Raw genomic sequence first — 57,391 nt, 5'->3', positions numbered from 1 at the left:
CTTCGTCGAGCGCTGAGCCCGGCGAAACCAGCCAGCCGGCTCAAGCCCGCAGGAACTGCGATCCCTTGTCGAAGGTGACGCCGGGAAATATCTTGGCCGTCAGATCATCGACCGTCACGTCGAACTGCCGATAAAGCATGGCGGCGGCAATCTCGCGCACATCGGCCGTCGGCGCCAGATCGCGCTCATCGAGAAGCTGCTGATCGCCAAGCCCCGGCCAGCGGCCGAGGATGCGACCGCCATTGATCGCGCCACCCGCCAGGACAGCGCAGCCGCCCGTGCCATGGTCGGTGCCTCCGGACCCATTCTCCCGAACCGTCCGGCCGAACTCGGTCATCGCAAGCACCACGGTCTTCGACCAGATATCCGGCCCCAGCGTCGATTTCAGCGTACTGATGGCCTCCGTCAGATCCTGCACCGGACGCTTGAACTGTCCGATCTGGCCGACATGCGTATCCCAGCCGGTAATGGAGAAGCTGGCGATCCGGTAGTCGCCCTTCAGCATGTTGCCGGCAAGGGCCGCCACATCCGCCACCTTCTGTCCGCGCGGCCCGCCGGGTTCGGCTACCATGGATGCGCTGTTGGCGCGCGTCGCCTCCTCCATGGCCTTCGCGAAAGCAGGGTCGCCGGCATAGAGCCGCTGAAGGAACTGCGTCTCGTCGCGGGCCGGCCCGAGATTGGAATCCGACGCCCAGACATCGACGTTGTTGGGCCCAGTCAGGATAAGCTCCGTGGAGGTGTTGACGTCGATCGCCTTGCGCGCATCCGATCGCGGGATGACGGCAAGCGCCCGGTTCAGCCACCCGGTCTTTTCCTCCGAGACATGCTCGCCGCCCGATTCCAGCATGTCCTGGCCGTCGAAATGGCTGCGCTGGTCGCGATAGGGCGTCGACACCGCATGCACGAAGGCGAGCTCGCGGCTTCGCCACAGGGGCATCAGATCGGCTGCCGAAGGATGCAGGCCGAAATGCCCGTCGAGATCGATGAGCCCGGTCTCCGTCGTCAGCGCCAGCGTCGGCCGGAACGCGGCAAAGCCGGCATCGCCATAAGGCTGCACAAGCGCGAGCCCGTCCATCGCCCCGCGCAGCACGATGGTAACGAAGCGCTTGTCGCCCGGCATCGACGCGAAGGTGACGGGAGTAAGTATCGGGGCCGCCGCGAGGCAGCAGGCGGAAGCAAGGAAGCCGCGGCGCGATAGCGTGAAATCGGTCATTTCAAAGCTCCTATCGACGGTTGAACTCGGGAGACGCAAGCGCAAGCATCAGGCCGGTTGTCTTGTTGGGTGCCTGACTGACGACGCGGATCGTGTCGTCGCGCGCGGCATCGCCAAGCGTTGCCTTCAGGAATTCACGGGGATCGAGCCCCTGCCCGAACTGCGCGGTCGCCCGCCGCGCCCAGCCGAGCCGCTCCGCCAGCTGACTGGCCGTGATCCAGGCCGAAAAGCTCTCCTCGAAACCGGCGGGGCTCGGCGGCAACCAGATCGGTTGCCCCATACGCCTGAGCGCGCCCTGCCCGAGCGCCCTCGCCGTCTGCATCGCCTTGCGGCGCTTCACCCTGTCCTCGTCGCCGGGATCGATCATCGACGGCCCGCCGCCAGCGGCGGTGTCTGCGCCCTTCATATCGCCCTTGTCGCCACCAATCATCGCGCCGCCCATATCAGGAGCGCCCGGAGCCATGGCCCCCTGCGCTCCCATGGTCTGCGCATCATCGTCCTGCTGGTTATCCTCGAAAAAGGCGACGACGGTGCCATCGCCAGAGCCCGCATTCAGCGCCCTGAGACCGGCAACGACGAAATCGAACGGCTGACGCGCCTTCGCGCCCTCGTTCGCCCAGGCGGCGGGATGGTCGAGCATGGCGCCGTAGACGGCCCTGAGATCGCCGTCGGTCTTCTTCCACGCACCGGTCATCGCGGCGATCATCCCGTCATCCGGCTGATCGGCAACGAAATGCACCGCCAGCTTGCGACAGATATGCGCGGCCGTCTTCGGATTGGCGGCGAGATCGTCGAGCATGGCGAGATAATCACCCGGCCGCCGCCTGTCGCCACCATAGCTGACGCCGAGAACTTCGTGACGACCGGGCTCGGCGATGTTGGGACGAAACGCCATGTCCATCTCCTGCCGGTCGATCGTCAGCCCCGTCAAAACCATGGCCGCGGCCCGCACATCGGCCTGCGTATAGCCGCTGCCGGCCCCAAGCGTGTGCAGTTCCAGCAATTCGCGTCCGAGGTTTTCGTTGAGCCCCTTCTTCTGCCGCATGCCGCCCTTGGAATCCGGCCCCAGCGATTCCGCCTGGTCGAGATAGATCAGCATCGCCGGATGCTCGGTGGCGCTGCGCAACAGATCGGCGAAGCGCCCGCCGATACGCGGACGGATCGCTTCGGCCTCGTAAAGCGGCACGAGCAGCCGCATCGGCAGGCTCTTGTTGGCGCTGGTGGAGAAATGATTGGTCCAGAAGGTTGAAAGCCGCTCGTGAAAACCGTTCGGCGACATCACCGCCTGCAGCAACCGCGCATTCGCATCCTGCTGGAAAGCCCGCTGCGCCTGCTTTTGCAACACCTTGCGCCGCTCGCGACGCGCCTGGTCATCGTCGCCGCTTTGCCTGAGATCGCGGAGATTGGCCTGCAGATCGGCGATCACCTGATGCCGTTGCTCGATACCGCCGACAGGAAACGAGACTGGTGCCCGCGCATCCGCGTTCACCTGTTTCAACAGGTCGTCCTTGTTCTGCGCCGCCGCCTCGCCCGGCCGAAAACCGTAACCGAAGCGGATCGCCGCCATCGTCGGAAAGGAAAGACTCATGACCTGTCACCTCCATATCCCTGGATGGTGACAGGCTGCGGTCAAAACCGTCGGAAATTGAGGCAGAGCCGTGACATGGACAATTTGTAATTCAAGGACTTACCCGGTCCCATCAGGCGGGATCGCAATCAGCCGCGAAAGATGAAGGACGCCCCGACGGCGATCAGCGCAAATCCGATCGCGTGGTTCCAGGTGAGGCTCTCGCCCAGCCAGAACACCGAGAAGCCGGAGAACACCAGAAGCGTGATCACCTCCTGCATCGTCTTCAGCTGCGCCGTCGAATAGACCGCCGAGCCGATACGATTGGCCGGCACCGCCAGGCAGTATTCGAAGAAGGCGATCGCCCAGCTGACGATGATGGCGACGAAAATCGCCGTTCCCTTGTGCTTGAGATGCCCGTACCAGGCGAATGTCATGAAGACGTTGGAGGCAAGCAGCATGACGATCGGCCAGATGGCCGCGGGGCTGAGGGCAAAGGGCATGTGTGATTCCCGAGAGTTGAAGCTGGCGCCAGCATGTACCGCTGAACGGAAAGGCTTCAAGAGGTCCGACCGCCTCCGCGAAATATATCGTCTGCGAGGCATCAGAACGTCACGCGAACCGGAACATTTCACCGGACAGGCCGTTTGAGGCAGCACCGGAAGCCAGGCAGCCCGAATGATGTCTCTGGCGATCTCGGGTCAACGGGCCCCTTGGCGGAGACATGGCGTGAACTCAGTTTCGAACAGTGGTCTGTCCGGTCGCTCGCTGGTGGCGCTCGCGGTTCTGAATTTCTTCCTCGCCGACGCCCGCGATGGCCTCGGCCCCTTTCTCGATGGCTTCCTGGCGACCCACGGCTGGAGCCCGATGACATTGGGCATCGTGGCAACCCTTGGCGGCGTTCTCGGCCTGATCGCCACGCCGCTGTTCGGCGCTCTCGTCGATGCCTCGCCGCACAAGCGTCTGCTGATCGTCATCCCGGTTACGCTGGTCACGGCAGCAGCACTCTGGACGCTTGCCAGCCCCGGAAATGCCTCGGTTTTCGGCGGCCAGTCGATGACCGCGATCGTCGGCGCGGTGATCGGACCGGCGCTGATGGGACTGACGCTCGGCCTCGTCGGCGAAAGCGCATTCTCGCAACAAGTCGCCCGCAACGAATTCTGGAACCATGCCGGCAACGTCTTCTCGCTCGCCTGCGTCTATGCTGCGACCATAGTCTGGGGGCTGAACGGCGTGATCGGCCTGATGCTCGTCACCGCGCTCGCCGCGATCATCGCGACGCTGGCGATCCGCCCCGATGATATCGACAACGATGTCGCCCGCGGCCTAACCACGGATAAGAACTCGGACGAGAGATTGACCGCAACAGCCAGCCCCTCCGGCTATTCGGTGTTGGCGAACTCGCGTGGTCTCGTGCTGCTCGCGCTGACCTTGCTGGTCTTCCACTTCGGCAATGCGCCGATGAGTCGCCTGATCGCCCAGAACTTCTCCATCCAGCTCGGCACACCCTTTCGCACCACGGCGATTGTCACCGGCGTGTCGCAACTGTCGATGATCGCAATGGCGCTGCTCGCGCCCGTCCTCATCAGACGCTTCGGCCTGGCATCCGTCTTCATCATCGCGCTCTGCGCGCTACCCTTGCGTGGCGCGATCGCCGGCAGCGTGCCGAGCTTCGGCTCGATCTATCCGGTGCAGTTTCTCGATGGGGTCGGCGCCGGCCTGATCGGGATCGCAACGCCGATCGCGGCCGAACGGATTCTCGCCGGCACCGGCCGCTTCAACGTCGGCCTTGGCGCGGTGATGACCGTGCAAGGCATCGGCGCATCGCTGAGCAACGTGGTCGCCGGATGGCTGACCGACCGGGGCGGATATGGCCTCGCCTATTGGGTGCACGGCGGCGTCGCGCTCTTCGCACTGGCGCTGTTCATGCTCGGCCGCGAGGCAATCGCGCCGCGTGCCTCGGCGAAGCTAAGCGACACCGAACCAAAGCTAACGCGAACCTAAGACGCGACATGAATGGCGGGAGCTTCCCGCGCCGGCGTGCCTTCCAGCATCACCCGGTTGCGTCCGGCATCTTTCGCCGCGTAGAGGGCTGCGTCCGCTCGGCCGATCGTTTCGGTCAGCGACGCGTCGCTTGATGCCACGCAGGCGACGCCGAAGCTTGCCGTGATCTTGCCGACACCGGCGACATCGGGCTGTCCGGCCGCCGAGAAGGCAAGCCGGATCGCATTCGCGACCTTGCCGCCATCGGCGAGCTCCGCGCCCGGCAGGAACGCCACGAACTCCTCGCCGCCGAAACGCGCGGCAAAGGCGCCCTCAGGCAGCCGCGCCTTCAATAGCTCAGCGAGACCCGCGATCACGCTGTCGCCGGCGGCGTGGCCGAACGTGTCGTTGATCCGCTTGAAGTGGTCGATGTCGCACAGGAGTATTGCGCCCTTCAGCGCGCCCCGCGCTTTCAGCCGCCTCGCCGTTTCCTCGAAGCCGCGCCGGTTGAGCAGGCCCGTAAGCGAGTCGCTCTCGGCGGCATCGCGGTAGCGCTCGATCGTGTCGAGCGTCGTTGCAGCCAGCGCCGACAGCGCAAAGAGCAGCGCTATGACCGACGCGCCCGCCTGCATGACGAACGCGTAAGTGGAGGCGCCGAAGCTCTCCAAATCGCCCCCAGGCGAGAATATCACCAGCAGGATGGCATTGCGGACGATCGCTTCGAGCACGATCAGCGAGGCCACGCCGAGCAGAATGCGGTCGATCGCCCGGCGCGTGCTGCGCAAGGAGGAGCCGATCGCTAAGATCAGCAAGGCCGAGCAGGCGATATCGCTGATGAGGAGCTCGGCAGGCAGGCTTTCGAGCACGATTACCGAATAGGCGAGTGCCGCATAGGCCACGACGCAAACGCTCAGGCGCAACGTGACACGCGACGGCTGGCTAAAGCGCTTCAGGAGCGCGCCGCTGTAGAAATAGAAAGCGCAGAGAAAAAGCGCGTCGGCGCTGAGCGCCTGAACGGGGATCGGCAGCCAGGAGAAAAACATCGGCACGGAGAAGGCGACGGCAGCGGAGAGAAAACCCGCTGCCCACAGCCCGGCTTCGCGCGATCCGAACCTTGAAACGACGAGGAAGGTGCAGCCGAAGGTCAGCATCATGACCGGAAGCATAAAGGCAAAATTCACTGCGGCACCCATCGAACGATGATGACGAGGCCCGGTGCGCAAACACCGCCTCGATGAAAAGCGCTAGCCACTCAACGTTAACAAAAGCCTACCTGCGGTAGACTACATATCGATCGATACGGGTGCAAGGGGCAGCCCCAGATTGTCAGAGACCGCCCCTTGCCGCTCACGCGCGCAGGGCGCGGTGCGGCTCTCCGGCATCCTCCGAGCCGAAGCGCACATCTTTTTCTCGTAGCCGAACGCCGCCAGCACGGCCACGACAACAGCCACGATGCCGGCGACGATCAAGAGCGCATAGGCGTAATCGCCATTCCAGTGGGCCGCGAGGCCGGATTGGATCGTGGCATTGCCCGATGCCAGCAGATTACCGAGCTGGTAGGCAAATCCCGGAAACGTGCTGCGGACTTCATCCGGCGAAAGCTCGTTGAGATGAACAGGCACGATGCCCCAGGCACCCTGCACGAAGAACTGCATCAGGAAGGCGCCGATCGCGAGCAGCACCGGACCCGGCGCATAAACCCACAGCGGCGCTACCGGGACCGCGATCAGCGCCGCGATAACGATCGCCTTCTTGCGGCCGATCCGCTGCGACAGCGCCCCGAAGAACAGCCCGCCGCAGATCGCGCCGATATTGTAGACGATGGCGATCGCACCCGTGGTGTAGCTGTCGTAGTTGCGCTGTGTCTCGAGGAAGGTCGGATAGAGATCCTGCGTACCGTGGCTGAGGAAATTGAACGCCGTCATCAACAGCACCGACCAGATGAACAGCGGGATGTTTTCTCTCAGCACCGTCAGGAACGGCCGGCGTCCCCGCTCCTGCTGCTTCAGGAAGGCCGGGCTCTCCTCGACGCTGCGGCGGATGTAAAGCACCAGCAGCGCTGGTGCCGCGCCGACGAAGAACATACCGCGCCAACCGATGATGGGAAAGAGCAGGAAAAACACGATCGAGGCCAGGAGATAGCCCGAGGGATAGCCGGCCTGAAGGATGCCGGAGACGATGCCGCGACTCTCCTCCGGCACGGTCTCCATCACCAGCGACGCGCCAACACCCCACTCGCCGCCCATGGCGATGCCATAGAGCGCGCGCAGCACAATGAACATGGTGAGCCCGGTGGAGAAGCCGGTGAGGAATTCGAATATCGAATAGAGCAGCACGTTGACCATCAGCGTGATCCGCCGACCGTATTTGTCCGACGCCAGCCCGAACAGCAGCGCGCCGACGGGGCGCATGGCCAGCGTCAGCAGGATCGCCACCGAGACGGCCGGAACGTCGGTTTTGAATTCCGCGGCGATATATTTGAGAACGAAGACGAGTATGAAGAAATCGAAGGCATCGAGCGTCCAGCCGAGATAGCTGGCGATAACGGTATTGCGCTGCTGCGGCGTCAGCCGGCGCAGGCTTTCCAATGCGGACATAACGGATCCTCCGTCCGAAAGCGGCGGCGAAGCGGGGCAAATCCGGATGCCGTCGAAGAGAGGGATCGCCCTGATATGGGCGGGGTGGAGCTGTGACAGGCAGCGTTCTCGAAACGTCAGCAACGCTGCCCTTGTTCCATCACGTTTGTCGTGATCGCGCCTTGCCCATGGATGGTCTTGTCGGCGCCACACGCAACCGTTTGAGAAGCGACCACCAAAGGGCGAGCGTTTCATTCTGGCGCAAAAATTCCGGCCAAGTACCTGCTTCTAAATAGCTATTGCGATTATTAGCAAAATGTGAGATATAAATGTCAGGTTGCATATGCAACCATAAAAAGCAAGCACAGATAGATTTCATCCATACCGGCAATGCGCCCGCCAGTCTCTGGCGGCGATGATACCGCTTGCGAAAAATCGATGATTTTAGACCTGAGCAAGACAACAGCAGATCAACCGTCGGTCTGAGCAGTTCCAGCCATGCGCATGAAGACATCCTAGGCCGACCAGCCCCGAGGAGGAGGAGCCATGCCTTTCGATCTGACCCAACCGCTTTCATGGGAGAGCGCTGCGGGAGACGCCGCCGTAATGCTCGACGAGCTTCAACCGAACATCGTCAAGGCCCACACCCGCGAATTCCTGACCATCCTGTTCCTGAAGTTTACCGACCCCGCTGGCGGCCGCGCGCTATTGAAGGCGCTGTCGCAGCCACCGACAGGCACGCCGCTCCTGAAATCGGCGAAAACCCACCTGCAGGAGGTCAAGACCTTCAAGGCGACGGGCACCAAGGGCACGCCCTATGTCAGCGTCGGCCTCACCGGCGATGGCTACGCGGCGCTGCAGATCCCCGCCCCGAAGATCCCGCCGGACACCTCGTTCCGCTCCGGCATGAAGAACGCCGGCCTGAATGACCCGGCACCCGCGAGTTGGGAGCCACATTTCCGCGACGTGATCCACGCCGTCATCCTCGTCGGAGACCAGATGTCCGGCCCACGCAACAAGGCGCTGACGGCGGTGCGTCACCTGATCCAGGCATGCCACGGCGTCCATATTCTCGGCGAGGAAAAGGGCCACGGCCTGCACAACAGCAATGGCGACGGCATCGAGCACTTCGGCTATGTCGACGGCCGCAGCCAGCCGCTGTTCCTGACCGAGGATATCGACGACGAACGCCTGACGGCCGACGGCGCCACCAACTGGGACCCGGCCTTTGCGCTGAACCGCGTGATCGTGCCCGATACCGCCGCCCCCGATCCGGCTAGGCATTTCGGCAGCTACTTCGTCTTCCGCAAGCTCGAGCAGAACGTCAAGCAGTTCAAGAAGCAGGAAAAAGCCTTGGCCAAACGGCTGCATCTTAAGGGCGACGATGCCGAGCGAGCAGGCGCCATGCTGGTCGGCCGCTTCGAGGACGGCACGCCGCTCACCACCCAGTTCGCAGACGGCAACCACCACCCGGTGCCCAACGACTTCGATTATGACAGCGATCCCAACGGCGCCAAATGTCCGTTCTTCGCCCATATCCGCAAGGTCAACCCGCGCGGTTCCGGCGGCTTCGAGCCCGTCGACGGCGAACGCCTGCACATCATGGCGCGGCGCGGCCAGACCTATGGCGTGCGCACCGACCAGCCAAACGACGGCCGCATCGAAAACAAGCCGAGCAAGGATGTCGGCCTGCTGTTCATGGCCTTCAACGCCGATATCGCCGAGCAGTTCGAGTTCGCGCAATCGACCTGGGCCAACAACCCCGGCTTCCCCCGCGTCCCCCCAGGCGCCGGCGCCCCGGGCCTCGACCTCGTGATCGGCCAAAGCCCCAACCCGCGCCCCGACATCCACTGTCCGGTCGAATGGGGCGGCACGACCACCGCGACCACGACCGCGACACCGCAGGCGGTGACGATGAAGGGTGGGGAGTATTTTTTCATGCCGTCGTTGGCGTTTTGTCGGAGTTTGTAGGGCGGCGTTGGCATTTCATGAGAGGGGTTTGTGCCGCGTGGCGCCCCCCTCTGCCCTGCCGGGCATCTCCCCCACAGGTGGGGAGATTGGCTAGGGGCAGCCGCTCGCTCAACTCTCATTGCTTGGGGATGCCGTCACCACGACTCGATCTCCCCCCTTGTGGGGGAGATGTCCGGCAGGACAGAGGGGGGTATCCCACGGCACCACGCTCAAAAACGCAGGCAGTCAAACCTCAAGCGCTAACCGCATCCTCCACCGCACCGGAAAAATCCACCGCCGCGAAAGCCGCCGCAATCACCTCCGGCCCGGCCCCGGCCTTCACCGCATCGGTCGACAATATCTGCCGGTACCGCCGCGCCCCGGGCAAGCCCGTAAACAGCCCAACCATATGCCGCGCCACCTGCTGCAACCGCCCACCATCGGCGATATGCCGCGCCGCGTAATCCATCATCCGGTTGCGCAGAAGCTCCCAGTCGAAGGCCTGAGCGTCCGCCCCGAAGAAGCGATGGTCGACATCGGCAAGCACGCCGGCATTCTGATAGGCCGCCCGCCCGAGCATGACGCCGTCGACATGCCGCAGATGCTCTTCCGCCTGATCCAGCGTCTGGATGCCGCCATTGATGCCGATGAACACATCCGGCCGCGCCTGCTTGGTGCGGTAGACGATGTCGTAATCGAGCGGCGGGATTTCGCGGTTTTCCTTCGGCGACAAGCCTTTCAGCCAGGCCTTGCGGGCATGGATCCAGATCGCGTCGGCACCGGCATCCAGCACCCGGTCGAGAAGATCGGGCAAGGCCTTTTCAGGCTCCTGCTCATCCACCCCGATCCGGCACTTCACGGTAACCGGCACAGACGACACTTTCTTCATCGCCCTGATGCAATCCGCGACCACATCCGGCGTCAGCATCAGGCAGGCCCCGAAGGTGCCCGATTGCACCCGGTCCGAGGGGCAGCCGACATTGAGATTGATCTCGTCGTAGCCGTAAGGCGCCGCGATCTCCACCGCCTTCACCAGCTTCTCCGGATCAGACCCGCCAAGCTGCAGCGCCACCGGATGCTCGGCGGCGTCGAAGGACAGCAACCGCTCCCGCGGCCCATGGATGATCGCATCGGCGACGACCATCTCCGTGTAGAGCAGCGCGTTGCGGCTGATCTGCCGGTGGAAGTAACGGCAATGCCTATCGGTCCAGTCGATCATCGGCGCGACCGCGAAGACCGGCCGCTTCGTTTCGAGCGCCTGTTTGTAGAAATGCGATGTTGTCATGCCGCGCTCATAGCGCAAAGCGCGCGAAAACGCCAGTTTCCCCATGCAGGGCAGCAATGCCGGAACAGGCGTACCGCAAGACTGCCTTCCACGCTTCCCCCAGCTTCGCTTTTGCGGCTAAGATGGTCGGACTCACGAAAACAGCAAGAGCATCCCCGTCCCATGTCCCTCTCCTCTTCCGCCCCGGCCGCCGGCACCGTCATTCCGCTTCCCGCGCCCGTCCTCCTCCCCGTCGACGGCACCACCGATCGCTTTCCGGTGCGCCGCGTCTATTGCGTCGGCCGCAATTACGCCGACCATGCCATCGAGATGGGACACGACCCGAGCCGCGAGCCGCCCTTCTTCTTCCAGAAGAACGCCGATAATCTGCTCGCCGACGGCAAGGACTTCCCCTACCCGCCGCTGTCGAACGACGTCCATTTCGAGGTCGAATGCGTGCTGGCGCTGAAATCGGGCGGTAAGGATATCGCGCTCGAGAACGCGCTCGATTGCGTCTACGGCTATGCCGTCGGCATCGATTTCACCCGCCGCGACCTGCAGGCCGAAGCCAAGAAGCTCGGCCGCCCGTGGGAGCTGGCGAAAGCCTTCGAACATTCCGCCCCGGTCTCGGCGATCGTGCCGGCCGCAAAGCTCGGCCACCCCGATGCCGGTCGCGTCTGGCTCGATCTCAACGGCAAGCGCGTGCAGGATGGCGATCTCAACCAGATGATCTGGAAGGTGCCTGAAATCATCGCCGAACTCTCGAAGCTGTTCGAACTCGCCCCCGGCGACGTGATCATGACCGGCACGCCGGCGGGCGTCGGCGCGGTGAAGCGCGGTGATCATATCGATTGCGGCATCGACGGCATCGCCAAGCTGTCGATCAACGTCGCCTAGAGCAATTCCAGCAAAAGTGCAGCGCGGTTTTGCGTCCGGAATTGCGTAACAAAGAGATAGAGCATTTTTGCCTTTCGAAGAAAGGCGGAAACGCTCTTAGGGAGGAATGACCATGCCGATCTATGCGCTCTCAGGCCACGAACCGGATCTGCCGCCATCAGGCACATACTGGATCGCGCCCGATGCGCATGTGATCGGCAAGGTCACGCTCGGCATCGATGTCGGCGTCTGGTTCGGCGCGGTGCTGCGCGGCGACAACGAGCCGATTACGGTCGGCGCGGCGACCAATATCCAGGAAGGCGCCATGCTGCACACCGATCCCGGCCATCCCGTCACGATCGGCGAAGGCTGCACCATCGGCCATCATGCGATTGTCCACGGCTGCGTGATCGGAAACAATTCGCTTGTTGGTATGGGCGCCACGGTGCTGAACGGCGCGAAGATCGGCAACAACTGCCTCGTCGGCGCCAATGCGCTGGTGACGGAAGGCAAGGAATTCCCCGACAATTCCCTGATCGTCGGCTCCCCCGCCCGCGCCATCCGCACCCTCGACGACAAGGCGATCGAAGGCCTCAAGCGCTCGGCGGAAAAATACGTCGGGAACTGGCAGCGGTTTGCGCGAGATTTGAAGAGGCTCGACTAGTTACGCCGCACACGCCTCGCAAAGCCCGCGGATCTCGATCGTCGTCTTCTCGGCCTTGAACTTCTTGCCCCGCGTCCAGTCCATCAATCGATGGTCGACCTCGTGGTCGTGGAATTCCATCACCTGGCCGCAACTTTCGCAGATGGCGAAGGCGACGATGCCGTGGCTGTGGCAGTTCTCGCCGGGGTGTGCGCAGGCGACGAAGGAGTTGATGCTCTCGAGCCGGTGCACGACGCCGTATTCGAGCAACTTCTCCAGCGCCCGGTAGACCTGCAGCGGCGCGCGAAAGCCGTGGTCGCGCAGCTTGTCGAGAATGGTGTAGGCGCTGAGCGGGCCATCGGCCTTTTCGAGAACGTCGAAGACAAGCGCCTGGTTCTTGGTCAGTGCGGGTGCGCTCATGAGCCTTGTCCTTCCGTGGCGGCCTGGCCCCGCCCGAATTTGGGCAGCAGGCTGAGAATGAAGAGAATGAGGGCCGCAACCACGATCGAGGGGCCCGACGGCGTGTCGTAGGTGAGCGAACCGAACAGCCCGCCGACCACGGCAACCGCCCCGATCAGCGAGGCGAGGACCGCCATGATCTCGGGCGTCGACGAAAAGCGCCGGGCAGCGGCAGCCGGGATGATCAGCAGTGAGGTGATCAGCATGATGCCGACGATCTTCATGGCAATCGCGATGACGACGGCCATCAGCAGCATGAAGAACAGCCGTGCCCGCTCCGGCTTCAAGCCCTCGGCCTCGGCCAATTCGGGATTGACGGTCGAGGCAAGCAGCGGCCGCCACAGCCATGCGATCGCCGCTAGCACCAGAATGCCGCCGCCCCAGATGAAGGCGATATCGGCCTTTGACACGGCGAGAATATCGCCGAACAGGAAGGCGATCAGGTCGATGCGCACCCACGTCATGAAGGCGACCATGACCAGCCCGATCGCCAGCGTCGCATGCGAGAGAATGCCGAGTAGCGCATCGGCCGACAGCGCCTGCCGCTTCTGCAGCAACAGCAGCAGGATCGAGACGGCGGCCGCCACGACGAAGACCGAGAGCGTCAGGTTGAACTGCATGAGCAGCGACAGCGCGACGCCAAGCAGCGCCGAATGCGAGATCGTATCGCCGAAATAGGCCATGCGCCGCCAGATGATGAAGCAGCCGAGCGGCCCCGTGGTCAGCGCCAGGCCGACGCCGGCGATGATGGCGCGAACGAAGAAATCGTCAAACATGGCGCTCTCCCGCCGGATGCTTGTGCCCGTGCCCTTCATCGGCCGTATGATGGTGGGCGTGGTCATGGCCAGCATGCCCGTGGTCATGATGCGCATGATCATGAGAGTGCCCGGAATGACCATGAGAGCCATGATCATGGCCGTGGTGGTGGCCATCGTCAGGGTGGCAATGGTCCGTCACCGAGCCATCCGCATGCAGCACGCGGCCATCGGGGAGATGCGTATGATCGTGATCGTGACTGTAGACGGCAAGCGACTGCGCCGCGCGGCTGCCGAACAGGCGCACATATTCGGCACTCTGCGTCACCGCCTGTGGCGTGCCCCGGCAGCAGACATGGCCGTTGAGGCAGATCACGGTATCGGTCGCCGCCATGACGACATGCAGGTCGTGCGAAATCAGCAGGATGCCGCATCCCGTCGTGTTGCGGATCGTCTTGATCAGCTCGTAGATGGCAATCTCGCCGGAGAAATCGACGCCCTGCACCGGCTCGTCGAGCACAAGCAGATCCGGCTTGCGGGCAATGGCGCGGGCCATCAGCGCCCGCTGGAATTCGCCGCCGGAGAGATGCTGCACCTCGGCATTGATCATGTGCGAGAGACCGACGGCATCCAGCGCCTCGTTCATGTCACTGGCCGAAAGCGGCCCCGTCAGCGTCATCAGCCGGCGCACCGTCAGCGGCAGCGTCCAGTCGATGGCGAGCTTCTGCGGGACATAGCCAACCTTCAGGCCGGACGCGCGCGTCACCTTGCCCTCGTCCGCCTTCATCACCCCGATCGCGGTCTTCACCGTCGTCGATTTGCCGGAGCCATTCGGGCCGATCAGCGTCACGATCTCGCCACGCGAGACGGAAAAATCGACGCCGCGAACCAGCCAGCGGCCGTTTCTGCGGACACCGACATTGGAAAGCGAAACGAGCGGCCTCGCCTCGGAATTTGCGGGTAATGGCATCATTTTTCCGAAAGTGCTGTTGCGCCCTGCTATCGCACACGTTATAGCATAACGCAATTGATGTAATAACATTACCTATGCAATTCAAGCGGAGCATGCACATGAAACTCGCGACCGGCCTTTCCCTGGCGCTACAAGGCCTCGCACTCCCGGCCCTCCTCCTCGCCGGCACGGCCCACGGCGCGGACGCCCCCGTCGTCGTCACCTCGATCAAGCCGGTGCACTCGCTGGTCTCCGCCATCATGCAGGGCGTCGGCACGCCAGAACTGATCGTCGATGGCGCCGCCTCTCCGCACACCTATTCGATGAAGCCCTCCAACGCCAAGGCGCTGCAGGATGCCAAGGTGGTCTTCTGGGTCGGCCCCGGCATGGAAGCCTTCCTGGAAAAGCCGTTGGAAGCGCTCGGAGAGGATGCCAGCGTCGCCGAGCTAGACAAGGCGCCAGGCCTGACCAAGCGCAAGTTCCGCGAAGGCGGCGCCTTCGAAGCCCATGACGATGGCGACCATGATGGCGATGCGCACGAGGCAGGCCACGACCATGCCGAAGAGGCCGGTGGCCACGATCACGCCAAGGAAGCGGCCGGTCATGATCACGATCACGCCGCCGAGGCACATGACGATCACGACCACGGCCACGGCGCCTTCGACACCCATCTCTGGCTCGACCCCGTAAATGCCAAGGCCATGGCCGCCGAGATCACCACCACGCTGGTGGCCGCCGACCCCGCCAACGCCCTTGCCTACCAGGCCAATGCCGAGGCGCTGAACGCCAAGCTCGACGCGCTCGACAAGGAAATCTCCGGCATCGTGTCACCGGTCAAGGACAAACCCTTCATCGTCTTCCACGACGCCTACCAGTATTTCGAAAACCGTTACAAGGTGCGCGTCGCCGGCTCGATCACCGTCAGCCCGGAAACCATCCCCGGCGCCGAGCGGATCGCCGAGATCCACAAGAAGGTGGCGGACCTCGGTGCAACCTGCGTCTTCGCCGAACCGCAGTTCCAGCCGCGCCTCGTCGATGTCGTGCTCGAGGGCACCAAGGCCAAGGCCGGCGTGCTCGATCCCGAAGCCGCAACGCTTGATGCCGGCCCGGATCTCTATTTCAAGCTGATGCGCGGGATCGCCAATAATCTCAAGGACTGCCTGTCACGCGAAAGCTGATACCAGCCCCACCGCATATCGAAAAAGGCGGGCACATGGTCCGCCTTTTTCATGCCTATCAATGTAATATTATAACATTAACTGGAGATCGCAATGAACAGGAAACTGCCGGTCACGGTCCTCTCCGGCTTCCTCGGCGCCGGCAAGACGACGCTTTTGAACCACATACTGGCGAACCGCGATGGCCTGCGCGTCGCCGTCATCGTCAACGACATGAGCGAGGTCAACATCGACGCCGCGCTGGTGCGCGATGGCGGCGCTAACCTGTCGCGCACGGATGAGGAATTGGTCGAGATGACCAATGGCTGCATCTGCTGCACGCTGCGCGACGACCTCCTGAAGGAAGTCCGCCAACTGGCGGAACAGGACCGTTTCGACTACTTGCTGATCGAATCCACGGGTATAGCCGAGCCCTTGCCTGTCGCCACCACCTTCGAGTTCCGCGACGAGGACGGCCTGAGCCTATCCGATGTCGCCGAACTCGATACCATGGTCACAGTGGTCGACGCCGCCGGCCTGCTCGCCGATTACGCCTCCACCGATTTCCTCGGCGACCGTGGCGAGACGGCCGGCGACGGCGACAACCGCACTGTGATTGACTTGCTGGTCGAACAGATCGAATTCGCAGACGTCGTGATCCTCAACAAGGTCGGCACAGCCACCGCCGAACAGCTGCATGCCGCCCGCCAGATCGTCGTCGGCCTGAACCCGGATGCCCGGCTGATCGAGGCCGATTTCGGCAAGGTCCGGCCGCAGGAGGTGCTCGGCACCGGCCTGTTCGACATCGACAAGGCCGAGACCCACCCGCTCTGGTACAAGGAAATGCACGGCTTCAACGACCATGTGCCGGAAACCGAGGAATATGGCATCCGCTCCTTCGTCTATCGCGAAAAGCGTCCCTTCGATCCGACGAAACTGCAGCGCTTCTTCGACACCGCCTGGCCGGGCGTGGTCCGCGCCAAGGGCTTCTTCTGGCTCGCCACCCGGCCGCATCATGTCGGCGAGGTCAGCCAGGCCGGCGCCATCCTGCGCACAAGCCGCATGGGTACATGGTGGTCGGCGGTGCCTCGCGAGCGTTGGCCGACCGATCCGCGCTTCATGACCGCAATCGGACCCTATCTGCACCCCGTCTGGGGCGACCGCCGCCAGGAAATCGTCTTCATCGGCGCCGACCCGATGGACGAAGCCTGGATCCGCACGCGTCTCGACGCATGTCTTGTCCGCGCCGAGGACTTCACACCGGACAAATGGCGCGACATGCCCGATCCCTTCGCCCGCTGGGGAGATCAGGCCGCATGAAGGCGCAAGCGATCAGGAGATATCAATGCGTCTGCGAGGAATGCGACCCGCTGCCGCCGATCGAGGGGCTGGCAGTGCCACCCGAGACAGAAGAGCGCAAGCCGGTCACCGGCGTTCTCAGCAAATTGGCGGCGCGGCTGGGGCGCAATGCGCCCGAAAGACAGACATGAAAAAGGGCGGCCGAAGCCGCCCTTTCCACACAAGTCACGTCGAACGATCAGCGACCGACGACGATGTTCGAGATCACATTGCTCGCAATGCTGATCATCAGGTAATCGTTGTTGACCTGCACCCAGCGATAGCCGCGCGGCGGAGGCGCCAGACGGTAGCGGCGGTAGTCGCGCACTTCGCGCATGTTGCGGCGCTCGGCGGGGCTCATGCGATGGCCGCGGCTCCACTTGTACTTGGTGACATGCACGTCGCGCTCGACGACGACGGGACGGCGATGGTGTTCCTGCGCGCTTGCACCCGTCGCGGCAACCAGCGGCGCGGCCAGGAAAGAAGCGGAGAGAAGAACGGCAAACATCTTTTTCATTGGGGTTTCCTCGTGTTGAACACGCCCCGAACCTAGACCTGAAATGATGAACCGAAACTGAAAGTTAAATTAAACTTCAGTAATAAAAACACATGCTTGAAAGCATATATTAAATTAGAAAATGTGACATCACCCAGCGCGAGGTGATGTCACTCTCTTTCACAGCTCGTCGTAATTGAACCAGTCGAAATCGGCCGTCTTCGCGCGCCCCGACGTATCGAAGGCAAAGACGCCGGCGAATGCGCCGGTAAACGAGCCATGCTCACCGCGCCCGCCTTCGTCGGAAACCACGCCGGCGTCGAGCAAAGGACCGATCGCCCGCCACGCGCCCATGCCCTCTGTCTGCCAGAAGAACTGCAGCTCGTTGTCGCGGATTTCCATGGCAAGCTGAACACGGCCGCTGGCGGGAAGCGCCTCGCCGCTGCCGGCGGGAAAGCTCAGCCGCCCGTTCGGATAGTCGCCGTCGCAGGAGAGGATCGTCACGCAGCGTCCAAGCTTCTCGTGCAGCGTGACGGCAACCGCGTGGAACTTGTGCCTGTTGTAATAGTGCGTCAGCCCCTCCACTTGCTGGTAGGTGTCGGGATCGAATTCGACGACCGTCTCGGCCCGGAAGCTGTGATGCTCCTGCCGCCGCGCCACCAGCGCCTGCTCGAACCACGAGCCGATGCTCTCACGAGCGATCAGCCTGAGATGACCGGGCCGATCCGTGAGGTTGAAGATCCGCTCCGGCTTCGGCGTGCGCAGCCACTGGAAATCATCGGGCAGCGTACCGCCATCGAAGCCGTATTCGCTGCGCATCGGCTTCTCGGCCTGCACAGCACCACCAAGTCCCGACACGGTGACATCAGGGACCGTGGTGCCGTTCTCGAGATAGAGCCAGCCATCATCCTTCCAGACGCATTTCTGCAGGCTGGTTTCGCGCCCGAGCGTGCAACGCCGCTTCGGAGGCATCGGCCGGCCGCAGAGGTGCGTATGATAGACCTGGCCGTCGGGCGTTTGGACATACTGCCCATGCCCTGCCCGCTGCAGAATGGCTTCCGGGTGGTCCTTCGAGGTGATGAGGTGCTTGTTCGGGTGCATCTCGTAGGGACCGGCGACGTCGCGCGACCGCGCCATCGTCACCGCGTGGTCGTAACCGGTGCCGCCCTCGGCGGTGGTCAGATAGTAATAGCCGTTCCGCTTGAAGAGATGCGGCCCCTCGACCAGCCCGAGCGAGCTGCCGGCGAAGATGTTCCGGATTGGGCCCTTCAGCGATTTCGTCTCCGCATCCCACTCCTGCAGCAGGATACCGTCGAAGGCGGGAGACTTCGGCGCGCCGCCAAAGCTCTCGGTGCGGTGGTTCCACTGCATGTTCAGGAACCACTTGCGGCCATCATCGTCATGAAACAGCGACGGGTCGAAGCCCGACGAGTTCACATAGATCGGCTCCGACCACTCGCCCGCGATCGTTGGCGAGGTCACGATGTAATTATGCGCATCCTTGAAGTTGCCGTCGAAGCGCTTGACGTCGGTATAGACGAGCCAGAACAGCCCGTCGGCATAAGAGAGACACGGCGCCCAGATACCGCAGCTGTCAGGGTTGCCGCGCATGTCGAGCTGCGACGCCCGCTCCAGCGGCCGCCGTACCAGCGTCCAGTTCACCAGATCGCGCGAGTGATGGATCTGCACACCAGGATACCACTCGAAGGTCGAGGTCGCGATATAGTAATCCTCGCCGACACGACAGATCGACGGGTCCGGATTGAAACCCGGCAGGATTGGATTGCGGATCATCAGGGCCACCTCCTCCGAATGGCGATTTTGGGCGATAGCGCACCGCCCTCATCCCTGTGCTCGTCACAGGGATCCAGCCAGCCCAAGTCCTTGGGCTGAAAAGACATTTCTTACCGCGCAGACGCGCGGTTGCTGGATTCCTGTGACATCGCCCGGGCGAAGCCTGGGCACAGGAATGAGGGAAAAATAGAGGGCGGCGCCAGCAAGAAGCGAGCGCCACCCAAAACCCTACTCCCGTTCGGCCGACTTCGCCCAGAGATTGATGTCCGCCTCGCGGGCGTAACCATCGATCTCCTTGAGCTCCTCGGCGGTGAATTCCAGATTGTCGAGCGCCTTGACGCAGTCGACGATCTGCGACGAGCGGCTGGCGCCGATCAGCGCGGAGGTCACGCGGTCGCCGCGCAGCACCCAGGCGATCGCCATCTGCGCCAGCGTCTGGCCGCGACGTTCAGCGATCTCGTTGAGCTTGCGGATGTTGTCGATGATCTGAGGGCGGATGAAGTCCTTCTTCAGGAAGTGGTTCTGCGCCGCGCGGCTGTCCTGAGGGATGCCGCCGAGATATTTCGTGGTCAGCATGCCCTGCGCAAGCGGCGAGAACACGATCGAGCCCATGCCGACCTCGTCGAGCGTGTCGAGCAGCTTGTCGTCCTCGACCCAGCGGTTGAGCATGGAATAGCTCGGCTGGTGGATCAGGCACGGCGTGCCGAGATCCTTGAGGATGGCGGCGGCTTCGCGGGTGCGCTGCGCGTTGTAGGACGAAATGCCGACATAGAGCGCGCGGCCGGAGCGGACGATGTGGTCGAGCGCGCCACAGGTCTCTTCCAGCGGTGTATCGGGGTCGAAGCGGTGCGAATAGAAGATGTCGACATAGTCGAGACCCATGCGCTTCAGGCTCTGGTCGCAGGAGGCGATCAGGTACTTGCGGCTGCCCCACTCGCCGTAGGGACCCGGCCACATGTCGTAACCGGCCTTGGACGAAATGATCAGTTCGTCGCGCAGGCCGGCAAATTCGGTGCGCATGATCTCGCCGAAGGCGGTCTCGGCGCTGCCGGGAGGCGGGCCGTAATTGTTGGCGAGGTCGAAATGGGTGATGCCGAGATCGAAGGCCGTGCGGCACATGTCGATCTTGCGGTCATGCGGCGTATCGCCGCCGAAATTGTGCCAGAGGCCGAGCGAAACGGCCGGCAGCTTCAGGCCGGAACGGCCCGTGCGGTTGTACTTCATTTTCGAATAGCGGTCGGAAGCCGGTTGCCAGCTCATATGTCCTCATCCCTCGTATATAGAAACGGCGCGGGTTCGTCGCCCGCGCCGGACCATAGACCTTTAGGCACGCACATCAAGAGCGCCCATTGTTTCTGAAGTGCCAATCACTTCAGAAGAGCCTGCGCCTCTTCGATGCCGAGTGCGGCCGGCTGCGTGCAGGTCGTCGTAAGCTCGATAAAGCGGCCTTCCTCGCCGGACTTCAGGATCGAGGTCATGACGTCGACGCCATGCAGCGTGCGATCGAGCGAGCAACGCGCATCGCGTCCCTCGATGATCGCCATCGCCATGTCGGCGAGACCAGCCGTACGATAGTTGGCGCGCGGTCCCTGCGGGCTCTCCTGGTTGGAGATGCCGAAGGGGTGCTCCCAGCCATCGAGCGGCTTGATGTCCTTGTCGCGACCACTTGCCTCGACCACGCCGCCGAAGAAGTTCGGATCGGGCACGTAGAGCGAACCCTCGGTGCCGTAGAGCTCCATGTTGGCATGGCGGTGAGACCAGACATCCCAGCTCGCGGTCAGCGTGACCGTCGCGCCGTTGACGAATTCCAGGATCGCCTGGATCGTCGTCGGCGTCTTCACCGGGATCGTCTCGCCATTGCGCGGCTCGCTGGTGATCGTGCGGGTCGGAGACGCCATCGAGGTCATCGCGCCCACACGCTTCACCGGACCGATCAGGTTGATCAGGTTGGCGATGTAGTAGGGGCCGAGATCGAGGATCGGGCCGCCGCCGGGCAGGAAGAAGAAGTCCGGGTTCGGATGCCACATCTCCATGCCGGGGCTCATGACATAGCACGCGCCAGAGGTCACACGGCCGATGCCGCCCTCGTCGATATACTTGCGGGCAAGCTGATGCGCGCCGCCGAGGAAGGTGTCGGGCGCGCAACCGACGGAGAGGTTCTTCTCCTTGGCGATGCGGCGCAGCTCCTCACCCTGCTCGAGGGTGAGAACCAGCGGCTTTTCCGAATAAACGTGCTTGCCGGAAAGCAGGATCGCCTTCGACACCGGGAAGTGCGCGTCCGGGATGGTGAGGTTGACGACGACGTCAACCTCCTCATTGGTGAGCAGGTCCTCGATCGTCTGCGCCTTGACGCCATATTCGGCGGCACGGGCTTCGGCGGCCTGCATGTTGAGGTCGGCGCAGGCGACGACCTTGAGGCCCTTGAACAGCGGGGCCAGCGAAAAATAGGTGGTGGAGATGTTGCCGCATCCGATGATGCCGACGCCAAGTTCCTTGGTCATGATGGTCCTCAGTAGGTCTTGAAGGATGCGATCGAGCGGGTGATCAGGCGATCGATATCGGCAGGATTGTCATGCTCGACGACGTAGTGCTTGGTCTTGGTGCCCTTCAGCGCCGCGACGAGCTTCGACCAATCAAGCGTGCCGTGGCCGACATCGGCCCAGCCGTCTTCGTTCTTGTTCTCGCCAGCTGGCGCGATGTCCTTGACGTGCGCCGAGGTGATGCGCGAGCCCAGCTTCTCGATCCATGCGAAGGGATCCGCACCGCCGCGAACGACCCAGGCGATATCCGCTTCCCAGGAAATATCAGGCGCGCCTTCGAAGATGCGCTCGATCGGCAGCGAGCCGTCGGAAAGCTTCACGAATTCGAAGTCGTGATTGTGCCAGCCGAACTCGTAGCCTGCATCCTTGTAGGGCTTGCTCATTTCCTGCAGGCGCTTGCCGAATGCCAGCCAACCCGCGCCATCAGTCGGACGCTCGTCGGCAGCCAGATGCGGCGCATAGATAGAATCCATGCCGAGGATCTTGGCAATGTTCAGAGACTTCTGCACTTCGCCGTCGAGAAAATCGGGGCTGAAGTGACCGCTCGCCATCGTGAGGCCGTTCTTGTCGAGTTCGGCGCGCAGGCCCTTGAGGCCGGCATCGTCGAGATCGGCATAGATGCCGCCGAAGCCTTCGACTTCCTGATAGCCGGCCTTGCCGAGCTTTTCGAAGATCGCCGAATAGGGCTGGAAATTGCGGGCGCTATAAAGCTGGAAACTCAGTTTCGTCATAATATCCTCCTCGGGCCTCGTGCCCATTCATTTAATCAGGATCAATCCACGGACTGACAGGATTGCAGGTCGTAGAAACGGAAGTCCGGCAGGGCGCCGCCCTTAAGCGGTGTGGCCGGGGTGAAGGTGATGCGGCGCGTCTCGCCCGCCGCCAGATCGAAGGCATTGTCGGAATATTTGCCGTCGGTCTCGGTTTCGATCATCACGAAGAGCGCAAGTCCCTTGGCGGTGACGTTGAGGCAAACGGAGCCGTCCTCCTCGACATATTCGTGCGTTACCATCAGGCCCGCCGGTTCGAGCTCCAGCGCCTTGTAGGTGCCGTGCACATAGTGCCCCTCGCCGCCCATGCCGTTCGACGCCGTGAAGCGCCAGGCAAGCAGCGTGCCCGAGGGGATCTCCGAAACGTCGATGCTGGCAGCCGTCACCGCCGCGTCAGGCGTGCAGACCGCCTGCACATCCCTGAGGTGCTTGCGCTCGCCCTTCATGTCGATGATCGAGATCGACAGGTCGACGCTGACGTCATCGAGCGTGTCGTTGACCAGCGAGAAGCGGATCTGCTTGCCGTCGTCGGATGGAATGGCGGCGACAGCGACCGGCTGGAAGAAGCGCTTGACCAGATAGTGCATCGCCTTCCAGCGACCGCCGTAATCGAGGCTCGACCACGAGGCCACCGGCCAGGTGTCGTTGAGCTGCCAATAGATCGTGCCCATGCAATGCGGCTTCAGCGACCGCCAGTATTCCACCGCCGTTTTGATCGCGAGACCCTGCTGGATCTGGCTGAGATAGACGAAGTTCGGAAAATCCTTCGGGAAGCGGAAGTAGCGGAACATCGTGCCGGCGATGCGCTCGTTGCCGCCGGCGTTCTTCTGGTGCAGCTCCATGACCGGAGACGCGACGTTCATGTCCTTGGCCTCGGCATAGGTCTTGATAACCGGCAGCGAGGTATATGACTGGAAGCCGAATTCCGAGCAGAAGCGCGGGCGAACGGAACGGTAATTGTCGAACGACTTGTTCTCGTGCCAGACAGACCAGTAGTGCATGTCGCCGGAGCCATCGGCATGCCAGGCATCGCCGAAATCGAGATAGCCGGACGCCGGGCTCGACGGCCACCAGATCGCATCCGGCGCAGCCTTCTTCATCGCCTGCTCGATCACCCGGTTGAGGCGGTCGTAGGAGACGAGATAGCGGTCGCGGTCCTTGCGCGATTCCTCGAACCAGGTGAGCGCGCCCACCAGCTCGTTATCGCCGCACCAGAGCGCGATCGACGGATGCGAGTTCAGGCGGCGAACCTGGTAGTCGACCTCGAGCGCGACATTGTCGAGAAAATCCTCGGTCGAGGGATAGAGGTTGCAGGCGAACATGAAATCCTGCCAGACCATGAGGCCAAGCCGGTCGCAGAGATCGTAGAAATGATCATGCTCGTAGAACCCGCCGCCCCAGACGCGGATCATGTTCATGTTGGCGGACTTGGCCGATTGCAGCAGGTCCTCGGTCTTCTCGGGCGACGACAGCGAAAACAGCGCGTCGGCCGGGATCCAGTTGGCGCCGCGGCAGAATATCTCGCGGCCATTCACCTTCAGCGCGAAACGGGCGCCGGCAGCGTCCGGCGTGGTGATGAGCTCGACGGTGCGAAGGCCGATCCGCTTGGTGACCGCATCGGAAGGCAGATCGACGGTCAGCGCATAGAGCGCCTGCTCGCCGCTTCCCGCCGGCCACCAGAGGCGCGGCTTGTCGATCTCGAAGACGTGGTTGACGACAGTCTCGCCCGCGCCGACGCCGACATCGAGGCGCACCCGCTCGCCATCGAGCGAGAAATGCACGGGAACGATGCCTGGGTTCTTGGAGAACAGCGTCGCGGTCACCTTGAGATCGACGGAGCCGTCGAGATTGTGCACCTGCTGCGTCGTCACATGCTCGATGCGGGCCGTGTCGAGACGGCGCAGCGCGATCGTGCCGTAAAGCCCGAGCGGCGCGATCGCGATGTTCCAGTCCCAGCCGAAATGGCACTGCGGCTTGCGCAGCATGTTGCCGTTGGGGATCGGCGAATTGCCGGTCGAATAGGGAATGTAGAAGGGTTGCTTGCCCTGCCGGTCCGCCCCCGCCGCGATACTCGAATGCAGCACGATGCGGATGACGTTCTCGCCCGATTTCAGATGGCTGCTGACATCCGGCCGGTAGCGGCGGAAGCTGTTGTCGGCGACGAGCGCCGGCGAGCCATTGATGAAGACGGCGGCCACCGTGTCGAGATAATCGATATCGAGATACCAGTCGCCATCGGGCTCCGCCACCGTGAAGCTTCGCTCGATCGACCAGTCGCGATGCGCCACCCACTGCACGACCTCTTCGTTGCGGCCGAAATATGGATCGGGGATGAGCTTGGCGGCATGAAGGGCCGAATGCACGTCGCCGGGAAGCGTGATCGGCGCGGTGATTTCACCATCCGTGGAGGTGAGCTTCCACGAACCTGAGAGGTCGAGGTTGAACCCGTTGGTGGGCAAGGATGTCATAGCACTGTCCGATCAGGCCGCTCTTGGGAAAACCCGTCACCGGGCTGCGACCGAATGTGGTATTGGAAGAACGGGCGGAACCGCTTGGGACGGCCCCGCCCGCAGCGTAGTCGTCTAGAGGCGCAGTTCCGTCTCGGCGTCGAAGATCGACGCCAGCGACATGTCGAAGCCGAGCTTGACCTGAGAACCCGGGCTGAAGCGGCGGGCGCCGTTGATGCGCACCGACATGGTGTGCCCGGCATGCTTCAGCCAGAGCAGGTTGTCGGCGCCCATCGGCTCCTCGATATCGACGGTCGCGTCGTGGACCTCGGCGCCGAGGTTCTCGTTGACCTTGATATGCTCCGGCCGCACGCCGAGTGTCACCTTCCGGCCCGCCTGCAGCGGCCCGCTCGCCTCATAGGCATCGACGTTGAAATCGACACCATTGGCAGTGAACACGGTGGCATCGCCCCGCTTGGCGATCTCGCCGCGCAGGAAGTTCATCGACGGAGAGCCGATAAAGCCGGCAACGAACAGGCTGCGCGGCTTGTTGTAGATCGTCGTCGGATCGGCAAGCTGCTGGATCTCGCCGTTCTTCATGATCGCGATGCGGTCGGCGAGCGTCAGCGCCTCGATCTGGTCGTGCGTGACGTAGATCATCGTGTTCTTCAGCGACTGGTGCAGCCGCTTGATCTCGACGCGCAGTTCCGAACGCAGCTTGGCGTCGAGGTTGGAGAGCGGCTCGTCGAACAGGAACACGTCGACATCGCGCACCAACGCACGACCGATCGCCACGCGCTGCCGCTGGCCACCGGAAAGCTCCGCCGGCTTGCGCTTCAGCAGCGGCTGGATCTGCAGTATCTCAGAAGCGCGGGCGACGCGCTTGTCGATATCGGATTGTGGGATCTTGGCGACCTGCAGGCCGAAGGAGAGGTTCTTCTCCACCGTCATCTGCGGATAGAGCGCGTAGGACTGGAACACCATGCCGATGCCGCGGTCCTTGGGCTCTTCCCAGGTGACGTTGCGGCCCTTGATGTGGATCTGGCCCTCGCTGATGTCGAGCAGGCCGGCGATGCAGTTGAGCAGGGTCGACTTGCCGCAGCCGGACGAGCCGAGCAGCACCAGGAACTCGCCGTCATTGATCTCGAGGTTCAGATCCTTGAGCACGCTGACGGCGCCGAAGTTTAGCGAAAGGTCTTTGATGGAAACGCTTGAATTCATGGATCAGCCTTTCACTGCGCCGGCGGCGATACCGCGGACGAACAGACGTCCAGACACGAAATACACGATGAGCGGCACCAGACCCGTGAGGATGGTTGCGGCCATGTTGACGTTGTATTCCTTCACGCCCTGGACGGAATTGACGATGTTGTTGAGCTGCACGGTCATCGGATAGTATTCCGGCCGGGTGAAGACGACGCCGAACAGGAAGTCGTTCCAGATGCCGGTGACCTGCAGGATCATGGCGACGACGAAGATCGGCAGCGACATCGGCACCATGATCTTCAGGAAGATCTGCCAGAAACCGGCGCCATCGACGCGGGCGGCCTTGAAAAGCTCCTGCGGCAGCGATGCGAAATAGTTGCGGAAGAGCAGCGTCAGGATCGGCATGCCGAAGATCGAATGCACGATGATCAGGCCCGTGAGCGTGCCGTAGATCCCCATTTCACGCAGCACGATGACGATCGGGTAGATCATCACCTGGTAGGGAATGAACGCGCCGATGACGAGGATCGAGAAGAACAGTTCCGATCCCTTGAAGCGCCAGTTGGCGAGCGCATAGCCGTTGACCGAGGCAATCGCGATCGAGACGATCACGGATGGAACGGTGATCCGCACCGAATTCCAGAAGCCGCGCGAGAGACCGTCGCAGTTGAGGCCTGTGCAGGCCGTGGCCCAGGCTTTGACCCACGGCTCGAAGGTGATTTCCATTGGCGGCGAGAAGATGTTGCCCATGCGGATTTCGGGCATCCCCTTCAGCGACGTCACGATCATCACGTAAAGCGGCAGCAGATAATAGGCGGCGGCGACGAACAGCGTGCCGTAGAGCATGATGTTGCGCGGCGAGAGTACTCGCTTCGGCTTCTTGCCGTTCGGTCCGTCGAAGGACTTGACCGGTGCCAGTGCGACCTCGGCCGTCTTGAGAGCGATGGTATCAGGCACGTTTACGCCCTCCCCCGAATTCCAGATAAGCCCATGGAATGATGATGATCGCGACCGTGATCAGCATCATGGTCGAGGCGGCGAAGCCCTGCCCCAGGTTCTGCGCCTGGAACATGTAGTCATAGACATACTTGGCCGGCACTTCCGATGAGATTCCGGGTCCACCGGATGTCTGCGCCACCACGAGGTCGTAGACCTTGACGATACCCGACGCGATGATGACCAGCGTGGTGATGAAGACGGGACGCATCATCGGGATGACGATGAAGAGATAGGTCTTCCACATCGGAATGCCGTCGACGCGCGAAGCCTTCCAGATGTCCTCGTCGATCCCGCGCAGGCCGGCGAGCATCAGGCACATGACGAGGCCCGTTCCCTGCCAGAGTGCTGCGATCAGCACGCCGTAGATCACGATGCTCGGCGTATAGAGCGGGTCGAAGGTAAAGCTCGTCCAGCCGAGCGAACGCACCACCGACTGCACGCCGAACTCGGGATTGAGGACCCACTGCCACACGAGGCCGGTGACGATGAAGGACAGAGCGAAGGGATAGAGAAAGATCGTCCGGAACGCATTCTCGAACCGGATCTTCTGATCCATCAGGGCAGCCAGCGTGAAGCCGATCACCAGGCTGAAGATCAGGGAAAAAATGCCGTAAAGGGCGAGGTTCTCGATGGACACGATCCATCGCGGCGCGGCCCAGAGCCGCTTGTATTGGTCGAAACCAACGAAGCTCATCCTTGGCAGGAGCTTCGAGTTGGTGAAGGAATAGAACACCGTCCAGACCGTACCGCCGAGAAAGATGACCAGGGCGGTAAGGATCATCGGGATGGATGCAATTTTGGAATTCAGATTGCGCAGCAACTGATTTGGCCGGCCGGCTTTCGCTGGACCCGTCATTGTGTTTCCTCCTGACACGCACTTGCTTTTTTGACCGAGAGCAGCGGCCGATGCCGGACACCGCTCCCGTCTCTTGCCCCCGGATGGTCCCGGCCGCATCGTCTGCGGCCGGAACTCATCGGGAAAGCACTGCCGCGAACCCGCCGCCACTGGCGATTAGGGCAAATCCGGCTCCCCGTTCCTGGGCGGAAAACCGGATCGCGGCAGCACGAGCAGACGATCAGTCGGCGGAGCCGATGATTTCGGCGAAGCGCTTCTGTGCGTCTTCAGGCGTCATCGAGGCATTGGCGAAGAACTCCGAGAAGAGGTCTTCCTTCTGCTTCTGGCTGTCGGCCGAAAGCAGCTGGTCGGTGCCTTCGACGATGTTGCCCTTCTTCAGGATCTCAAGACCCTTCTTCATGCAGTCGTTGGCAGCCTCGAGATCGACGTCACCGCGAACCGGCAGCGAGCCCTTCTTGAGGTTGAAGGCGACCTGGGTCTTCGGATCGAGCAGCGTCTTGGCGAGAACGTCCTGCGCCTTCGACTTTGCTTCATCCTTGAGCAGCGGGAAGTAGAAGGCATCACCACCGGTGGAGATGATTTCGTTCACGCCGAGGCCCGGAAGGCAGGTGTAGTCGGTACCGGCCTTCTGGCCAGCGAGAGCGAATTCGCCCTGCGCCCAGTCACCCATGATCTGGCCGCCGGCCTTGCCGGTGATGACCAGATTGGTTGCCTGGTTCCAATCCTGGACGTTGCTGCCCTTGGACATCTTGCGGGCGTCGTCGGCAGCCTTGAACACCTTGGCGATCTCGGGACCGGCAGCCACGTCGGCGTCCTTGTCCTTGAATACCTTGTTGAACGTGTCCTTGCCGGCGATCGCCACCATCAGCGTATCGAAGGCGCCGGCTGCCTGCCACGGCTGACCGCCGACGGCGAGCGGCACGATGCCGGCCTTTTCGAGCGCCGGAGCGGCTGCGACGAATTCATCCCAGTTCTTCGGCACGTCAACGCCGGCCTTCTTGAAGGCGGCATTCGAGAGCCACAGCCACTGCCAGGAATGGATGTTGACGGGTGCGCAATAGATCTTGCCGTCGATCGTGCAGCTGTCGAGCAGGCTTGCAGGACGAATGATGTCCTTCCAGTGCTCGGCGGTCGCGACATCGGTCAGGTCGCGCATCAGGCCGGCTTGAACGAGTTCTTCCGCCTGACGGCCGTGGTTGAACTGGGTGGCGCCCATCGGATCGCCGCCGGTGATTCGGCTGACCATGATAGGACGCGCCGTGCCGCCGGAACCGGCGATGGCACCGTCAACCCACTTGTTGCCGGTCGCGTCGAATGCCTTGGCGAGTTCGGCCACGGCAGCGGCTTCGCCGCCCGAGGTCCACCAATGCGTGACTTCGAGATCGGTGGCGTGTGCCGCACCAAGCGGCAAGGCGACGGATGCGCACAGCGCTGCCGCCATCAAACGAATATTCATGAGTTCTCCTCCCTCACTGAAACGTTGCCGGAAAAACTTAAGCCAATCGATATTGCCGCGCAACAGCCACCCCTTAAAATTTTCTTTTCGGGTGTTCTTTGCTACCATTGCCTGCTGAAACGGCACCGTCGCCGCAAGGCTGCACAAGCGATCAGCAAACCGATGTGCACCTGCACACTTCGATTACAACATTGTTTTATATCTCTTTATTTCACTGGTATCATGACATAATTTCCAGATGGCGTTCGCAGACGCAAAAAATTCGTGCAAAAATCACCGATTCAACCAATGAGGGTGATTGGGTTAGAGCCATCGCAAAAAGCGCTCGACATTTTTACTGTAACGTTACAGATTTTAAGGCCCGTGGGAGGGAACGGCATTTGTGTATTCAGGCTTACAGCGCTGCGAAAAGCATCTATAAGCGAACCAAATCGCGTAGGACGGCCTAGAGGGATGAAAAACAAAGCGAATTTCGGGGCGACGGTGACCGAGGCATCTCGGGAGAGACCGACACTGAAGACGATTGCCTTCATGACCGGCCTCGGCATCACCACGGTTTCTCGCGCATTGAAGGATGCACCCGATATCGGCGCGGAGACCAAGGAACGTGTGCGGATGGTGGCAAGCCAGCTCGGCTATCAGCCGAACCGCGCCGGCGTGCGCCTCAGGACTGGCAAGACCAACGTCATCGCGCTCGTTCTGAGCATCGATGAGGAGATCATGGGCTTCTCGAGCCAGCTGGTCTTCGGCATCTCCGAGGTCCTGACCGGCACGCCCTATCACATCGTCGTCACGCCGCACTCGCACAGCAAGGACCCAATGCTGCCGGTGCGCTACATACTGGAAACAGGCTCGGCCGACGGCGTCATCATCTCCCGCATCGAGCCTGACGATCCCCGTGTGCGCCTGCTCAGCGAACGCAACATGCCGTTCGCCACGCATGGACGCACCGATGCCGGGCTGATGCACCCGTTCCACGACTTCGACAACGAAGCCTTCGCTCACCAGGCGGTCGAGAAGCTGGTTGCGCGCGGTCGCAAGCGCATCGCCCTCCTCCAGCCTCCGAGCAAGCTCACCTATTACACGCACACGCGCATCGGCTTCCAGACCGGCCTGCACGACTACGGCGCCGAGGAAGTGCCGCTGCGCGTCACCATCGACACGCCGCTGGACGAGATCCGCAACGCTGTGGAAACGATGATGCGCTCCAGCAACGCACCCGATGGCATCGTCTGTCTCGCCGGCAGCGCCGCCATTGCCGTCAACGCCGGCATCGAAGCCGCCGGCAAGCGCCTCGGTCACGATGTCGACATGGCCTCGAAGGAATCCGCGCCGATCCTCAACTGGATCCGCCCGGAGATCATCACCGCCTATGAAGACGTCCGCCACGCCGGTCGCGAGATGGCCAAGGCCGTCATCGCCCGCATCGATGGCGTCGAACCTGAGATGCTGCAGAGCGTTAGCCAGCCGGTGTGGGCCAAACCCGGTTCCTGAACGCACCAATTTCGACGGTCCGCGGATCATTACCTTAGACGCAAAACAGCCGGGCCAATGGCCCGGCTGTTGTCATTTTCAGAAAGCTAACCTTAGAAGGTCGCCGCACCGCTGCCCCATGGGCCGTGGTGGAAGTCCTTGCCGTCGAGGCGATCGAAGCCGTGGGCGCCGAAGAAGTCGCGCTGTGCCTGGATCAGGTTGGCGGTGCCGCGGCCCTGGCGGTAGGCGTCGAAGTAGGTGAGCGCCGAAGTCAGCGCCGGAACCGGCAGGCCAGCCTGCAGGGCAGCACCGACAACGCGGCGAAGCGCCGGCAGCGATTCCTTGACCATATCCGCGAAGGCCGGCGTCACGATCAGGTTGGCGACGTCAGGCGCCTTGGTGAAGGCCGAGGTGATCTCGTCGAGGAACTGCGAGCGGATGATGCAGCCGTCACGCCAGATCTTGGCAATGGTTGGCATCGGCAGCGACCACTTGAACTCGCGCGAGGCTTCCGCCATCACCGCGAAGCCCTGCGCATAGGCGCCGATCTTGGCGGCGAAGAGAGCCAGTTCCAGATCCTTGACGAGCTCGGGACCGTAAGCGACCGGGAAGTTGTATTCCGGCTTGCCGAAGATCTTCTCGGCGGCTTCGCGCTCGGTCTTCATCGACGACAGGCTGCGGGCGGCAACGGCCGCTTCGATCGCCGTTGCCGGAATGCCCATGTTCTGCGCTTCGATCGCCGACCATTTGCCGGTGCCCTTCTGGCCGGCCTTGTCGAGGATCATGTCGACCATGGCGCCGCCGGAGATCGGGTCGGTCGCGGCCAGAACCTTTTCGGAAATCTCGATCAGGTAGGAGTTCAGGCGGCCCTTGTTCCAGTCGCCAAAGATGCCGGAGATGTCCTTGGCGCTCTTGCCGAGACCGTCGCGCAGGACGCCGTAGATTTCGGCGATCATCTGCATGTCGGCATATTCGATGCCGTTGTGGATCGTCTTGACGAAGTGACCGGCACCGTCATTGCCGAGCCAGGCAACGCAAGGGTCGCCCTTGTACTTGGCGGCGATCGAGGTCAGCACCGGCTCGACGCGCTTCCAGCTATCTTCCGTGCCGCCGACCATGATCGACGGGCCGTGACGGGCACCTTCCTCGCCACCGGAAACACCCATGCCGATGAAGGTCAGGTCGGTGTCCTTGAGGCGGTCGAAGCGGGCGATCGTGTCACGGAAGTTGGCGTTGCCGGCATCGATCATGATGTCGCCCTTCGATAGATGCGGACGCAGCAGCTCCATCTGCTGGTCAACCGGCTCGCCGGCCTTGATCATGATGATGATCGGACGCGGCGGGCGGATCGCCTCGACGAATTCCTCGATCGTCTTGCACGGAATGATCTGCTTCTTCAGATCGCCGGCGCTTTCGTAGAACTCGTCCGTCTTGTCAGGCGTGCGGTTGAAGACCGCAATCTTGTTGCCCTTTTCCGCGATGTTCAGAGCGAGGTTGGAACCCATGACCGCAAGGCCGATCAGCCCGATTTCTGCCTTTTCCACAATATCTCTCCGGTTAGAGCATGTCGCGCAAAAGTGTGAAGCGGTTTTGCGATAACGACATGCGGTAAAACAAAGATCTAAAGCGCAACGAGTGAATCTGAAAGATCGCGAGGCGCTTTAGTCAAATTGGACCGGTGTTGTGGCACTCTCTGGCTCATACGGCAAGTTCGATTCGCCCCGGATCGGTCGCGTATTGCGTGCGGCGCGAAGTGAACCATATTGCCAACGAGGCCCTGATGTCGGCGATTTTGGCGTCGGCGGCATTCGAGCGGCAACGATGCGCGGTCGATATGCGACGTTAAGCCGCCCATGAAAATGAAGGAGGAGCAAGCGATGGCGACAATGCCGGCGAGAATCATTCACAGGTCCATCCAGAGAAACTGGCGAGACGTATGGGCTTTTGCCGGTGCGCCCGAGAACATGCCGCTCTGGGCATCGGGCCTCGCATCCGGGCTGGAGAAAAGCGGCGACGACTGGGTCGCCACGGGTGTCCTCGGCACGGTGCGCGTCAGCTTCGCTCCCCACAACGAATTCGGCGTTCTCGACCATACCGTCACGATAGCAAACGGCTTGCGCGTCTATAACGCGCTCAGGATCGTTCCGAACGGCGATGGTTGCGAGGTGATGTTCACATTGCTGCGCCTGCCGGATATGACCGATGAGCAGTTCGAGGCCGACGCGGCGCATGTCGCACGCGATCTTGAATCGCTGAAAAAGCTGATGGAAATCTAGGAAGCACCGATGACACAAGTGAAGACCGAGCTTCGCATCGACTATGTCGAATTCAACGTCGCCGATATCGAGCGCTCCAAGGCGTTCTACGGCAAGGCTTTCGGCTGGCGGTTTACCGACTACGGCCCCAACTACTGCGAATTCGACGATGGACGCCTGAAGGGCGGCTTCACCAATCTCGAGGCACCCCGCCCCGGCGGCCCGCTCGTTATCCTCTATGCCGATGACCTGCCGGCCGCGCTGGAAGCGGTCGAAGGTGCAGGTGGCAAGATCGTGCGCCCGATCTTCGGCTTCCCGGGCGGCAGCCGTTTTCACTTCGCCGATCCCGATGGATACGAACTGGCAGTGTGGACGAAGGCCTGATCAGGCGGCGAGATTGGCCGCCGACGATGACGATCCGGCATCCTGCGAGACAATAAGCGCCCCGATGATATAGCCGGACGAATCGCGCAGCGGTGACATGCGGTACCGTGTTTTCTGAACGACGTTTTCCTCGCGCCGTTCATAGATCTGATCGCATGTTCCGCCCGCGAAACACGCGTCGAGCATCTCTTTGACGCAATCCACGAACCGCGCTTCGCCCAGCACGTCCTTGATATGCCGCCCGACCATCTCGAACGGCTTGCGCTTGGCGTAGGCGGCACTCGCGGCGTTGGCGTAGAGGTAGCGATAGTCCTTGGTCACGACCGCGACCCGATCCGGCAGGGATTCGAGGATGGCCGAGTTCAGGAAATTGCCGTTGTCGGTATTGGGCACGTAGGCGGCAGGCGCCGACACCCGCTCCCGGTCCATGCGCTCCAGCGGCGGCATCTGCCAGCGTGGAACGGTCGACCCGAGATACTGCTCCATCAGGTAGGAAAGCAGCTTCACATGCTCACGCACGGATTCGCTGTCTTCGGCATACTGATCGATCAGGCAGCCGACGAACTGCATCTGCATGTGCGCGTAGAACAGATTGGTGGCGCGATAGCCGAGGATGGTGTCGATAAGCGCATCGATCGAGCTGTCGAGACTGCTCACCCGCGCATCATCACCGACCCGTATAGCCTCGTCAATTTGCGAACATCGCAACGAGAACGCCTGAAAAAGCCCGAGCACGACACCTCCCATGCCGATTTCCGTGAGGGAATTGCTTCGATGTAAATGATCATGACGGCACCTTTACCGTTCATAATCCTTCCTGTCAGAAATCGGTAACATGACGCCACTTCATGTTCAATGACGAAGAAGGCTTGTTTTTCAATGACAAGATTTGAGGGATTCCCCTCTACATGATCTGTCGCTTGATTTCCCATCGATCATGATACCAGAGCCACTGCTCCGGGTATTCACGCACCCAGCTTTCAACCTTGTCGTTCAGCAACTGGGCCGTAGCCGTCAGATCGAGATTGCCCTTCTCATCCCGGGGCAGCTCCACCTTCGGCTCGATTTCCAGCCGGTAGCGATTGCCGGGAAGGCGGATGCAGCGGGCCGGATAGACCTCGCAGTTGAACTGGCGCACCAATTTTCCGAGAAGAGGATTGGTCTTCACCGGCAGGCCGAAGAATTCCGTCTTCAGGCCACGGCCGAATTTCTGGTCGACAAGCACGCCGACCCCCTGCTCCGCTTCCAGCTGGCGGGCGAGCGCAAACGACGATCCGGCATGCGACGGCACCAGCTTGCCCATGCGGGCGCTGCGGAAGTCGAACACCTTCTGGGCCACGTAAGGATTATTCGGCGGCCGAAAGAGGACGCTGACGTAGAGACCGAAGGCGGCACCAGCCACCGGCAGCAGTTCGAAATTGCCGGTATGGCCGGTAAAGACGATGAAGGGACGCGGGTTCTCAAGAAGATCGAGAAAGATCGGGATCCCCGACACCTCCACCCTGCCCGGCTCGCTCTTCTCGGGATCGAAATCGAACAGCCGATCGAGAAACACGTACTCCGCCGCAAGCCGGCCCATATTGGCCCAGCTGCCAAGCGCGATCCGGTTGATCTCCTCGTCGCTCTTTTCGGGAAAGGCGTTGTGGAGATTGGCCAGAATCAGCTTGTGGCGCTTCATCTTCGGGCCGATCTTGCGCATCAGCCAGTCGATGAAGTTGATCGCCCCGTCGGCCGGGAAGATCTTCAGGAAGTTCAGGAAGCCGAACATCACCTGCGCGATCAGCCACTGGCGAAAATGGTCCAGTTTCAGGACGATCCGGGTGATGAACAGCTCCAAGGGATCAATCCATCTTCAGGATGATCTTGCCGAAGATCTGGCGCGATTCCATGCGCTCCAGCGCCCGGTCGATATCGTCGAAGCTGACTTCGGTGTCGATGACGGGGTGCACGAGGCCACGGCCCATCTTCTGCATGGCGTCGGCCATGTTCTCCATGCGGCACCCGAAGGAGCCGAGCAGCTTCAGCTGCTGCTGGAACAGCATCATCAGGTTCATGTCGGTCGAGACGCCCGATGTCGAGCCGCAGGTGACGAGACGCCCGCCGCGCTTCAGGCAGAGCATCGAGCCCGCCCAGGTATCCTTGCCCACATGTTCGAAGACGACGTCGACGCCCTTCTTCTTCGTGAGCTTGCGCACCACGCCCTCGAAGCGGTCGGTGCGATAGTTGATCACGTGGTCAGCGCCCAGCGCCTTGGCCTTCTCGATCTTGTCGTCGGAGCCAACGGTGGTGATAACGGTGCAGCCGATCTTCTTGGCAAGCTGGATCGCCGCCGTGCCGATGCCGGACCCACCGGCGTGGACGAGAATGGTTTCGCCCGGCTCAAGCTTGGCGTTGTCGAACAGCATGTGCTCGACGGTGCCGAAGGTAACCGGCGCGACAGCCGCACCAACGGCATCGACGCCGGGAGGTGCAGGCACCAGCAGGCGCGCCGGAAGGTTGACCTTCTCCTGCGCGAAACCATCCAGATGGAAGCCGTGAACGCCCGAGACGTGTTCGCAGAGATTGTCGCGACCTTCGCGGCACGGACGGCAGAGACCGCAGGTGCGCGCGCCATAGACGGCGACCAGCTGGCCCGGAAGCACGTTGGAGACGCCCGGCCCGATCGCCTCGACGACACCCGATGCCTCGGCACCGATGACGAGCGGCATCTTGCGCTTGGCAAACGCCATGCCGCGCCAGCCCCAGACGTCGATATGGTTGAGCGCGACCGCCTTGACGCGCAGCGTCACTTCGCCGGCGCCGGGCGCATCGGGTTCAGGCAGATCGGTGATCTCGAGCTTGCGGTCGTCGATCAGTTGCAGAGCGCGCATGGCAAAATCCTTCGCGGTCGCACCAGCCGGACAGCCGATGCGCGGTTTATGTTTGCTGTTGCGTGCCGCAGGCCCTTACCGGGCGCAGCCGCAACAATGGAATTTATGGTCGCGAACCGCTTAAGCCGGTTCCAGCGCCATGACAAGGCTGGCGTTCTGGCCGCCGAAGCCGAAGGAGTTGGAAAGCACAGCGTTGACCTGCGCATCCCGCTTCACATTCGGCACCACGTCGAGAACGATCGCCGGATCAGGGTTGGTGTAGTTGATGGTCGGCGGCAGCGTGCCGGTACGCATCGTCTGCAGCGAGAACACGGCTTCCACGGCACCAGCCGCCGTCAGCGTATGGCCGATCATCGACTTGTTTGATGACAGCGGGATGGAGGCCATGCGGTCGCCGAAGACTGCGAGCATCGAGCCATATTCCATCTTGTCGTTCTCAGGCGTCGAAGTGCCATGGGCGTTGATATAGCCGATATCGCCTTCATCCATGCCGGCATCGGCAAGAGCCGCGCGGATCGTCGCGATCGCCGGGCCGCCGTCCGGCGAGGACCGGGTGCGGTGGAAGCTGTCGGCCTTCTCGCCGGCGCCCTTCATGATGCCGAGAACCTTGGCGCCGCGCGCAATCGCCGATTCCAGCGATTCCAGCACCAGCGTCGCGGCACCTTCTGCGATGACGAAGCCGTCGCGGTCCTTGCTGAACGGCTTTGAGGCCTTGGTCGGGTTGTCGTTCTGCGTCGACAGGGCCGAGAGCAGCGAGAAGCGGATCAGCGCTTCGGCGCTGACCGAGCCGTCGGTCGCCACGGCAAGCGCGCGGTTCGTGCGGCCCTGGCGGATCGCCTCGATGCCGAGCTGGATCGCGGTCGCGCCCGAAGCACAGGCCGTCGACAGCGTCACCGGAAGGCCGCGCGTGCCGAAACGATCGGCAAGACGCTCCGAGATGGCGCCGAACAGCGCAGCTTCATGGAAGGCCGGATCCGGACGCTGGCGCATCGCCGTCAGGAAACGGTCGTAAGCGTCACCCGGCTGCGAGGGCGGCGGCGAACGATCGCCGAGTTCGAAGCGGGCAATCCACTCCGGCTCGATCGGCGGTGCGGCGAGAAACAGCGGGCCGTTGAAATCGCCTGAGATGTCGGCGTCAGCAAGCGCCTCAATCGTCGTCTCGCGCGCGAATGCATAGGAGCGCTCGACAGCGTTTGGTGCCGGAACGTCGATGAAATCGACAGTGCCGGCGATGCGCGTCGAAAGACCGTCCGTCGGAAAGCGATTGATGTCGTGGATACCCGATTTGCCCGATATCAGCGCCGACCAGTTGTCCTTGAGGCCCTGCCCCAACGAGGTCATGATGCCGACGCCGGTAACAGCCACGATCGGGCGGCCGAGATGATCCTTGTAAGCTTGATCCGTCATGTGCCTGCTCCTCACGCGTCCGCCGACAGAACGGCGACGCCTTCGCCACGCTGATGCCCGACCGTCGTGACGACAGCGGCCTTCGTGCCTGAACTCATGGATTTTTCATGGGCGCCGTCGAATGCCGGCACCTTGGCCTCGCCGTCGATGGCAAGGGCGGCCAGCGCCAGCCCGAGGGTGAAGTGCGCTTCCAGCCCGTGGCCGGTCACGCCGCCGAAGCCGCGGATGGCAGCGCCCGGCAGCTGATGCTCCAGAACCGCCTTCTCGCGCGAGGCGAGCTCGGGCATGCCGGAGGAACCGGAGAAGATCGCCGTGCTCTCGGCAGCCAGGCCCTTGGCCGGTTCGAGCAGCCGCTCAAGGCGCTTTTCGAGATTGCCGGCGCCGCGATTGCCGCGATCGCCTTCGATGGAGGAGATCGTCGAATAGATATGAGCACCGCGCGCTTCGGCATGCGCCCGCGATTCGAGCACCAGGAACGCGCCGAGCGAACCGCTGGTGATGCCGCCATCCTTGCGCGACCACAAAGGCTGCCAGTCGCCACGCGAATGCGAGCCGATCGCCTCGAACAGCAGAACCATGTCGAGACGTTCGGCCGAAAACGCGCCGCCGACCAGCGCATGCGAGGATTCGCCCGACTTGATACGGTAGAACGCGGTCTCGACGGCGGAGATGCCGGCCGATTCCTCACCCATGAAGGTGCGCGACGAGCCAGTGACCTTGTGAACGATCGAGATGTTGCCGGCCAGCAGGTTGGAGAGCTGCGCCAGGAACAGCGTCGGACGAAGCTCGGTCGTCAGCTTCTCATTCAAGAGCACTTCGCGGTCGTTGCGCTTCAGGCCTTCATCGACGATCAGCGTGTCGACATTGATGTCGCGCTCGCCGCCGCCGGCCGCCACGATCATGTCCATCGTGCCGCAGGCTTCGACATTGTCCTTGAGACCGGCGTCGTCGAGCGCAAGGCCCGCCGCGAACACTCCGATGCGCTGCCAGTTTTCCATCTGCCGCTGATCGCCGCGCTTGGCGATCTGCAGCGACCAATCCACTTCGGGCAGCGGATGGATCGGATAGGGCTTGAACTTCTCGGTCTCGACGACCGTCTTCGGCGCTTCGGCGGCGTTGAGCAGCGCAATATGCGGCTCCTTGCCGACGCCCTGACAGGTTACGATACCGACGCCCGTGATGACGACATCATTCTGAGCCTTGCTCATCCATTCACTCCCTGCGCAGCGATTGCATCCATCAGGCCGATTTCACTGGCACGTTTCTTGACGATGTCACCGAGCGGTATTTCGCTGAAAGGCATGGTGCGCAGCTTCAGCTGCGCGTCGCAAACCTTCTTGCCGCCGCTGGTGATCTTGGCCTTGGTGACCGCGAAGCCCGATCCGTCGTGCTCCAGAAACGCCTCGATATCGAGAACCGCCTCCGGCTCGACGAAGGTGCGCATCTTGGCGCCGTCGACCGACATCAGGAACGGCATGGCCGCGAAATCGGTCGCCGCCAGCACCAGCATGCCTGAGGCCTGCGCCATGGTTTCAATGAGAAGCACGCCCGGGACAAGGGGCATGCCGGGAAAATGACCTTCGAACACCGGGCTTTTCGCCGGCACGACGGAGCGTGCCTTGAGTGTCTTGGTCTGAAGGTCGACCGCCTCGACGCGATCGATCATCTGGAAGTATTCCAGGAGCATCGGATCCTCCGGCCGCACAGGCAACATGCCGTCGGCTAGAGCGCCGTGCATCCGATTGGACGCACAAAGGACGCTCTATCATTTTTTAATCGACAGGACCGAGCCTTGCGAAAATCGGAGCCGATTTCGCAAACCGCGACCCTGTGGGCCTACTTAGTAACAAAACCGCCCGGCCGCCATGGTGAATGGCGACAGGGCGGAGAAAAAAATTGTGCGTATCGATCAGGCCTTGGCGGCGCGCAGTTCGTCGATCTTGGCGCAGAGGTTCTTCAGCACGAAGTATTCCGACGTGGAAACCTTGCCCTCGTTGACTTCCTGCGTCCACTTTTCGAGCGGGATCTTGATGCCGAATTCCTTGTCGATGGCGAAAACGATATCGAGGAAGTCGAGGCTGTCGATACCGAGGTCGTCGATCGTATGGCTTTCCGGCGTGATCGTATCACGATCGATCTCGCTGGTTTCTGCAATGATGTCGGCAACTTTATCGAATGTAGCGGTCACGCCTGTACCTCTTGGAAATGATAGTTTTCCCCCTCATAGGCAAATCCATTTCAAAAGCCAATGCTTTCGTCCAGCCCAACGCGCAATTTGCGCAGGCACTGTTGCTCAAACAGCATGCACGGAAAGGCAGCCGGCAACCGTTTCCGCGACGTTTCGCCTCGCTCAGTTGGTAACAACAACCCGCGTATTGGCCAGTCCCGCCTGCCGCGTCATGTCGAAAAACTGCGCCGCATTATTGGGATGCAGGCGAATGCATCCATGCGATGCCGGGCGGCCGAGACGCTTCAGATCGAAGGTCGCATGCACGGCATAGCCGCCATTGAAGAACACCGCATACGGCATCGGCGCGTCGTCGTACTTCTTCGAGCGATGGTCGCGCGACAGCCACTTGGCGCTCCACGAACCGACAGGCGTCCTATAACCGGAGCGCGCCGTCGAAACCTTCCAGCGGTATTTGACGAAGCCGTTTTCGGTGACCGTCATCGTCTGCGAACTGATGCTGATCTTCGCGATCAAGGTCGAGGCCTCGGCCGTCACGGCCGAAAACTGCAGCAATACGATCGCCGCAGCTCCTGCAAGTATAGTTCTCATCGTCCCCTCGTTCATTCTGCATGAATACAGTTGAACAAGACTACACAGTGAGACGTTACATCCGCTTAAGGAGCATGGTAATCAATATGATAACAGTATCGCGTCGATCTACAGAAGAAACAGGAAGATCACCAGCGTAACAAAGGCAAGAACAGAGCAGCTGGCATAGAAAACGGAGACCGCGCTCTCAATATCCTCGATGACGGCGGTCTCTCTTCCGCCGCCATTGATCATCGGCTCCATCACCACGACACCGGAATAGACGCGCGGCCCCGCGAGCTGCACGTTGAGCGCGCCCGCCATCGCCGCTTCCGGGCGGCCGGAGTTCGGCGAGCGATGCATGCCCCCGTCGCGCATCGCGATCTTGAACGCCTCGCGGCACGCATCGCCGCCACGTCGCAGCCACGCGCCCGCCGCGATCAGCGCGATCGACAGCCGCGCCGCCGGCCAGTTTGCGAGATCATCGAGCCGCGCCGACGCCCAGCCGAAATCCACATAGCGTTCCGACTTGTGGCCGATCATCGAATCCGCCGTGTTCAGCATCTTGTAGGCAAGCAGACCCGGCAGACCGAACACCAGATACCACAGCGCCGGCGCGACGACGCCGTCGGAAAAATTCTCCGCCAGGCTTTCGATCGCCGCCCGGCAGACGGCCGGTTCGTCCAGCGTCTCCGGATCGCGACCGACAATCATCGACACGGCCTTCCGCCCACCGTCGAGGCCACCTTGCCGAAGACCGGTTGCGACGGCCTCGACATGATCGGCAAGGCTCTTCTGCGCCAGGAACACCGTGACGCAGAGAACCTCGAGCAGGATGCCCGCAAGCCCGAACAGCGCGAAGAAGAGATGCAGCGCGACACCCGCGACGATCGCGATCAAAAGCAGGGCCGCGATGACGAGCATGCCGTTGCGACGACGGCTTTTGCCTGGCAGTTCCGTTCGGTTGAACAGCGTCTCCATCCGCGAGATCGCCTTGCCGAACAGCACGATCGGGTGCGGCAGCCGCGCCCACAGCACATCCGGATCGCCAACGATCCTGTCGAGCATCAAAGCAAGCACCAGCACGAGAAGATTCAGTTCAAAAATCATCGATTGAAGCTCATCAGGGCATCGGCGAGCCTGAGGTCGCCAGTGGTATCCGCGGTCACACCGAAGCGCAGCCAGGAAGGGGCATAACCGAACTTGCGGACCAGAATGTGGTGCACGCACAGATGTGCCTGCAACGCATCCGCCGCCGCGTCTTCGACCAGCGAGAAAAGCGCGGTGCCGCCGCGAATGCGAAGCCCGCCTTTGGTCAGAACGCCACGCATCGCCTCGCTGCGCTGAGCGATCGCGCGCCGCAGCGGCTCTGTATCCGTGCGCAGCAGGGAGGCGGCAATCGACAGTGCAGGGCCAGAGACAGCCCAAGGGCCGAGCAGGCTCTCGAAGCGATCGAGAATCTCCCTCGCCGCGATGACGAAACCAAGCCGCAGCCCGGCAAGACCGAAGAATTTGCCGAAGGAGCGAAAGACGATGAGGTTGGCATGATCCACAACATGGCCGGCGACACTGGCGTCAGGAACGGTATCGCCGAACGCCTCGTCGACCACGAGAAGCCCTCCCCGCGCCGCCAACCGACGCGCAAGATCAAGGAGCGTTGCGGGCCGGTAGATCCGGCCATCGGGATTATTCGGATTGACGATGACGACAAGTACGTGATGGTCGCCGACCTCTTCGATCCCATCAAGCCGATCGACCTCGGCTTCCGCAATAACAAAGGCCCGCTCATATTCGCCGTAAGTCGGCCCGAGGATCGCCACCCGTCCGCCCGCAGCGATTAAACGCGGCAGAAGCTGGATGACGGATTGAGTGCCGGGCACCGGCAACGGCAGGCTGTCGCCGCTTCCGTAATAATCGCGCGCTGCCTCGCGCGCCTCGTGGACAAGATGCTGGTCCGGCAACCGATGCCAGGCGCGCATGGGGATATCAGGCAGGACGGCCGGAAACGGGCTGATACCGGTCGAAAGGTCGAGCCAATCCTCGGGCTTGCCGCCATAAAGTGCCGCGGCGGCCGTTATGCCGCCGCCATGGATGATCGGGGCATTCATCGTGTCGGTCCACCCGCGCTACCCGAGGCCTGCCCGCTCACCTGAGCCGCCACATCGATCAGGTGCATGTACGACCCGGCCACCTGCCAGCGCTGCAGGCCGGCCGTGCCAAGATCGTTGTTCAATGCGTCGGTCACCTTGAAAAGCCGGTCCGCCTCGCCTTCCGAAACCACCGACGAATAGTGAAACTCGTGCGCCGTCATCGGCTGCGTGAAGAACGAGCCGTTGATCGGATAGACACGCCGATAGCCGAGATGGCGCCTGCGCTCCTCATAGCTGGTGACCAGCGGCAAAAGCCCGAGCATCTCGTGGCGTTCGCCGCTTGCGTCCACCAGCCCGTCGCCCATCACCATGTAACCGCCGCACTCCCCATAGATCCGCACCCCGCTTTCAGCAGCCTGACGCATGCTCTCGCGAAAGGTCGAGGCGGCGGCGATCCGTCCGGCGTGCAGTTCCGGGTAGCCGCCCGGGAGATAGATGGCGTCGGCGGTGCGCTCCGGCGGCTCGTCGGCAAGCGGCGAGAAGAATGAGATATCGGCGCCACGACGTCGCCAGCCGAGCAGCATGTGCTCGTAGCAGAAAGCAAAGGCGATATCGCGCGCCACCGCGATCCGGCTGCCGAGCGGCGGCAGGCGGTCGATGTTGGCGGTCGAGGGCCGTGCGAAACCCTGCCTTGCGACACGCATCAGGAAGTCGAAATTGCAGTTCTGCGAGACCGCCTGCGCCGCATGCTCGACGAATCTCTCCAGCGCCTCATGCTCACCGGCCTGCACCAGACCGAGATGCCGCTCCGGCAGCGCGATCTCGGCGTCACGACGCACAACGGCGATCACGGGCATGCGGCTCGCCTCGAGCGCCTGGCGCAGCATCATCTCATGCCGATCGCCACCAACCTTGTTCAGGATGACGCCGGCAATCCGGACATCGGCGCGAAAACCGGCAAAGCCGGCCACAAGGGCCGCAACGGATTGCGACATATGCGACGCATCGACCACCAGCACGACGGAAAGACCCAGCATCGCCGCCAGATCCGCCGCCGTGCCCTTGCCGTCCGCCGCCCCGTCGAAGAGACCCATCATCGCCTCGATGACAAGCAGCCGATCGCCGGAGCGATGCAACGTCGCGTTCGCGGCGATCAGCTCGGGGCGCATCGCCCAGGGATCGAAATTGAGACAGGCGACTCCGCTCGCCGCGGCATGGAAGGCCGGGTCGATATAATCAGGCCCCGCCTTGCCCGGCGCGACCTCCACCCCGCGCTTGCGAAGCGCCCTGAGGAGCCCAAGCGTCACCGTCGTCTTTCCCGACCCGGAGGACGGGGCTGCAATCAACAGACCACTCATTCCGTCTCCTTACTGCCGGACCTCCGGAACGGATCGGGATGCAACCGTCGTCCGGCCAGCGCACCCAGCCAATCGAGAGAACCACGCAACCGCACCACCTCGCCGACCACCACGATCGCCGGCGGCTCGATACCCGACGTCAGCGCCGCGGCCGGTGCCTCGCCGAGCGTTGTTTCCAGCACCTGCTGCGCGCTCGTCGAAGCATTGCAGACGAAGGCAACCGGCTCGTTGCGCGAGCGCCCCGCGGCAATCAGGTTGGCACTGATCTCGGCAATATGCTTCATCGCCATATACATGACGATGACCGGCGAACCCTTGCCTATAGCATCCCAGTTTATCGCGTCCGGCACCAGCCCCGATGAATTGTGGCCGGTCAAAAACGTCACCGCATGATTGATGTCGCGGTGGGTCACGGGGATACCCGCATAGGCGAGCCCACCGATCCCCGCCGATATCCCCGGCACGATGCGAAACGGAACGTTATATTCGACGAGCGTCAGCGCCTCTTCGCCGCCACGCCCGAAGACGAAGGGATCGCCGCCCTTCAGCCTTAGAACGCGATTGCCCGCCTGCGCGAGCTCGACGAGGCGAAGCGAAATGTCGCGCTGTTTGGCGGAAGGCTTGCCGCCGCGCTTGCCGGCATATTCGAGAACGGCGCCCGGCCGCGCCAGCTTCAGGCATTCGGCATCGACCAGCGCGTCATGCACGATGACATCGGCTTCCATCAGTCCCTTGACCGCAAGCAGCGTCAAAAGGCCCGGATCGCCGGGCCCCGCGCCAACGAGCCAGACACTGCCGGGATCCATCGCCGGGAGGTGAGAAAGTACCGTTTCGATCATGACGATGATCTATGCCCGGCGGACCACGACGTCAACGCCGCAAACGCGGCGAAGATGCAGGTCACGGTCACGCCGATTGCGGCCCCCAAAGCGGACTCAAAATATGAGGATATCGGCGCAAGCGGCTGAATGGATTCGCCAATGCGCTTGCGCCGAAATACCGATGACGATTGCCGACTAAGCGTTGAGCAACGTGTCGCGGATCAGGTCGATGACCTCTTGCGACTGAATGCCGGTGCAGGCGATCTGGCTCGGCAGGCCGTCCCAATCGCCCGGCGGGAAACGACGGCCGTCCTGCTTGATGATCGTCTGGCCATCGGCGATACCGCCGCAGGCTACGCGCATGGCCCCTGAGATCGTCGTAAACAGCTCTGGCGCCACGACATAGACGCAGGCACAGCTGTCATGCACCATCATCCCGTCCTCGACGGCATGCTTGTAGAAATCGATGTAGAATTGCGAGAGCTTTTCGAGCAGTTGCACGGCCTTGTCGCCCTTGGCGGCCATCTCGCCGAGATAGCTGCGGCTCATCGTGGTGATCGCGGTGACATCGAGACCGATGACGACAACCTGCCACGGTGCGGTGAGCACGATATCGGCGGCCTCGGGGTCGCCATGAATATTGGCTTCCGCGACAGGCGTCACATTACCAGGCACATAGAAATTGCCGCCCATGATGACGACCTGCTTCACCAGCCCGGCAATCTCAGGATCTTCCTTCAGCGCCAGTGCGAGGTTCGTCATCCGCCCGACGGCCACCAGCGTCACCTCACCCGGATTGGCGCGCACCGTGTCGATGATGAACTTGTAGGCCGGGCGCGGATCGAGCGGCACGTCGACGACTTCGGGAACGTTGATGTTGCCGAGCCCGTCATCGCCATGCACGAAGGTCGGCCAGGCGCCTTCCTTGCGCGACGGATCGATCGTGACACTCGCTCCCTTGGCGACAGGTGCCGGGATGTTCCATTCGCGCTTGAGGAACAGCGCATTGCGCGTCGTCGTCTCGATCGAGGCGTTGCCGAACACGGTCGTGATGCCGATCAGATCGATGTCGGCATGACGGTGCAGGAAAAGCAGCGCCATCGCATCGTCAACACCCGGATCCGTGTCGTAAATCACCTTATGCATAATCGTCCCTCTTGCATGTTTTCATGTCATACCTTGGCAGCCGCGCGACAGAACCGCTGCGGCTGCATCGGCGGTCACCATAGCGAGCGCTATTCTTTCCGCAACAGGGCGCGTGCGATCGCGGCCGTCGCATGCGCCGATTTGATTTTCGGCAGCACAAGCTCGGCATCGGGCCCGATCGCCGCAAGCGCCGCGGATTCCGCAACCCCATGGCAGCCCACCCGCGCGAAGACGACATCGGAAGGGTTCTTGATCCTCGGCGTCTCCCTCTCCAAAGCTTCGGCGTCGAAGAACACCGAGGGAACGGCAAGGCGCGCGGCAACCACCGCCATCGCCGGCTCGTCGCGACGGGAATCGATCGAAGCCAGCCCGGCCACCTGACCGGGCTCGATACCCGCCATCTCCAGAGCCGAAGCGACCAACACCATGACCTCTTCAGGCGCGGTTCCCCGCTCGCAGCCGAGGCCGAGCACATAGCGGCGCGTGGTATCGAAGGAGAGTGCGGTCATGCGATGGAAAAGCCGGTTGCCTGTATTGCGCAAGCCATTGCAGCCCTAGCCGGTAAATGCAACAAGCGCGCCAACACAGTGCATTCGCAGTCCCACAGGTTCCTCCATTGTACGACCTTGCCCCTCACCTCATCCTTCTCCTTGCCGCTGCAGCCTTCTTTGCCGGTTTCGTCGATGCCATCGCCGGCGGCGGCGGTCTCATCACCGTTCCGGCAATGCTGATCGCGGGCATTCCGCCGCTCCAGACGCTGGGCACCAACAAGGTGCAATCCCTGTTCGGCGCCGGATCGGCGACGATCGCCTATGCGCGCAAGGGACACGTCAATCTTCGTGAACAGCTGCCGATGGCGCTGATGGCCGTCATGGGCGGCTCGCTTGGCGCGGCGCTGGCGACCATCGTGCCCGGCGACGTGCTCCGCGCCGTCATGCCGGTGCTGCTCGTGGTCATCGCGCTCTATTTCGCGCTGAAACCCAATCTCGACGATGTCGACAAGCATCGCCGCGTCACGCCCTTCGTCTTCGGCCTGACACTTGTTCCTGTCATCGGTTTCTACGATGGCGTGTTCGGCCCTGGCACCGGCTCGTTCTTCATGCTCGGATTTGTCTCACTGGCCGGTTTCGGCATGCTGAAGGCGACCGCCCACACCAAGCTCCTGAACTTCGGCTCGAACCTCGGCGCCCTCATCGTCTTCGCCTCCTTTGGCGCGACGCTATGGAAACTCGGCCTGATGATGGGCGTCTGCCAGTTTCTCGGTGCACAGCTCGGCTCACGGCTCGCCATGCGCATCGGCGCGAAGCTGATCAAGCCGCTGCTCGTCATCGTCTGCATCGCGTTCACGATCAAGCTCTTGTCCGACCCCGCCAATCCGCTGCGCGTCTGGCTGGGGCTCTGAAGCTCAGAACAACGCGAGAAGCAGCGCTCCGCCGGCGATCAGACTGACGCCGAGCCAGTTCATCATGTTGAGCTTCTCGCCGAGAAAGACGACGCCGAAGATGGCGACGAGGACGATCGACAGCTTGTCGATCGGCGCGACGCGAGCGGCATCGCCGATCTTCAGGGCGCGGAAATAGGCAAGCCACGACGCTCCGGTCGCAGCGCCCGAAAGGCAGAGAAACAGCCAGGTCTTCGACGAGATGCTGGAGAACGGCTGCCACTGCCCGCTCGCCAGCACGATGGCGCTGATGATGACAAGAATGACGACGGTACGCATCAGTGTCGCGAAATCAGAATTGACGCCGGCAACGCCGATCTTAGCGAAGATCGCCGTCAGCGCCGCGAAAGAGGCGGACAAGACCGCCCAGAAAACCCAACTCTGCGTCATCAGAACTCCACGCCTGCCTGCCCCTTGATGCCTGAGCGGAACGGATGCTTGATAAGCTCCATCTCCGTCACCAGATCGGCAATCTCGATCAGCTCATCCTTGGCATTGCGCCCGGTGAGAACGACGTGAGTCATATAGGGCTTTTCCGTCTTCAGGAACTCCACGACCTCGTTGATATCGATGTAGTCGTAGCGCAGCGCGATGTTGATCTCATCGAGCAACACCATCGAGTTCCGCTCGTCGCGGATCAGCTCCTTGGCCTTTTCCCAGGCAGCACCGGCGGCCGCGACATCGCGCGCGCGATCCTGCGTCTCCCAGGTAAAGCCCTCGCCCATCGTATGGAACTGGCAGACATCGGAGAAATGCTTCTCGATCAGATCGCGCTCGCCCGTCCACATCGCACCCTTGATGAACTGCACGACAGCGGACGGCTTGCCATGCGCGATATGGCGGAAGATCATCCCGAAGGCGGAGGAAGACTTGCCCTTACCCTTGCCGGTGTGGACGATGATCAGGCCCTTCTCGCCTGTCTTCGTCGCCATGATCTTGTCGCGCGCGGCCTTCTTCTTAGCCATCTTCTCACTGTGGCGCGCGTCGTCGTGGCCGGTGGCCTCCGTAGTGGTCTCGGTGGTTTCCTCAGTCATGTCAAATTTCCCCGGATGCAATCTTCAATCGGTCGGCGGTGTCGACACCGCCTGATCTGTCGTGTGTGTTGTTTGTGGTAGCGAGATCGAACTGCGCCGAATTGCTGCGCGGCGTCCACAGCCGCCGCTCGATCGCCTCCAGCAGCCGCTCTTTCATTTCCTCGTAGGCGTGCGGGTTCTTCTCGATCATGAAATCGCGCACGCGCTGATCAACCACGAAGGCCTGGTAGACCGCCTCGAAATGATGGTTGCCGACAGCCCCTGTGGTCGCAGCAAATGCGAAGAGGTAATCAACAGTGGCGGCAATCTCGAAGGCGCCCTTGTAGCCATGGCGCATGACGCCATCGATCCACTTCGGATTGACGACGCGGCCGCGCACCACGCGGGCAATCTCTTCCTCCAGCGAGCGGATGACCGGTTTCTCCGGCATCGAGTGATCATTGTGATAGATCGATGGCCTGCTGCCGCCAAGCGTCTCCGCCGCCGCCGCCATGCCGCCTTCAAATTGGTAGTAGTCATCACTGTCGAGCAGGTCGTGCTCGCGATTGTCCTGGTTCTGCACGACAGCCTGGATGGAGCGCAGACGCTCTTCGAAAACGCCGCGCTCGGCCCGACCCTCTTCGCCGGCGCCATAGGCATAGCTGCCCCAGACCAGATAGGCCTCAGCTAGATCGGCGCGCCGCTCCCAGCCCTTCTCGTCGATCAGCGCCTGCAGCCCGGCGCCGTAAGCACCCGGCTTCGACCCGAAAATCCGATACCCCGCCCGCCGCTTGGCCTGCGCCGCATCAAGCCCGGCCTCCTCAAGCCGCGCCGCTTCACCCCGCATGCGTGCTGCGATCGGGTTGTCGCCCGCATCCTCATCCAGCGCCCCGACGGCCCGGATCGCCTTGTCGAACAGTGCGATCTGCTCCGGAAAAGCATCGCGGAAGAAGCCCGAAATGCGCAGCGTCACATCCACACGCGGCCGCCTCAGCATTGCAGGCGGAATGATCTCGTAGCCGGTGACCCTTCGTGATGTCATGTCCCAGACCGTCTTGACGCCGATCAGCGCCAGCGCCTGGGCGATATCGTCGCCGCCGGTGCGCATGTTCGACGTGCCCCAGGCTGTCAACCCGAACGACACCGGCCATTCGCCGTGATCCTGCACATAGCGGCGCACCAGAAGCTCCGCCGATTTCTTGCCCAGCTCATAGGCCGCCGGTGTCGGCACCGCGCGGCTGTCCACCGAGTAAAAGTTCCGCCCCGTCGGCAACACATCCGGCCGCCCGCGCGTTGGTGCGCCGGAAGGCCCCGGTGCCACGAAGCGACCGTCGAGGCCACGGAGCAAGCCTTCGATCTCGGCGTCGCCGCAAGCGAGGATGGCGGGTTTCAGGCGGGTTTCGATCTCGTGGAGGACGGCTCTGGTTTGGGACCAGAGGGCTGGGCATGGCAATTCACCGGACACGAATTTGGCGGCCAGCAGTTCAATACGCTCAACGGTGTCGCCTTGGGTACGCCACGGGTCGGACGAGACGTCCACGAGGATATCGGGGCGCGGGCCGGCCCATGCGGCGGCCATGTCGCAGTCGAGGGGGTCGAAGGTTGCGTTGGTGGGTGGGTTACCCCCCTCTGCCCTGCCGGGCATCTCCCCCACAGGTGGGGAGATTGGCTGGGCTTGCCCGCTCGCTCCAAGCTTTGCGGTTTGCGAAGATGCTTGCCGCGAGTCGATCTCCCCCCTTGTGGGGGAGATGTCCGGCAGGACAGAGGGGGGTATCCCACCCACCACATCACCACCACTCCCAAAAACATCCCCAGCAATCGCCCGCTGCAAGCTCCGGTCACCGCCCTCGCCCAGCCCGCGCGGCACCCGCGCCAACGCAACCGTCAGATCCGTCAGCAACCGCCCTTCCGGCGACACCCCAAACACATGCAGCCCATCCCGGATCTGCATTTCCTTGAGATCGCACAGATAGGCATCAAGCTTCTTCAGCGCCTCGCTCTCGCTCTCCCCCTTTGATATCCCCGCATCCTGATCGAGCCCGATATCGGCGACCAACTCAAGGATCTGCTTGCCCAGCAGCCGTATCCGTCGCGGATCGCCACCAGACGCCTCGTAATATTCGTCGACCAGCGCTTCGAGATCCTTCAGCGGGCCGTAGCTCTCGGCCCGCGTCAGCGGTGGCGTCAGATGGTCGATGATCACGGCGGCGGTGCGGCGCTTGGCCTGCGTTCCCTCGCCGGGGTCGTTGACGATGAAGGGATAGAGATGCGGCAAAGGACCGAGGATCGCTTCCGGGTAGCAGCTTTCGGACAGCGCCAGCGCCTTGCCCGGCAGCCATTCGAGATTGCCGTGCTTGCCCATGTGGATCACCGCATGCGCATCGAACTGATGGCGCAGGAAGGCGTAGAAGGCCAGATAGCCGTGCGGCGGCACCAGATCAGGCGAGTGATAGCTTTCCTTCGGATCGATATTGTAGCCACGCGCCGGCTGGATGCCGACAAGCACATCGCCGAAACGCGTTAACGGCAGCGCAAACGCGCCGTCCACGACATAGGGATCGGCCTCCGGCTCGCCCCAGCGCGCGTTGATCTCCGCTTGAATCTTTTTCGGAAGAGTTGCGAGGAAATCCCTGTAACGACTCACGGAAAGCGTCTCACGGACAACCTTCCCATCACGCCCGGAATTGGTCGGCCCATCCATGATATGACGCATCAGCGCATCGCCATCCGCAGGGATGCCACGGACAGGATATCCGGCCTTGCGCATCGCCTGAAGCACTTCGATCGTACCCGCAGGCGTGTCCAGCCCGACGCCGTTTCCGAGCCGGCCGTCGCGGTTTGGATAGTTCGCCATCACAAGCGCCACCCGTCGCTCCGCCGGCTTTGCATGCCGCAGTCGCGCCCAGTTGGCGGCCAGCCGCGCGGTATAAGCCATGCGCCCCCCATCCGGCTCGCTGGCAACGATATTGGCCTCGACCAGCGCATCATAGCGCGCCGCCGATTTGAACGAGACCGCGCGGGCAAGAACGCGGCCATCGACTTCGGGCAGCGCGACGTTCATGCCGAGATCACGCGCCGAAAGCCCTTGCGAAGAGTTTTCCCATGCTTCTTTCGAGGAAGCGGAAAAGATCGCCTGCAGCACGACGGCATCGCTGGCCTCAAGCACCGTCGGCTGCCGCTCCGCACCCGGCGCCGAGACGGCGAAGCCTGTCGTGTTGATGACGACATCGGGCCTCGTGGCCGCGAAGACGCTTTCGAGGATGCCCTTGGAAACGGGGTCCTTGAGGCTGTAGGCGAAGACCGGCAGCGGCCGAATACCCTCTGCGACCAGTGCCTCGATCAGCGCCTCGACCGGGCGGGTTTCGCCGCTTTGCACGAGGGCGCGGTAGAAGGAGATGGCGATGGTGGGGCGGTCTGCAGTCGCAGGTGTCTCGCCCGCGATACCCCCCTCTGCCCAGCCAATCTCCCTCACAGGTGGGGAGATTGGCTGGGCGTGACCGCTCGTTCCGACCTTCATTGTTTGGCGAGGGGCCAACCGCGAGTCGATCTCCCCACCTGTGGGGGAGATGTCCGGCAGGACAGAGGGGGGTAACCCACCCGCCGACAGCAGCCGCCACTCCTCAATCCCAACAACACCCCGCCCCGGCCACCAGATCCCGGCCTTCATCAAAGGTGCCGCCGCCTCCGGTTTCTCACCGCCAGACAACATCGCCTCGGCATAATCGAGAAACGCATGCGTATTCGCATCGCCCCCCTCGATCAGATAGGCCCAGAGCGCATTCAGATCCTCAAGCGGCACATTCGAAAACGGCGTCAACCCCGCATCGGGCTTCGAATCTCCAGGCAGCACCGCGATCAGCGCGCGATGCCGCGCCGCGACCGCATGCAGCGCCTCCAGCGCGTAGTGAAAATAGCTGGCTCCGCCCAGCGCCCTCACGATGATCAGCTTCGCATGCCGCGCCGTGCGCTCCACATAGGCATCGACCGACATCGGATGCTTGAGGCTCATCAGGCTGGCGATGCGTAGCGACCTTGCATCCGCACGCCGGCCATGCGTAGCCGCCACCGCCGCCAGTTCGGTGTCGGCAGCAGAGAGAAACAGGATGTCGCTGGGCGACTGACCAAGATCGATCGCCTCCTCGCCGTCGCTGATCGTTCCCTGCTGGGCTAGGAGAAGGTGCATGTCGGTATGTCTTTACGAGAAATGTTAGTTGCAGGCGCGGAGTACGTGGCCCCCTCATCCGCCCTACGGGCACCTTCTCCCCGCTGGGGCGAAGGGGAAACGAGACGTTGCGGCATATCCCTTCTCCCCAGCGGGGAGAAGGTGGCCCGAAGGGTCGGATGAGGGGGCCACACGGCACCACTCAAACGATTTTCAAAGCGACAACCGCGCATCCAACCATCAACCTTAAACCAGCGCCTCGATCGCCTTGCGCACCGCGCTCTCATCCATCTCATGCAACCCGATCACCACCAGCCGCGTACCGCGCGTCTCGCCGGCAGCCCAGGCACGGTCGAAATAGTGGTCGATACGGCTGCCGACGGCCTGCAGCTGCAGGCGCATCGGCTTGCCGGGAACGTCGACGAAGCCCTTGAGGCGCAGAACGTCGTGCTCGGCAATGATGCCCTTCAGGCTCTCGACAAAGGCGGCCGGATCGGCGATCGGGCCGAGCTCGACGACAAAGCTGTCGAACTCGTCGTGATCGTGCGGCGTGCCGTCCTCATGCTCAAGTTCGTGATGAGACTTGCGGTTGCCGATATCTTCCTCGGTGCCGATGCCGAGACCGAGCAGCACGCTCGCCGGCACGTCGCCGTTTTTCGCCTCGATCATCGCGGGCTTGCGCGCCGTGCGCGAGGCAACCTCGTCGCGAACCCGGGCAAGGCCGGCGCCGTCGATGAGGTCGGTCTTGTTGAGCACGATCAGGTCGGCGCAGGTCAGTTGGTCCTCGAAGAGTTCCTCGATCGGGCTCTCGTGGTCGAGCGTTTCGTCCTCGACGCGGCGGGCATCGACGGCATCATGATCGTCGGCGAACCGGCCGGCTGCGACGGCGGCGCTGTCGACCACGGTGATCACGCCATCGACGGTCACCTGCGTGCGGATGTCGGGCCAGTTGAAGGCGGCGACCAGCGGCTGCGGCAGGGCAAGACCCGAGGTTTCGATGACGATATGGTCCGGACGGTTTTCGCGCTCAAGGAGCTTGCTCATGGTCGGGATGAAGTCGTCGGCCACGGTGCAGCAGATGCAGCCGTTGGTGAGCTCGATGATATCGTCCTCGGTGCAGTTTTCCGCGCCGCAGCCCTTCAGCACTTCGCCGTCGACGCCGAGATCGCCGAACTCGTTGATGATGAGCGCGATCTTCTTGCCGCCCGCATTGGTCAACAGGTTGCGGATCATCGTCGTCTTGCCGGCGCCGAGAAAGCCGGTGATGACGGTGGCGGGGATCTTCTGCTGGTCCATAAAATTCAACCCTTCATTTTCAGCGGCAGTCCCGCCGCGATAAAATACACATCCGCGGCGACCGCCGCGATCATCTGGTGCAGCCGTCCGGCATGGTCGCGAAACTCGCGCGCCATGCGGTTCTCGGGCACGATGCCGAGGCCGACTTCATTGGAAACGATGACGAGGCGTGCCTTCGCCTGAGGCAGATAGGCGGCCAGAGCCGCGAACTCCGCCGCCATGTCGCGCTCTTCCATCATCAGATTGGTGACCCAGAGCGTCAGGCAATCGACAAGCACCGCCCGTCCCTCGCCATCGATGGCATTCAGCTGGCCGACTAGATCGAGCGGCTCCTCATGCGTGGTCCAGAGGTCGCCGCGATCGGCCCTGTGCTGATCGATCCGCGTGCGCATCTCCTCGTCCCAGGCCCGGCCGGTGGCTATGTAGTGGCGCTCGAGGCCGCTGTCGATGACGAACTGCTCCGCAAAACGCGACTTGCCGGAGCGGGCGCCACCTAAAATAAGCATAGAGGATACCGTCGTCATGCGTGGACGACTTCACAGGAGCGCGTCCGGCCTGACGCCGACGCCAAAATCTCATTGTCTGCCATGACAACCTCCGTGCTGGCATTGGGCACACTTGCCCAGGGGTGGGCTTTGCGCCCGGCACGATTGGCAGGTCTCCTGGCTCGCGGGTCCAGGCGACGATCGGGATAGCCGCCTGGGCCATCCCGATCGTGCCATCGGTTCTTCCTCGCCTTCCCGGCTGCAATCATGAAAAGGCGGACGATTCGTAGATTTAGAGGCGTCCAACCCCGGTTGATCATGGCTTGCATTGCCAGTGGCTTTTCCGCCGTCTTCAGCCCCTCGCCCGCCTGCACCACGCAGGCAGCCGGCTTGAGAGCATCCGACGCCGGACGGAAGACCCTGACCGCTCTACAGTCGCGGGGTCGGCTGTGATGAAGGCGCCCTGGTTGGGTCCACCCCGTCACATTCCCTTTTCATCCGCACCGCTTTTGGCGATCCGGAACCATCCGTTATCGATCCATGGTTAGGCAAGCGCGACAGCGAAGTCAATCGACCGCCAATCGTGGCCACCAGCCAAATTGATTGATATCAACCCTCAAGACGATCATCTCTACCAGTTTTATCGTCTATAATCAGGCACTTAATGTCATAAAAACTTGTTGCGTCAGCCGGGTTTTTGCCGCATTTGCAGCGCATGCGGCGCAGCACCGCAACTATCCCCTCTTTTACCACCCTTGAACGGGCTTTCGCCCGCCTAGTTTCCCCATCATGCGCCTGAAAATCAATCTTAGACGGCTTGGCCCGCTACACACTCTGCTCGATGCGGGGCGCATGCGCGCGCTCCTGAGGCGCAGCGAGATGGGCATGGTGCTGGCCGGCGCGCTGATCGGCGTCACGTCTGGCCTCGCCGTCACCGGCATGAGCCTGATCTCGCGCGAGATGCACAGCCTGATCTTCGGGATCAGCGATGTCGAGCGATTGAGCTCCTCGCAAATCGACGACAAGTTCCTGCTGATGGCCGCCCCCGTCTGCGGCGGCATCCTGCTCGGCCTGTTGATGTATGTGCTGGCAAAGACCCGCAAGAAGCCGATGGTCGACCCGATCGAGGCCAACGCGCTGCATGGCGGCCGCCTGTCCTTGACAGACAGCATCATCGTCGCGATCCAGAACCTGATTTCCAACGGCTTCGGCGCCTCGGTCGGCCTTGAGGCCGGCTATACGCAGTTGGCGTCCGGCATCGCCTCGAAACTCGGCTTCAAACTGCAGCTGCGCCGCGCCGATCTGCGCGTTCTCGTCGGCTGCGGCGCCGCCGGCGCCATCGCCGCTGCCTTCAACGCGCCGCTGACGGGCGCTTTCTACGCCTTCGAGCTCATCATCGGGACCTATACGATCGTGTCGCTGACGCCCGTCGTCGTCTCGGCGCTCGTTTCCACGCTGGTCGCCCGGCTGCTGGCCGGTAGCGACTTCATCATCGATGTCGGCGATTTCGGCACAGTCATGCCGGCCGATTACGTCCCCGCCATCCTGCTCGGCGCCTTCTGCGCCGGCATCGGCATCCTGATCATGCAAGGCGTCGCCTTTATCGAGGAGCTCGCCCGCCGCAGCTCGATCGCGCTCCCCTTCCGCCCGGCGCTCGGCGGCATCATCGTCGGGTTGCTCGCGCTGGTGACGCCGCAGGTGCTGTCGGCAGGCCATGGCGCGCTGCATCTCAATCTCGACCGGGAAGTCGTGATTCCCGTGCTGATCGGCCTTTTTCTGCTGAAGGCGCTGGCCTCGGCGATCTCGATCGGCTCCGGCTTCCGCGGCGGCCTGTTCTTCGCCTCGCTGTTCATGGGCGCGCTGCTCGGCAAATTCTTCGCCTACTCGGCCCCTTATTTCGCCCATGCGACGCTGACGCCGATCATCTACGCCGTCGTCGGCATGAGCTCGCTTGCCGTCGCCGTCATCGGCGGACCGCTGACCATGACCTTCCTGGCGCTCGAGATCACCGGCGACTTCCCGATCACGGCGCTGGTCTTGGCTGCCGTCATCACCTCGTCGCTGGTCGTGCGCAGCACCTTCGGCTACTCCTTCGCCACATGGCGTTTCCACCTGCGCGGCGAAAGCATCCGCAGCGCCCACGATGTCGGCTGGATCCGCAATCTGACGGTCAACAAGCTGATGCGCGCCGACGTCAAGACCGCGAAGGTCGGCATCAGCATCGAGCAATTCAAGGAAAGCTTCCCGATCGGCTCGGCACAGCGCGTGATCCTGGTCGAGGACAGCGGCAAATATGCCGGCCTCGTGCTCGTGCCCGATATCTACGCCAACCTCACCGACACCGCCGACGAGAGCAAGGGCCTCGACGAATTCGTGCGCTACCGCAACGACTTCCTGACGCCGCAGATGAACGCCAAGCAGGCCGCCGCGATCTTCGACAAGACCGAGAGCGAAGCGCTCGCTGTCGTCAACAATCTCGTCGAGCGCACCGTGGTCGGCCAGCTCAGTGAAGCCCACACGCTGCGCCGTTACAGCGAAGAACTGGACCGCCGCCGCCGCGAGGTCTCCGGCGAGATCTAACCCAACAGGTTGTCCAGCCAGCGCTTGTCCAGATGAGTTTCGAGCTCGGCGGCAACCTCGTCAAGCGCCTGCTCGACGCCGGCGCGATAGTCGCGGCTTTGGCCTGCGAGGCCGAAGCTTGCAAGCAGCCGGGACCGGTAGCCGTCACTCGCAAACAGCCCGTGCAGATAGGTCCCCACGATCCGCCCATCGCCCGAGATCGCGCCATCAGGCTTGCCATCGACGATCGCGAAGGGCCGAACGCGGTCGGCGCCTTCGGTGACCCCGAGATGGATCTGGTAGCCCGAGAGCGCCTCGCCATTCTCGGCCGACACCGCCACGCTGTTGCGCACCGTCTTCTCCGCGTCCATGACGGTCTCGACGTCGAGCAAGCCGAGCCCCTCGATCTCGCGCACGCTCCCTTCGATCCCAAGCGGATCACGCACCATGCGCCCTAGCATCTGATAGCCGCCGCAAATACCGACGACCCGTCCGCCGCGCCGGACATGCGCGGCGAGATCCCTATCCCAACCCTGCGTCCTGAAATCGGCAAGATCGGAAATGGTCGACTTCGAG

52 protein-coding genes, 1 pseudogene and 1 riboswitch (2 of these 54 only partly in view) are annotated in these 57,391 nt (G+C 62.6%); of the genes and pseudogenes, 13 read left to right on the top strand and 40 right to left on the bottom strand.

Going from position 1 to position 57,391, the window contains the following annotated elements:
- Positions 1–16: the end of an ArsR/SmtB family transcription factor gene (locus tag ACCD05_RS05230; RefSeq protein WP_413391641.1), read on the top strand. It extends 323 nt beyond the left edge of the window; only the last 16 of its 339 coding nucleotides appear in the window; the start codon falls outside the window, past its left edge; the stop codon is at positions 14–16.
- 24 nt (positions 17–40) lie between these two features.
- On the opposite strand, the gene ACCD05_RS05225 is transcribed toward ACCD05_RS05230, so the two are convergent.
- The 3 genes from ACCD05_RS05225 to ACCD05_RS05215 all read right to left on the bottom strand — a co-directional run bounded on the left by ACCD05_RS05225 (position 41) and on the right by ACCD05_RS05215 (position 3,283).
- Entirely contained in the window at positions 41–1,213 is a 1,173-nt protein-coding gene (locus ACCD05_RS05225) for a DUF1501 domain-containing protein (RefSeq protein ID WP_413391467.1), read from the bottom strand.
- A gap of 10 nt (positions 1,214–1,223) precedes the next feature.
- Positions 1,224–2,801: a DUF1800 domain-containing protein gene (locus ACCD05_RS05220; protein WP_413391465.1), complete on the bottom strand. Its 1,578-nt coding sequence runs from the start codon at positions 2,799–2,801 to the stop codon at positions 1,224–1,226.
- A 128-nt stretch (positions 2,802–2,929) separates the two neighbouring features.
- Positions 2,930–3,283 (bottom strand): DMT family protein, encoded by a 354-nt coding sequence (locus ACCD05_RS05215; RefSeq protein WP_047512340.1) that lies wholly within the window; start codon positions 3,281–3,283, stop codon positions 2,930–2,932.
- Positions 3,284–3,509: 226 nt separating this feature from the next.
- On the opposite strand from ACCD05_RS05215, the gene ACCD05_RS05210 reads away from it, so the two are divergent.
- A complete protein-coding gene (locus ACCD05_RS05210; RefSeq protein WP_413391463.1) occupies positions 3,510–4,784 on the top strand; it encodes an MFS transporter in 1,275 nt (424 codons plus the stop codon).
- Here ACCD05_RS05210 and ACCD05_RS05205 read toward each other — a convergent pair.
- Positions 4,781–5,944, bottom strand: a complete 1,164-nt coding sequence (locus tag ACCD05_RS05205) for a diguanylate cyclase (protein WP_413391461.1) — start codon at positions 5,942–5,944, stop codon at positions 4,781–4,783. The two genes, ACCD05_RS05210 and ACCD05_RS05205, sit on opposite strands and share 4 nt — an antisense overlap.
- 166 nt (positions 5,945–6,110) lie before the next feature.
- Positions 6,111–7,360: pseudogene (locus tag ACCD05_RS05200) on the bottom strand (MFS transporter).
- Between the two features lie 525 nt (positions 7,361–7,885).
- Between ACCD05_RS05200 and ACCD05_RS05195 the strand changes: the two are divergent.
- Positions 7,886–9,310 carry a Dyp-type peroxidase gene (locus tag ACCD05_RS05195; protein ID WP_413391459.1) on the top strand — a complete coding sequence of 475 codons (1,425 nt, stop codon included), beginning with the start codon at positions 7,886–7,888 and terminating at the stop codon, positions 9,308–9,310.
- Positions 9,311–9,542: 232 nt separating this feature from the next.
- On the opposite strand, the gene dusA is transcribed toward ACCD05_RS05195, so the two are convergent.
- Positions 9,543–10,574, bottom strand: coding sequence for a tRNA dihydrouridine(20/20a) synthase DusA (gene dusA / locus ACCD05_RS05190; RefSeq protein WP_413391457.1), 1,032 nt, complete (start codon positions 10,572–10,574; stop codon positions 9,543–9,545).
- A gap of 162 nt (positions 10,575–10,736) precedes the next feature.
- On the opposite strand from dusA, the gene ACCD05_RS05185 reads away from it, so the two are divergent.
- A complete protein-coding gene (locus ACCD05_RS05185; protein ID WP_413391455.1) occupies positions 10,737–11,450 on the top strand; it encodes a fumarylacetoacetate hydrolase family protein in 714 nt (237 codons plus the stop codon).
- Between the two features lie 112 nt (positions 11,451–11,562).
- Positions 11,563–12,093 (top strand): gamma carbonic anhydrase family protein, encoded by a 531-nt coding sequence (locus tag ACCD05_RS05180; protein ID WP_413391453.1) that lies wholly within the window; start codon positions 11,563–11,565, stop codon positions 12,091–12,093.
- Here the strand turns inward: ACCD05_RS05180 and ACCD05_RS05175 are convergent, their stop codons facing one another.
- The 3 genes from ACCD05_RS05175 to ACCD05_RS05165 are packed head-to-tail and all read right to left on the bottom strand — an operon-like array spanning position 12,094 to position 14,256.
- Positions 12,094–12,492 carry a Fur family transcriptional regulator gene (locus ACCD05_RS05175; RefSeq protein ID WP_037178690.1) on the bottom strand — a complete coding sequence of 133 codons (399 nt, stop codon included), beginning with the start codon at positions 12,490–12,492 and terminating at the stop codon, positions 12,094–12,096. It abuts the gene before it with no gap.
- Positions 12,489–13,373 (bottom strand): iron chelate uptake ABC transporter family permease subunit, encoded by an 885-nt coding sequence (locus tag ACCD05_RS05170; protein ID WP_413391639.1) that lies wholly within the window; start codon positions 13,371–13,373, stop codon positions 12,489–12,491. The genes ACCD05_RS05175 and ACCD05_RS05170 overlap by 4 nt, the downstream gene beginning before the upstream one ends.
- Positions 13,300–14,256, bottom strand: coding sequence for an ATP-binding cassette domain-containing protein (locus ACCD05_RS05165; protein ID WP_413391451.1), 957 nt, complete (start codon positions 14,254–14,256; stop codon positions 13,300–13,302). The genes ACCD05_RS05170 and ACCD05_RS05165 overlap by 74 nt, the downstream gene beginning before the upstream one ends.
- A 101-nt stretch (positions 14,257–14,357) precedes the next feature.
- On the opposite strand from ACCD05_RS05165, the gene ACCD05_RS05160 reads away from it, so the two are divergent.
- The 3 genes from ACCD05_RS05160 (at position 14,358) to ACCD05_RS05150 (ending at position 16,885) form a co-directional block, all read left to right on the top strand.
- The gene (locus tag ACCD05_RS05160; RefSeq protein ID WP_413391449.1) at positions 14,358–15,416 is read left to right on the top strand and encodes a zinc ABC transporter substrate-binding protein; all 1,059 of its coding nucleotides are present in this window, start codon (positions 14,358–14,360) and stop codon (positions 15,414–15,416) included.
- A gap of 93 nt (positions 15,417–15,509) precedes the next feature.
- A complete protein-coding gene (locus ACCD05_RS05155) occupies positions 15,510–16,715 on the top strand; it encodes a GTP-binding protein (protein ID WP_413391447.1) in 1,206 nt (401 codons plus the stop codon).
- On the top strand, positions 16,712–16,885 hold the full coding sequence (locus ACCD05_RS05150; RefSeq protein WP_413391445.1) for a hypothetical protein: 174 nt from the start codon (positions 16,712–16,714) through the stop codon (positions 16,883–16,885). Before ACCD05_RS05155 ends, ACCD05_RS05150 begins: the two co-directional genes overlap by 4 nt.
- Positions 16,886–16,932: 47 nt before the next feature.
- Here the strand turns inward: ACCD05_RS05150 and ACCD05_RS05145 are convergent, their stop codons facing one another.
- The 10 genes from ACCD05_RS05145 to ACCD05_RS05100 form a co-directional block, all read right to left on the bottom strand.
- Positions 16,933–17,250 carry an RcnB family protein gene (locus ACCD05_RS05145; protein WP_047512368.1) on the bottom strand — a complete coding sequence of 106 codons (318 nt, stop codon included), beginning with the start codon at positions 17,248–17,250 and terminating at the stop codon, positions 16,933–16,935.
- A gap of 159 nt (positions 17,251–17,409) precedes the next feature.
- On the bottom strand, positions 17,410–19,023 hold the full coding sequence (locus ACCD05_RS05140) for a glycoside hydrolase family 43 protein (protein ID WP_413391443.1): 1,614 nt from the start codon (positions 19,021–19,023) through the stop codon (positions 17,410–17,412).
- Between the two features lie 228 nt (positions 19,024–19,251).
- Positions 19,252–20,283 (bottom strand): L-glyceraldehyde 3-phosphate reductase, encoded by a 1,032-nt coding sequence (gene mgrA, locus ACCD05_RS05135; RefSeq protein ID WP_413391441.1) that lies wholly within the window; start codon positions 20,281–20,283, stop codon positions 19,252–19,254.
- Positions 20,284–20,390: 107 nt separating this feature from the next.
- On the bottom strand, positions 20,391–21,524 hold the full coding sequence (locus ACCD05_RS05130) for a Gfo/Idh/MocA family protein (protein ID WP_047512374.1): 1,134 nt from the start codon (positions 21,522–21,524) through the stop codon (positions 20,391–20,393).
- Positions 21,525–21,532: 8 nt separating this feature from the next.
- A complete protein-coding gene (locus tag ACCD05_RS05125) occupies positions 21,533–22,294 on the bottom strand; it encodes a sugar phosphate isomerase/epimerase family protein (RefSeq protein WP_413391439.1) in 762 nt (253 codons plus the stop codon).
- Positions 22,295–22,335: 41 nt separating this feature from the next.
- Positions 22,336–24,801 carry a glycosyl hydrolase 2 galactose-binding domain-containing protein gene (locus tag ACCD05_RS05120; protein ID WP_413391437.1) on the bottom strand — a complete coding sequence of 822 codons (2,466 nt, stop codon included), beginning with the start codon at positions 24,799–24,801 and terminating at the stop codon, positions 22,336–22,338.
- 114 nt (positions 24,802–24,915) lie between these two features.
- On the bottom strand, positions 24,916–26,001 hold the full coding sequence (locus ACCD05_RS05115) for an ABC transporter ATP-binding protein (protein WP_018900635.1): 1,086 nt from the start codon (positions 25,999–26,001) through the stop codon (positions 24,916–24,918).
- 3 nt (positions 26,002–26,004) lie between these two features.
- Positions 26,005–26,931: a carbohydrate ABC transporter permease gene (locus tag ACCD05_RS05110; RefSeq protein WP_047512438.1), complete on the bottom strand. Its 927-nt coding sequence runs from the start codon at positions 26,929–26,931 to the stop codon at positions 26,005–26,007.
- A 4-nt stretch (positions 26,932–26,935) separates the two neighbouring features.
- Positions 26,936–27,841: a carbohydrate ABC transporter permease gene (locus ACCD05_RS05105; RefSeq protein ID WP_018900637.1), complete on the bottom strand. Its 906-nt coding sequence runs from the start codon at positions 27,839–27,841 to the stop codon at positions 26,936–26,938.
- Positions 27,842–28,061: 220 nt separating this feature from the next.
- Positions 28,062–29,297 carry an ABC transporter substrate-binding protein gene (locus ACCD05_RS05100; RefSeq protein WP_047512382.1) on the bottom strand — a complete coding sequence of 412 codons (1,236 nt, stop codon included), beginning with the start codon at positions 29,295–29,297 and terminating at the stop codon, positions 28,062–28,064.
- 453 nt (positions 29,298–29,750) lie between these two features.
- Here ACCD05_RS05100 and ACCD05_RS05095 point away from each other — a divergent pair, with 453 nt between their 5' ends.
- Entirely contained in the window at positions 29,751–30,791 is a 1,041-nt protein-coding gene (locus tag ACCD05_RS05095; protein WP_047512384.1) for a substrate-binding domain-containing protein, read from the top strand.
- 92 nt (positions 30,792–30,883) lie between these two features.
- On the opposite strand, the gene gndA is transcribed toward ACCD05_RS05095, so the two are convergent.
- Entirely contained in the window at positions 30,884–32,314 is a 1,431-nt protein-coding gene (gene gndA / locus ACCD05_RS05090; protein ID WP_018900641.1) for an NADP-dependent phosphogluconate dehydrogenase, read from the bottom strand.
- A 333-nt stretch (positions 32,315–32,647) separates the two neighbouring features.
- On the opposite strand from gndA, the gene ACCD05_RS05085 reads away from it, so the two are divergent.
- Together ACCD05_RS05085 and ACCD05_RS05080 are read left to right on the top strand one after the other, a co-directional pair.
- Positions 32,648–33,046 (top strand): SRPBCC family protein, encoded by a 399-nt coding sequence (locus ACCD05_RS05085; RefSeq protein ID WP_111561952.1) that lies wholly within the window; start codon positions 32,648–32,650, stop codon positions 33,044–33,046.
- A gap of 9 nt (positions 33,047–33,055) precedes the next feature.
- Positions 33,056–33,409: a VOC family protein gene (locus ACCD05_RS05080; RefSeq protein ID WP_413391432.1), complete on the top strand. Its 354-nt coding sequence runs from the start codon at positions 33,056–33,058 to the stop codon at positions 33,407–33,409.
- Here ACCD05_RS05080 and ACCD05_RS05075 read toward each other — a convergent pair whose 3' ends face one another.
- The 14 genes from ACCD05_RS05075 to ACCD05_RS05010 all read right to left on the bottom strand — a co-directional run bounded on the left by ACCD05_RS05075 (position 33,410) and on the right by ACCD05_RS05010 (position 46,368).
- A complete protein-coding gene (locus ACCD05_RS05075; RefSeq protein ID WP_181459236.1) occupies positions 33,410–34,144 on the bottom strand; it encodes a PAS domain-containing protein in 735 nt (244 codons plus the stop codon).
- Positions 34,145–34,313: 169 nt separating this feature from the next.
- Positions 34,314–35,246 carry a lipid A biosynthesis lauroyl acyltransferase gene (locus tag ACCD05_RS05070; RefSeq protein WP_413391430.1) on the bottom strand — a complete coding sequence of 311 codons (933 nt, stop codon included), beginning with the start codon at positions 35,244–35,246 and terminating at the stop codon, positions 34,314–34,316.
- Between the two features lie 4 nt (positions 35,247–35,250).
- Positions 35,251–36,279, bottom strand: a complete 1,029-nt coding sequence (locus ACCD05_RS05065; protein ID WP_047505452.1) for a zinc-binding dehydrogenase — start codon at positions 36,277–36,279, stop codon at positions 35,251–35,253.
- A 120-nt stretch (positions 36,280–36,399) separates the two neighbouring features.
- A complete protein-coding gene (locus tag ACCD05_RS05060) occupies positions 36,400–37,686 on the bottom strand; it encodes a beta-ketoacyl-ACP synthase (protein WP_047505454.1) in 1,287 nt (428 codons plus the stop codon).
- Positions 37,687–37,697: 11 nt separating this feature from the next.
- Positions 37,698–38,894 carry a beta-ketoacyl-ACP synthase gene (locus ACCD05_RS05055; protein WP_413391427.1) on the bottom strand — a complete coding sequence of 399 codons (1,197 nt, stop codon included), beginning with the start codon at positions 38,892–38,894 and terminating at the stop codon, positions 37,698–37,700.
- Positions 38,891–39,373, bottom strand: coding sequence for a 3-hydroxyacyl-ACP dehydratase FabZ family protein (locus ACCD05_RS05050; protein ID WP_026283376.1), 483 nt, complete (start codon positions 39,371–39,373; stop codon positions 38,891–38,893). Before ACCD05_RS05050 ends, ACCD05_RS05055 begins: the two co-directional genes overlap by 4 nt.
- Before the next feature lie 222 nt (positions 39,374–39,595).
- On the bottom strand, positions 39,596–39,874 hold the full coding sequence (locus tag ACCD05_RS05045) for an acyl carrier protein (RefSeq protein WP_018900650.1): 279 nt from the start codon (positions 39,872–39,874) through the stop codon (positions 39,596–39,598).
- Positions 39,875–40,036: 162 nt separating this feature from the next.
- The gene (locus ACCD05_RS05040) at positions 40,037–40,465 is read right to left on the bottom strand and encodes a L,D-transpeptidase (RefSeq protein ID WP_413391424.1); all 429 of its coding nucleotides are present in this window, start codon (positions 40,463–40,465) and stop codon (positions 40,037–40,039) included.
- Positions 40,466–40,573: 108 nt separating this feature from the next.
- Positions 40,574–41,554 carry an adenosylcobinamide-phosphate synthase CbiB gene (cbiB, locus tag ACCD05_RS05035; RefSeq protein ID WP_413391422.1) on the bottom strand — a complete coding sequence of 327 codons (981 nt, stop codon included), beginning with the start codon at positions 41,552–41,554 and terminating at the stop codon, positions 40,574–40,576.
- Positions 41,551–42,552, bottom strand: coding sequence for a threonine-phosphate decarboxylase CobD (gene cobD, locus ACCD05_RS05030; RefSeq protein ID WP_413391420.1), 1,002 nt, complete (start codon positions 42,550–42,552; stop codon positions 41,551–41,553). The genes cbiB and cobD overlap by 4 nt, the downstream gene beginning before the upstream one ends.
- Positions 42,549–43,892 (bottom strand): cobyrinate a,c-diamide synthase, encoded by a 1,344-nt coding sequence (locus tag ACCD05_RS05025; RefSeq protein ID WP_413391418.1) that lies wholly within the window; start codon positions 43,890–43,892, stop codon positions 42,549–42,551. Before ACCD05_RS05025 ends, cobD begins: the two co-directional genes overlap by 4 nt.
- Positions 43,889–44,731 (bottom strand): uroporphyrinogen-III C-methyltransferase, encoded by an 843-nt coding sequence (gene cobA / locus ACCD05_RS05020; protein WP_413391416.1) that lies wholly within the window; start codon positions 44,729–44,731, stop codon positions 43,889–43,891. Before cobA ends, ACCD05_RS05025 begins: the two co-directional genes overlap by 4 nt.
- 177 nt (positions 44,732–44,908) lie before the next feature.
- Positions 44,909–45,859: a nucleoside hydrolase gene (locus ACCD05_RS05015; protein ID WP_413391414.1), complete on the bottom strand. Its 951-nt coding sequence runs from the start codon at positions 45,857–45,859 to the stop codon at positions 44,909–44,911.
- Positions 45,860–45,948: 89 nt separating this feature from the next.
- Positions 45,949–46,368 carry a cobalamin biosynthesis protein gene (locus ACCD05_RS05010; RefSeq protein WP_413391412.1) on the bottom strand — a complete coding sequence of 140 codons (420 nt, stop codon included), beginning with the start codon at positions 46,366–46,368 and terminating at the stop codon, positions 45,949–45,951.
- Positions 46,369–46,475: 107 nt separating this feature from the next.
- On the opposite strand from ACCD05_RS05010, the gene ACCD05_RS05005 reads away from it, so the two are divergent.
- A complete protein-coding gene (locus ACCD05_RS05005) occupies positions 46,476–47,261 on the top strand; it encodes a TSUP family transporter (RefSeq protein ID WP_413391410.1) in 786 nt (261 codons plus the stop codon).
- Positions 47,262–47,264: 3 nt separating this feature from the next.
- On the opposite strand, the gene ACCD05_RS05000 is transcribed toward ACCD05_RS05005, so the two are convergent.
- The 5 genes from ACCD05_RS05000 to cobU form a co-directional block, all read right to left on the bottom strand.
- On the bottom strand, positions 47,265–47,690 hold the full coding sequence (locus tag ACCD05_RS05000; protein WP_413391408.1) for an EamA family transporter: 426 nt from the start codon (positions 47,688–47,690) through the stop codon (positions 47,265–47,267).
- Entirely contained in the window at positions 47,690–48,334 is a 645-nt protein-coding gene (gene cobO / locus ACCD05_RS04995; protein WP_037178722.1) for a cob(I)yrinic acid a,c-diamide adenosyltransferase, read from the bottom strand. The genes ACCD05_RS05000 and cobO overlap by 1 nt, the downstream gene beginning before the upstream one ends.
- A gap of 1 nt (position 48,335) precedes the next feature.
- Entirely contained in the window at positions 48,336–52,496 is a 4,161-nt protein-coding gene (gene cobN, locus ACCD05_RS04990; protein ID WP_413391406.1) for a cobaltochelatase subunit CobN, read from the bottom strand.
- 225 nt (positions 52,497–52,721) lie between these two features.
- On the bottom strand, positions 52,722–53,771 hold the full coding sequence (gene cobW / locus ACCD05_RS04985; protein WP_413391404.1) for a cobalamin biosynthesis protein CobW: 1,050 nt from the start codon (positions 53,769–53,771) through the stop codon (positions 52,722–52,724).
- 5 nt (positions 53,772–53,776) lie between these two features.
- Positions 53,777–54,295, bottom strand: coding sequence for a bifunctional adenosylcobinamide kinase/adenosylcobinamide-phosphate guanylyltransferase (cobU, locus tag ACCD05_RS04980; protein ID WP_413391402.1), 519 nt, complete (start codon positions 54,293–54,295; stop codon positions 53,777–53,779).
- Positions 54,296–54,405: 110 nt separating this feature from the next.
- A riboswitch (cobalamin riboswitch) is annotated at positions 54,406–54,799 on the bottom strand.
- 246 nt (positions 54,800–55,045) lie between these two features.
- On the opposite strand from cobU, the gene ACCD05_RS04975 reads away from it, so the two are divergent.
- Positions 55,046–56,836, top strand: coding sequence for a chloride channel protein (locus ACCD05_RS04975; protein WP_018900664.1), 1,791 nt, complete (start codon positions 55,046–55,048; stop codon positions 56,834–56,836).
- On the opposite strand, the gene ACCD05_RS04970 is transcribed toward ACCD05_RS04975, so the two are convergent.
- Positions 56,833–57,391, bottom strand: the 3' portion of a protein-coding gene (locus ACCD05_RS04970; protein WP_413391400.1) for a cobyric acid synthase. The gene runs 896 nt beyond the window's last position; only the last 559 of its 1,455 coding nucleotides appear in the window; its start codon lies off the right edge, out of view — the gene reads right to left on this strand; its stop codon occupies positions 56,833–56,835. The two genes, ACCD05_RS04975 and ACCD05_RS04970, sit on opposite strands and share 4 nt — an antisense overlap.

The organism is Rhizobium sp. Rhizsp42 (assembly GCF_047304155.1).
GTDB lineage: Bacteria > Pseudomonadota > Alphaproteobacteria > Rhizobiales > Rhizobiaceae > Rhizobium.
The sequence above is the reverse complement of the archived record's forward strand: the minus strand, read 5'-3'. Positions and strand labels throughout refer to the sequence as shown.

Bases quoted from the DNA above. Each gene is read 5' to 3' on its own strand.
- ACCD05_RS05225 (WP_413391467.1), bottom strand. From the start codon at position 1,213: ATGACCGATTTCACGCTATCGCGCCGCGGCTTCCTTGCTTCCGCCTGC.
- ACCD05_RS05220 (WP_413391465.1), bottom strand. From the start codon at position 2,801: ATGAGTCTTTCCTTTCCGACGATGGCGGCGATCCGCTTCGGTTACGGT.
- ACCD05_RS05215 (WP_047512340.1), bottom strand. From the start codon at position 3,283: ATGCCCTTTGCCCTCAGCCCCGCGGCCATCTGGCCGATCGTCATGCTG.
- ACCD05_RS05195 (WP_413391459.1), top strand. From the start codon at position 7,886: ATGCCTTTCGATCTGACCCAACCGCTTTCATGGGAGAGCGCTGCGGGA.
- dusA (WP_413391457.1), bottom strand. From the start codon at position 10,574: ATGACAACATCGCATTTCTACAAACAGGCGCTCGAAACGAAGCGGCCG.
- ACCD05_RS05185 (WP_413391455.1), top strand. From the start codon at position 10,737: ATGTCCCTCTCCTCTTCCGCCCCGGCCGCCGGCACCGTCATTCCGCTT.
- ACCD05_RS05180 (WP_413391453.1), top strand. From the start codon at position 11,563: ATGCCGATCTATGCGCTCTCAGGCCACGAACCGGATCTGCCGCCATCA.
- ACCD05_RS05175 (WP_037178690.1), bottom strand. From the start codon at position 12,492: ATGAGCGCACCCGCACTGACCAAGAACCAGGCGCTTGTCTTCGACGTT.
- ACCD05_RS05170 (WP_413391639.1), bottom strand. From the start codon at position 13,373: ATGACCACGCCCACCATCATACGGCCGATGAAGGGCACGGGCACAAGC.
- ACCD05_RS05165 (WP_413391451.1), bottom strand. From the start codon at position 14,256: ATGCCATTACCCGCAAATTCCGAGGCGAGGCCGCTCGTTTCGCTTTCC.
- ACCD05_RS05160 (WP_413391449.1), top strand. From the start codon at position 14,358: ATGAAACTCGCGACCGGCCTTTCCCTGGCGCTACAAGGCCTCGCACTC.
- ACCD05_RS05155 (WP_413391447.1), top strand. From the start codon at position 15,510: ATGAACAGGAAACTGCCGGTCACGGTCCTCTCCGGCTTCCTCGGCGCC.
- ACCD05_RS05150 (WP_413391445.1), top strand. From the start codon at position 16,712: ATGAAGGCGCAAGCGATCAGGAGATATCAATGCGTCTGCGAGGAATGC.
- ACCD05_RS05145 (WP_047512368.1), bottom strand. From the start codon at position 17,250: ATGAAAAAGATGTTTGCCGTTCTTCTCTCCGCTTCTTTCCTGGCCGCG.
- ACCD05_RS05140 (WP_413391443.1), bottom strand. From the start codon at position 19,023: ATGATCCGCAATCCAATCCTGCCGGGTTTCAATCCGGACCCGTCGATC.
- mgrA (WP_413391441.1), bottom strand. From the start codon at position 20,283: ATGAGCTGGCAACCGGCTTCCGACCGCTATTCGAAAATGAAGTACAAC.
- ACCD05_RS05130 (WP_047512374.1), bottom strand. From the start codon at position 21,524: ATGACCAAGGAACTTGGCGTCGGCATCATCGGATGCGGCAACATCTCC.
- ACCD05_RS05125 (WP_413391439.1), bottom strand. From the start codon at position 22,294: ATGACGAAACTGAGTTTCCAGCTTTATAGCGCCCGCAATTTCCAGCCC.
- ACCD05_RS05120 (WP_413391437.1), bottom strand. From the start codon at position 24,801: ATGACATCCTTGCCCACCAACGGGTTCAACCTCGACCTCTCAGGTTCG.
- ACCD05_RS05115 (WP_018900635.1), bottom strand. From the start codon at position 26,001: ATGAATTCAAGCGTTTCCATCAAAGACCTTTCGCTAAACTTCGGCGCC.
- ACCD05_RS05105 (WP_018900637.1), bottom strand. From the start codon at position 27,841: ATGACGGGTCCAGCGAAAGCCGGCCGGCCAAATCAGTTGCTGCGCAAT.
- ACCD05_RS05100 (WP_047512382.1), bottom strand. From the start codon at position 29,297: ATGAATATTCGTTTGATGGCGGCAGCGCTGTGCGCATCCGTCGCCTTG.
- ACCD05_RS05095 (WP_047512384.1), top strand. From the start codon at position 29,751: ATGAAAAACAAAGCGAATTTCGGGGCGACGGTGACCGAGGCATCTCGG.
- ACCD05_RS05085 (WP_111561952.1), top strand. From the start codon at position 32,648: ATGGCGACAATGCCGGCGAGAATCATTCACAGGTCCATCCAGAGAAAC.
- ACCD05_RS05080 (WP_413391432.1), top strand. From the start codon at position 33,056: ATGACACAAGTGAAGACCGAGCTTCGCATCGACTATGTCGAATTCAAC.
- ACCD05_RS05065 (WP_047505452.1), bottom strand. From the start codon at position 36,279: ATGCGCGCTCTGCAACTGATCGACGACCGCAAGCTCGAGATCACCGAT.
- ACCD05_RS05060 (WP_047505454.1), bottom strand. From the start codon at position 37,686: ATGACGGATCAAGCTTACAAGGATCATCTCGGCCGCCCGATCGTGGCT.
- ACCD05_RS05055 (WP_413391427.1), bottom strand. From the start codon at position 38,894: ATGAGCAAGGCTCAGAATGATGTCGTCATCACGGGCGTCGGTATCGTA.
- ACCD05_RS05050 (WP_026283376.1), bottom strand. From the start codon at position 39,373: ATGCTCCTGGAATACTTCCAGATGATCGATCGCGTCGAGGCGGTCGAC.
- ACCD05_RS05040 (WP_413391424.1), bottom strand. From the start codon at position 40,465: ATGAGAACTATACTTGCAGGAGCTGCGGCGATCGTATTGCTGCAGTTT.
- cbiB (WP_413391422.1), bottom strand. From the start codon at position 41,554: ATGATTTTTGAACTGAATCTTCTCGTGCTGGTGCTTGCTTTGATGCTC.
- cobD (WP_413391420.1), bottom strand. From the start codon at position 42,552: ATGAATGCCCCGATCATCCATGGCGGCGGCATAACGGCCGCCGCGGCA.
- ACCD05_RS05025 (WP_413391418.1), bottom strand. From the start codon at position 43,892: ATGAGTGGTCTGTTGATTGCAGCCCCGTCCTCCGGGTCGGGAAAGACG.
- cobA (WP_413391416.1), bottom strand. From the start codon at position 44,731: ATGATCGAAACGGTACTTTCTCACCTCCCGGCGATGGATCCCGGCAGT.
- ACCD05_RS05015 (WP_413391414.1), bottom strand. From the start codon at position 45,859: ATGCATAAGGTGATTTACGACACGGATCCGGGTGTTGACGATGCGATG.
- ACCD05_RS05010 (WP_413391412.1), bottom strand. From the start codon at position 46,368: ATGACCGCACTCTCCTTCGATACCACGCGCCGCTATGTGCTCGGCCTC.
- ACCD05_RS05000 (WP_413391408.1), bottom strand. From the start codon at position 47,690: ATGACGCAGAGTTGGGTTTTCTGGGCGGTCTTGTCCGCCTCTTTCGCG.
- cobO (WP_037178722.1), bottom strand. From the start codon at position 48,334: ATGACTGAGGAAACCACCGAGACCACTACGGAGGCCACCGGCCACGAC.
- cobN (WP_413391406.1), bottom strand. From the start codon at position 52,496: ATGCACCTTCTCCTAGCCCAGCAGGGAACGATCAGCGACGGCGAGGAG.
- cobW (WP_413391404.1), bottom strand. From the start codon at position 53,771: ATGGACCAGCAGAAGATCCCCGCCACCGTCATCACCGGCTTTCTCGGC.
- cobU (WP_413391402.1), bottom strand. From the start codon at position 54,295: ATGACGACGGTATCCTCTATGCTTATTTTAGGTGGCGCCCGCTCCGGC.
- ACCD05_RS04975 (WP_018900664.1), top strand. From the start codon at position 55,046: ATGCGCCTGAAAATCAATCTTAGACGGCTTGGCCCGCTACACACTCTG.